Annotated in this window: 43 protein-coding genes and 1 pseudogene (1 of these 44 cut by a window edge); 21 read left to right on the forward strand and 23 right to left on the reverse strand. The window is 60.8% G+C overall.

The window, feature by feature from the left end:
• From KGA83_RS13760 to KGA83_RS13785, 6 genes are all read left to right on the forward strand, one after another.
• On the forward strand, nt 1–582 hold the 3' portion of the coding sequence (locus tag KGA83_RS13760) for a precorrin-8X methylmutase (protein ID WP_108218487.1). It extends 45 nt beyond the left edge of the window; 582 of the gene's 627 nt are visible here — the last part of the coding sequence; its start codon lies off the left edge, out of view; its stop codon occupies nt 580–582.
• Nucleotides 582–1,313, forward strand: a complete 732-nt coding sequence (locus KGA83_RS13765; protein ID WP_108218505.1) for a precorrin-2 C(20)-methyltransferase — start codon at nt 582–584, stop codon at nt 1,311–1,313. Before KGA83_RS13760 ends, KGA83_RS13765 begins: the two co-directional genes overlap by 1 nt.
• Entirely contained in the window at nt 1,313–3,016 is a 1,704-nt protein-coding gene (gene cobJ / locus KGA83_RS13770; protein ID WP_223529906.1) for a precorrin-3B C(17)-methyltransferase, read from the forward strand. Before KGA83_RS13765 ends, cobJ begins: the two co-directional genes overlap by 1 nt.
• Before the next feature lie 237 nt (nt 3,017–3,253).
• A complete protein-coding gene (locus KGA83_RS13775; RefSeq protein ID WP_115947742.1) occupies nt 3,254–4,021 on the forward strand; it encodes a hypothetical protein in 768 nt (255 codons plus the stop codon).
• Between the two features lie 152 nt (nt 4,022–4,173).
• Nucleotides 4,174–4,983, forward strand: a complete 810-nt coding sequence (locus tag KGA83_RS13780) for a hypothetical protein (RefSeq protein WP_115947743.1) — start codon at nt 4,174–4,176, stop codon at nt 4,981–4,983.
• Nucleotides 4,984–5,034: 51 nt separating this feature from the next.
• On the forward strand, nt 5,035–5,718 hold the full coding sequence (locus tag KGA83_RS13785; protein ID WP_146176402.1) for a hypothetical protein: 684 nt from the start codon (nt 5,035–5,037) through the stop codon (nt 5,716–5,718).
• 18 nt (nt 5,719–5,736) lie between these two features.
• On the opposite strand, the gene KGA83_RS13790 is transcribed toward KGA83_RS13785, so the two are convergent.
• The 14 genes from KGA83_RS13790 to gcbA form a co-directional block, all read right to left on the reverse strand.
• The gene (locus tag KGA83_RS13790; RefSeq protein ID WP_111284385.1) at nt 5,737–6,333 is read right to left on the reverse strand and encodes a MarC family protein; all 597 of its coding nucleotides are present in this window, start codon (nt 6,331–6,333) and stop codon (nt 5,737–5,739) included.
• Between the two features lie 65 nt (nt 6,334–6,398).
• The gene (locus KGA83_RS13795) at nt 6,399–9,176 is read right to left on the reverse strand and encodes a hybrid sensor histidine kinase/response regulator (protein ID WP_223529907.1); all 2,778 of its coding nucleotides are present in this window, start codon (nt 9,174–9,176) and stop codon (nt 6,399–6,401) included.
• 100 nt (nt 9,177–9,276) lie between these two features.
• Nucleotides 9,277–10,572: a phosphoribosylamine--glycine ligase gene (purD, locus tag KGA83_RS13800; protein WP_108218494.1), complete on the reverse strand. Its 1,296-nt coding sequence runs from the start codon at nt 10,570–10,572 to the stop codon at nt 9,277–9,279.
• Nucleotides 10,573–10,727: 155 nt separating this feature from the next.
• On the reverse strand, nt 10,728–12,335 hold the full coding sequence (purH, locus tag KGA83_RS13805) for a bifunctional phosphoribosylaminoimidazolecarboxamide formyltransferase/IMP cyclohydrolase (protein WP_115947746.1): 1,608 nt from the start codon (nt 12,333–12,335) through the stop codon (nt 10,728–10,730).
• Between the two features lie 81 nt (nt 12,336–12,416).
• Nucleotides 12,417–12,737, reverse strand: a complete 321-nt coding sequence (gene fis / locus KGA83_RS13810; protein WP_015093301.1) for a DNA-binding transcriptional regulator Fis — start codon at nt 12,735–12,737, stop codon at nt 12,417–12,419.
• Nucleotides 12,734–13,744: a tRNA dihydrouridine synthase DusB gene (dusB, locus tag KGA83_RS13815; protein ID WP_108218496.1), complete on the reverse strand. Its 1,011-nt coding sequence runs from the start codon at nt 13,742–13,744 to the stop codon at nt 12,734–12,736. The genes fis and dusB overlap by 4 nt, the downstream gene beginning before the upstream one ends.
• Before the next feature lie 184 nt (nt 13,745–13,928).
• Complete coding sequence (locus KGA83_RS13820) at nt 13,929–15,173, reverse strand: DUF3426 domain-containing protein (protein WP_108218497.1); 1,245 nt, start codon at nt 15,171–15,173, stop codon at nt 13,929–13,931.
• Between the two features lie 30 nt (nt 15,174–15,203).
• Nucleotides 15,204–16,082 (reverse strand): 50S ribosomal protein L11 methyltransferase, encoded by an 879-nt coding sequence (gene prmA, locus KGA83_RS13825; RefSeq protein ID WP_108218498.1) that lies wholly within the window; start codon nt 16,080–16,082, stop codon nt 15,204–15,206.
• A 250-nt stretch (nt 16,083–16,332) separates the two neighbouring features.
• Nucleotides 16,333–17,691 (reverse strand): acetyl-CoA carboxylase biotin carboxylase subunit, encoded by a 1,359-nt coding sequence (gene accC, locus KGA83_RS13830; protein WP_108219835.1) that lies wholly within the window; start codon nt 17,689–17,691, stop codon nt 16,333–16,335.
• Between the two features lie 17 nt (nt 17,692–17,708).
• Nucleotides 17,709–18,170, reverse strand: a complete 462-nt coding sequence (gene accB / locus KGA83_RS13835) for an acetyl-CoA carboxylase biotin carboxyl carrier protein (protein ID WP_108219836.1) — start codon at nt 18,168–18,170, stop codon at nt 17,709–17,711.
• Between the two features lie 24 nt (nt 18,171–18,194).
• Nucleotides 18,195–18,650 (reverse strand): type II 3-dehydroquinate dehydratase, encoded by a 456-nt coding sequence (gene aroQ, locus KGA83_RS13840; RefSeq protein WP_007971361.1) that lies wholly within the window; start codon nt 18,648–18,650, stop codon nt 18,195–18,197.
• 132 nt (nt 18,651–18,782) lie between these two features.
• Nucleotides 18,783–20,528 (reverse strand): protein-disulfide reductase DsbD, encoded by a 1,746-nt coding sequence (locus KGA83_RS13845; protein WP_223529908.1) that lies wholly within the window; start codon nt 20,526–20,528, stop codon nt 18,783–18,785.
• Between the two features lie 163 nt (nt 20,529–20,691).
• On the reverse strand, nt 20,692–22,638 hold the full coding sequence (locus KGA83_RS13850; RefSeq protein WP_223529909.1) for a methyl-accepting chemotaxis protein: 1,947 nt from the start codon (nt 22,636–22,638) through the stop codon (nt 20,692–20,694).
• A 52-nt stretch (nt 22,639–22,690) separates the two neighbouring features.
• The gene (gene gcbA, locus KGA83_RS13855) at nt 22,691–24,361 is read right to left on the reverse strand and encodes a diguanylate cyclase GcbA (RefSeq protein ID WP_108219839.1); all 1,671 of its coding nucleotides are present in this window, start codon (nt 24,359–24,361) and stop codon (nt 22,691–22,693) included.
• Between the two features lie 487 nt (nt 24,362–24,848).
• Here gcbA and KGA83_RS13860 point away from each other — a divergent pair, with 487 nt between their 5' ends.
• The 6 genes from KGA83_RS13860 (at nt 24,849) to KGA83_RS13885 (ending at nt 31,630) form a co-directional block, all read left to right on the forward strand.
• Nucleotides 24,849–25,916: a DUF2333 family protein gene (locus KGA83_RS13860; RefSeq protein ID WP_108219840.1), complete on the forward strand. Its 1,068-nt coding sequence runs from the start codon at nt 24,849–24,851 to the stop codon at nt 25,914–25,916.
• 3 nt (nt 25,917–25,919) lie between these two features.
• Nucleotides 25,920–26,477 carry an NUDIX hydrolase gene (locus KGA83_RS13865; protein ID WP_108219841.1) on the forward strand — a complete coding sequence of 186 codons (558 nt, stop codon included), beginning with the start codon at nt 25,920–25,922 and terminating at the stop codon, nt 26,475–26,477.
• Between the two features lie 300 nt (nt 26,478–26,777).
• Entirely contained in the window at nt 26,778–27,149 is a 372-nt protein-coding gene (locus tag KGA83_RS13870; RefSeq protein ID WP_008053936.1) for a translation initiation factor Sui1, read from the forward strand.
• 218 nt (nt 27,150–27,367) lie between these two features.
• On the forward strand, nt 27,368–29,281 hold the full coding sequence (gene speA, locus KGA83_RS13875; protein ID WP_115947750.1) for an arginine decarboxylase: 1,914 nt from the start codon (nt 27,368–27,370) through the stop codon (nt 29,279–29,281).
• A gap of 232 nt (nt 29,282–29,513) precedes the next feature.
• Nucleotides 29,514–30,833 carry a type VI secretion system Vgr family protein gene (locus KGA83_RS13880; RefSeq protein WP_108219843.1) on the forward strand — a complete coding sequence of 440 codons (1,320 nt, stop codon included), beginning with the start codon at nt 29,514–29,516 and terminating at the stop codon, nt 30,831–30,833.
• Nucleotides 30,830–31,630: a DUF4123 domain-containing protein gene (locus KGA83_RS13885; protein WP_223529910.1), complete on the forward strand. Its 801-nt coding sequence runs from the start codon at nt 30,830–30,832 to the stop codon at nt 31,628–31,630. Before KGA83_RS13880 ends, KGA83_RS13885 begins: the two co-directional genes overlap by 4 nt.
• An 11-nt stretch (nt 31,631–31,641) precedes the next feature.
• Here the strand turns inward: KGA83_RS13885 and KGA83_RS13890 are convergent, their stop codons facing one another.
• Together KGA83_RS13890 and KGA83_RS13895 are read right to left on the reverse strand one after the other, a co-directional pair.
• Nucleotides 31,642–32,991 (reverse strand): MATE family efflux transporter, encoded by a 1,350-nt coding sequence (locus KGA83_RS13890; RefSeq protein WP_108219845.1) that lies wholly within the window; start codon nt 32,989–32,991, stop codon nt 31,642–31,644.
• Nucleotides 32,992–33,145: 154 nt separating this feature from the next.
• Nucleotides 33,146–33,439 carry a hypothetical protein gene (locus KGA83_RS13895; protein WP_108219846.1) on the reverse strand — a complete coding sequence of 98 codons (294 nt, stop codon included), beginning with the start codon at nt 33,437–33,439 and terminating at the stop codon, nt 33,146–33,148.
• Between the two features lie 157 nt (nt 33,440–33,596).
• Between KGA83_RS13895 and KGA83_RS13900 the strand changes: the two genes are divergently transcribed.
• From KGA83_RS13900 to KGA83_RS13920, 5 genes are all read left to right on the forward strand, one after another.
• Nucleotides 33,597–33,899, forward strand: a complete 303-nt coding sequence (locus tag KGA83_RS13900) for a MazG-like family protein (protein WP_085727452.1) — start codon at nt 33,597–33,599, stop codon at nt 33,897–33,899.
• Nucleotides 33,899–34,648: a methyltransferase domain-containing protein gene (locus KGA83_RS13905; RefSeq protein WP_108219847.1), complete on the forward strand. Its 750-nt coding sequence runs from the start codon at nt 33,899–33,901 to the stop codon at nt 34,646–34,648. The genes KGA83_RS13900 and KGA83_RS13905 overlap by 1 nt, the downstream gene beginning before the upstream one ends.
• 12 nt (nt 34,649–34,660) lie before the next feature.
• On the forward strand, nt 34,661–35,269 hold the full coding sequence (locus tag KGA83_RS13910) for a DUF4136 domain-containing protein (RefSeq protein ID WP_108219848.1): 609 nt from the start codon (nt 34,661–34,663) through the stop codon (nt 35,267–35,269).
• Nucleotides 35,270–35,324: 55 nt separating this feature from the next.
• Nucleotides 35,325–35,888: a DUF4136 domain-containing protein gene (locus tag KGA83_RS13915; protein ID WP_223529911.1), complete on the forward strand. Its 564-nt coding sequence runs from the start codon at nt 35,325–35,327 to the stop codon at nt 35,886–35,888.
• 436 nt (nt 35,889–36,324) lie between these two features.
• Nucleotides 36,325–36,675, forward strand: a complete 351-nt coding sequence (locus KGA83_RS13920) for a DUF6124 family protein (RefSeq protein ID WP_108219850.1) — start codon at nt 36,325–36,327, stop codon at nt 36,673–36,675.
• Nucleotides 36,676–36,742: 67 nt separating this feature from the next.
• Here the strand turns inward: KGA83_RS13920 and KGA83_RS13925 are convergent, their stop codons facing one another.
• Both KGA83_RS13925 and KGA83_RS13930 read right to left on the reverse strand, forming a co-directional pair.
• Complete coding sequence (locus tag KGA83_RS13925) at nt 36,743–37,597, reverse strand: MaoC family dehydratase (protein ID WP_223529912.1); 855 nt, start codon at nt 37,595–37,597, stop codon at nt 36,743–36,745.
• A gap of 2 nt (nt 37,598–37,599) precedes the next feature.
• Nucleotides 37,600–38,952 (reverse strand): 3-oxoacyl-ACP reductase, encoded by a 1,353-nt coding sequence (locus tag KGA83_RS13930; protein ID WP_223529913.1) that lies wholly within the window; start codon nt 38,950–38,952, stop codon nt 37,600–37,602.
• 216 nt (nt 38,953–39,168) lie between these two features.
• On the opposite strand from KGA83_RS13930, the gene KGA83_RS13935 reads away from it, so the two are divergent.
• Nucleotides 39,169–40,446: an acetyl-CoA C-acetyltransferase gene (locus KGA83_RS13935; RefSeq protein WP_108219853.1), complete on the forward strand. Its 1,278-nt coding sequence runs from the start codon at nt 39,169–39,171 to the stop codon at nt 40,444–40,446.
• A 138-nt stretch (nt 40,447–40,584) separates the two neighbouring features.
• Here the strand turns inward: KGA83_RS13935 and KGA83_RS30050 are convergent, their stop codons facing one another.
• Nucleotides 40,585–41,352, reverse strand: coding sequence for a methyl-accepting chemotaxis protein (locus KGA83_RS30050; RefSeq protein ID WP_371920820.1), 768 nt, complete (start codon nt 41,350–41,352; stop codon nt 40,585–40,587).
• A 90-nt stretch (nt 41,353–41,442) separates the two neighbouring features.
• Nucleotides 41,443–42,633 (reverse strand): annotated as a pseudogene (locus KGA83_RS30055) (cache domain-containing protein); the annotation flags it as partial.
• Between the two features lie 344 nt (nt 42,634–42,977).
• Here KGA83_RS30055 and KGA83_RS13945 point away from each other — a divergent pair.
• A complete protein-coding gene (locus tag KGA83_RS13945) occupies nt 42,978–43,871 on the forward strand; it encodes a PA4780 family RIO1-like protein kinase (protein WP_108219855.1) in 894 nt (297 codons plus the stop codon).
• Between the two features lie 145 nt (nt 43,872–44,016).
• Here KGA83_RS13945 and cueR read toward each other — a convergent pair whose 3' ends face one another.
• The 3 genes from cueR to KGA83_RS13960 form a co-directional block, all read right to left on the reverse strand.
• Nucleotides 44,017–44,430 (reverse strand): Cu(I)-responsive transcriptional regulator, encoded by a 414-nt coding sequence (gene cueR / locus KGA83_RS13950; protein ID WP_108219856.1) that lies wholly within the window; start codon nt 44,428–44,430, stop codon nt 44,017–44,019.
• Nucleotides 44,427–46,820 (reverse strand): heavy metal translocating P-type ATPase, encoded by a 2,394-nt coding sequence (locus KGA83_RS13955; protein WP_108219857.1) that lies wholly within the window; start codon nt 46,818–46,820, stop codon nt 44,427–44,429. Before KGA83_RS13955 ends, cueR begins: the two co-directional genes overlap by 4 nt.
• 87 nt (nt 46,821–46,907) lie before the next feature.
• Nucleotides 46,908–47,291, reverse strand: coding sequence for a hypothetical protein (locus KGA83_RS13960; RefSeq protein WP_223529917.1), 384 nt, complete (start codon nt 47,289–47,291; stop codon nt 46,908–46,910).
• A 148-nt stretch (nt 47,292–47,439) separates the two neighbouring features.
• Here KGA83_RS13960 and KGA83_RS13965 point away from each other — a divergent pair, with 148 nt between their 5' ends.
• Together KGA83_RS13965 and KGA83_RS13970 are read left to right on the forward strand one after the other, a co-directional pair.
• A complete protein-coding gene (locus KGA83_RS13965; protein WP_108219859.1) occupies nt 47,440–47,637 on the forward strand; it encodes a heavy-metal-associated domain-containing protein in 198 nt (65 codons plus the stop codon).
• Between the two features lie 90 nt (nt 47,638–47,727).
• Nucleotides 47,728–48,722: multidrug effflux MFS transporter (locus KGA83_RS13970; RefSeq protein ID WP_223529919.1), on the forward strand; the 995-nt coding region annotated here is incomplete at its 3' end.

The following is a 48,722-nucleotide window of genomic DNA, read 5'->3' on the forward strand; positions in this document are numbered from 1 at the left end:
TTCGCGATCATTCGCGCCGAGGCCAACCTCGACCGCATCCCGGCCGATCTGGAGAAACTCGCGGTGCGTGTGATCCACGCCTGCGGCATGGTCGAGGCCATCGACGGTTTGCAGTTTTCCGAAGGCGCGGGCAAGGCGGGGCGCGATGCGCTGGCAGCCGGTGCGCCGATCCTGTGCGATGCGCGGATGGTCTCCGAAGGCGTGACCCGCGCACGCTTGCCGGCGAACAACCAGGTGATTTGCACCCTGCGCGATGACAGTGTTCCAGCACTGGCTCGCGAGCTGGGCAACACCCGCTCCGCCGCCGCGCTGGAACTGTGGCGCCCGCACCTGGAAGGCAGCGTGGTGGTCATCGGCAACGCCCCGACGGCGCTGTTTTATTTGCTGGAGATGCTCGACGCCGGTGCGCCGAAACCGGCGCTGATCCTCGGTTTTCCAGTGGGCTTCGTCGGCGCAGCCGAATCCAAGGCAGCGCTGGCGGCTGACAGCCGTGGAGTGCCTTTTGTCATCATGCAGGGTCGCCTGGGCGGTAGCGCCATGGCCGCCGCCGCCGTCAATGCCCTCGCCACGGAGATCGAATGATGCAGCAACCTGGACGTTTGATCGGCCTTGGCGTCGGCCCCGGTGATCCGGAACTGATTACCGTCAAGGCCCTGCGGTTGCTGCGCGAGTCGCCGGTGGTGGCGTACTTCGTCGCCAAGGGCAAGAAGGGCAACGCCTTCGGCATCATCGAAACGCATCTGCAAGAAGCGCAGAATCTGTTGCCGCTGGTGTACCCGGTGACCACCGAAGCCTTGCCGGCACCGTTGTCCTATGAGCAAGTGATCAGCGACTTCTACGATGACGCTGCGCAAGAGCTGGCCACGCATCTCGACGCGGGCCGTGATGTGGCGGTGATCTGCGAGGGTGATCCGTTCTTCTACGGCTCCTACATGTACCTGCACGACCGGCTCGCCGAGCGCTATCAGGCTGAAGTCGTGCCCGGTGTGTGTTCGATGCTGGGTGGCGCCTCGGTGCTCGGTGCACCGCTGGTGTATCGCAATCAGAGTCTGTCGGTGCTGTCCGGCGTACTGCCGCACGACGAACTCAAGCGTCGCCTGGCCGATGCCGATGCGGCGGTGATCATGAAACTGGGGCGCAACTTTCCCAAGGTCCGCCAGGTGCTGGAAGAACTCGGCCTGGCCGAGCGTGCGCTGTACGTCGAACGCGCGACCATGGCCAATCAGAAAATTGTGCCGCTGGATCAGGTTGAGCCGATGTCCTCGCCGTATTTCTCGTTGATCATCGTTCCCGGCGAAAGGTGGCAAGGCTGATGACCCGTCCAGTTCCGGCGATTGTCATTCTCGGCAATGGCAGCCTCGCTACCGCACGCAGCATTCAGCAGGTGTACCCCGAAGCCCTGATCCATGGCCTGGCCGAACGGGTCGAAGGCGCGGATCGGGTCTATCACGAATTCGGTGCAACCCTGCGCGAACTCTATCAACAGGGCACGCCGATCATTGCCCTGTGCGCGGCCGGGATCGTGATCCGCACGCTGGCGCCCTTGTTGCTGGAAAAGGGCGCCGAGCCACCGGTATTGGCGGTGGCTGAAGACGGTAGCGCCGTGGTTCCACTGCTGGGTGGTCTCGGTGGGGTGAATGTGATGGCGCGGGAGATTGCCGCGGCACTGGAAGTTTCTGCGGCGATCACCACCAGCGGCGAGTTGCGTTTCGGCACGTGCCTGCTCAATCCGCCCAGCGGCTATGCCCTGGGCGATCTGGAACTGGGCAAGCGTTTCGTTTCCGATTTGCTGGCCGGTGAAACGGTGCGCATCGAAGGTGCGGCTCCGTGGCTGGCGCAGGCGCAATTGCCCGAAGACGCACAGGCCCGATTGGCGGTGCATGTCAGTCATGCCGAGCGGACTCCTGCAGCCAATGAATTGTTGATCTACCCACGCAATGTGGTGGTCGCTGTGGATGCTGGCCTGGTGAACGTCGCGGCGGCGGTGCGCGAGGCGTTGCATCAGGCAACAATCGCCGTGCAGTCGCTGGCTTGCCTGCTGGCCGCCGACACCGAAATGGCCAGTTCGGGGTTGCGCGAGGCGGCGCTTGAATTGGGCGTGGCGTTGCGTTTTGCCGGCGCTGAGAAGGCGCTTGGCGAACGTCTGCGTACTGCCATAGGCCAGCCCGTTTCCCTGCTGGGTAGCGACACCGTTGCCATTGCGGTGGCAGAGCAGCCGCTGGACCCATTGCAGATCGGCCGCCCGCGTGGACGGCTGGCGGTGATCGGCCTCGGGCCGGGCGCTGCTGAACTGATGGTGCCGGCAGTAAAGGCTGAACTGGCTCGCGCAACCGACGTGCTGGGCTACGAAACCTATGTGCGCATGGCCGGGCCGTTTCGCGCCGATCAAGTACTGCATTGCACCGACAACCGCGAAGAGATGCAACGCGCCCGCCACGCCTTCGAACTGGCGGCTCAGGGGCGCTCGGTGGTGGTGGTTTCCTCGGGGGATCCGGGGGTTTTCGCCATGGCCGCGGCGGTGCTGGAGGCGCTGCACGAGTCCATCGACGTCCATTGGCACAACGTTGATCTCGAGATCCTGCCGGGCGTCTCTGCTTCGCTGGCGACTGCCGCCCAGGCCGGCGCGCCGCTGGGACATGACTTCTGTGTGCTGTCGCTGTCGGATAACCTCAAGCCCTGGGCAATCATCGAGAAACGCCTGGACCTGGCCGCTCAAGCCGATCTGGCGCTGGCCTTCTACAACCCGATCTCGCGTTCTCGTCCGTGGCAATTGGGCCAGGCACTGGACATTGTCGCCCGACACCGCGTACCCGAGACGCCTGTGGTGTTAGGCCGGGACATCGGGCGTCCGGGGCAGACGCTGCGGGTTACCACCCTTGGCCAGTTGACCCCGGATCAGGTCGACATGCGCACCATGGTATTGATCGGCTCATCCACCACCTGCTCTTTCCCTCGTCCTGAGGGGGGCGAATGGGTCTACACGCCGCGTTGGTATGGCGAAAAACCCGCTTCCTGAATCAAGACGCCTCTTTGGAGGCGTTTTTTTTTCGAAGTATTCTGCATGAGCAAGTTTCTGGGTTGTGGGTTTTTTGCTGAAAATATAAGTTTAAAAATTGAAAGTATCCATGATTGGCTTTTTTGATATTGTGTGATGTGCCTGTTGATAACAGTTTCTTGGCGTGTGTTTCTTGTGTGTCGGGAATTTCTTTGTTTCGATAGGGTGTGCAATGTGTGTTAATGGAGAGTATTAAAAATGGACTTTGATTTTGCTCTTGTCCCTAGTCTTGGACAGCGCCTTGAGTTTATTCGGAATATGGGTTTTCTTCGTGTCCAGCGTTCAGGCAGGGTCAGGAGGTTTGCCGTTGGCGATGACGTCGGGGCATATGATGATCGTGCGCAAAGTGCGATGCTGATTGGCAGAACGCTGCTGGGCTGTATGGCAGGCTTGAGCAGGGAAGAAAAGAAAGAAATCAAGAACAGCATCAAGATTGCCAGCTTGGTGTGTGATACATACGAAAATGAGGCGCTTGGTCTTGGCGATTGGCTGAATCGCTACGCGAGAATGCTTAATCATTTTGGATGGTATTCGGATCGACATCCGGGCGAAAAGGTTTATAGGGATCTGTCCAGTACGGTTTCCGGGAAAATGATTGAAACGGTTCGGCAACTGGGTAACGAACCTATGCTGACCAACAGTATAGCGGCTTTCAAGGCGCTGGAATCTGACTCCCGTGGGCTGGCGGCTTATGCCGGAGCGACGCTGTACGGCAAATCCTTTCAAGTTGCACCGGCAGGGCGTGACAGCAAGGGAATGCTGACGATGGAACTTAATCACGCGCGGTTGATCGTCAAACGAAAAACCAAGAGTTTCCTGTTTGTCAGTTGGCAGAAGGGTGAGGCCGAGTTGCAGCATAATTACCGAAGCTTTTATCTCGACAGAAACGCTTACGCGGAAACGAAACAGAAGTTGGAAGATATCCTCGAGGAAAGCGATATGGCCGAAATCGAGTTAAGGCTTTGAAAGTGTGTTGTCGCTATTTTGTAAGTAATGGTTTTGGCGATTTGTTGCGTATTATTTTGAAGAATGGTCAGTATTGACACTCAATTGTGAATTGATTAACTTTGGTTTCGGGCTGGGATTGGCCCTTATAATATATTATATGGATATTCGAAATGACTGATATTACTGCGGTAGAAATGAGCGAGGCGCAATGCCTGGAATTTATCGAGGAAAGCCTGAAAGAAACTTTGCCTGTCATTCAGCAGCAACAAGCCGGTAGACGTGTTCGCCGTGCCGTCGACGGGGTTATTGATACCGATAAGTTGAATGCAGCGATTCTCAACTCCACGATGATTTCCTTTCCCGAGGGCGTGAGCCGCCGCAACAAAACAATTATAAAGCGAACCTTTTTGTTCGCCGACCTGTCTGCGCAGATCAAGTTTCCCAACGAGCAAGATCAGGTTCAACGCTGGGAACATATGCTTAAAGGGATGAAAGCCATGGGCTGGACCATGTTCGGCAACCCGACGATCAATTATCAGGAGTCGGCGAGCGGCCTGCTAATGTCCAATCTGGTGCTGGACATTGCCAAATCAATGATAGGCGGTCTTGGCGGCGGCCTCGGACCTATCCTGAAGCTGGGGGCAGAAAAGGCAATCGAAGGTCTGCAGGCCAATAAGGAAGCATTGAAGCTCTATGAAAATAACGGCAAGAAAGGCGATGGTGCAAACTTCGGTCTCGCAAGCTGTGCACAGGATAGCGATGGTGAAGTAAGCCTGGTGATGAGCGCTATCAGTTATTACACCACATCCGGAAATACCAAGATCGCTTTCTTTGACAAGACCTCCTCGTCTGGCAGGTTGTTTCAATCCAAAGGTGTTTTCAGCATCCATGCCGATGACTATGTCAAGAGGAAGGAGGATGCAGCCAACAAGTTCTATGAGGCTGTCGATAAGCGCCTGGAAATGGAGTTTGGTATCTGATTTCCAGTCTGGTCAGGTGCGATGCATCTGACCTTTTGCGGGGTGTGCAGTATGAGTAGTACTGGCTATGTAAATGCGGGAAGCTTATTGATCATTTCGTCGTCGCTGCCGATGCCGGTGCGCGAAGACATCCTTTCTTCACTTCTTTATGCACAGTTGACTTCAAGCAAGAGTTACCCGGAGCTCAAGGATTTCAAGGCTTGGAACAGCAGGTATGCCGAGGCATTGAAGTTTCTTCTCTATGAAGTACCGGGCCGGGTCGGGGACGGGTTCTTTTCGTCCTCTGTGGATGAATGCGTAACGTTCGAGAGCCTTGTCAGGCAACGGCTGACGTCTTTGTTGGCGCCTGATGAATGCAGCTCGTTGGATCTTTTGCTGCAACACACTGTGAGTCTTGAGTTGCTGAACCCAGCTCACGATTTGTTGACGCGATACGCTGTAGAAGCGGGAAGGGCGCAGAGCGGTAGTGCCCCGGTTGTCAACCGTATCAGGATCCATGCCGGCGTGGTGGATGAGTCTGCAACCCTGAGAATGCTGACTATCAACCTTGCTACCCGTACACCCATTGAACCGGTTTTTCTCAACCAAAGCTTCATGTTGAGCGAGATTGTCGGAGATGTTGAAACGAAATGCTTTGTCGCCCAACTGGACGAAGACTATGCAGAGTACAAAAGGAAGTGGGTGCTCGACGCTCTCGGTGGACGGCGTGAAAAGGGGATCGAAAGACTTTATTGATGTGTTCTTGCTGGCTCATCACGGCACCAGATAGCCTTTGACCCCGGTAAAAATAATCTGTGCCGCCAGTGCACACACGAACAACCCCATCAAGCGGCTGACAATCTGCAAGCCCTGATCGCCGAGTATGCGTTCGATGCGGCTGGACAGATAAAGCACCACCCCCACGGTGAAACTGGCCAGGGCAATGCTGACAATGGCGGTGAGCTTGTCGTCCCAATGCGGCTGGCTCACGCCCATCACCAGCAAGGCACCGATGGTGCCGGGGCCGACTGTCAGCGGAATGGTCAGCGGGACGATGGTCACATCCTGTTGCACGTTGTCGGTCTGTACCGCCGATTTGCCTTGTGCCATTCCTAGTGCCGAGATGAACAGTACGCTGCCTGCACCGATGCGGAATGCATCCACGGTGATGCCGAAAACACTGAAAATCACTCGGCCGAACAAGTACAACAGCACACTGGAGACCAGGGTGGCGACCGCTACTTTCCAGGCCAGCCGACGCTGTTCCTTGCGCGAATAACCACGGGTCAGGCTGATGAAGCAGGACAACACGAAGAATGGGCTGTAGAGCACCAGCATCTTCAGGTAAACGCTGAACAACACATGGAGCATGGTGCCGGGCTCACTGGCGAGGGAAGTCGAGGGGGAGTCTATCAGGGGTTGCGCCGTCTGTCGGCTCAGGATGGTTGGGTCGTTGCGCGATTGTGCTGGTCACGCTGGGCGACCCAATGCTCAATCAGTTCGCGCAGCTGCGACAGTTCCACCGGTTTGGCCATGTGCCCGTCCATACCGGCCTGCCGCGCACGTTCTTTGTGTTCGGCCAGGATATGGGCGGTCAATGCCACCACGGGGGTTCGGACCCGCTGGTTGCTGACTTCCCAGGCACGCAATTGCTGGGTGGCCGAGAAGCCGTCGAGGATCGGCATTTCGCAGTCCATCAGCACCAGGTCGTAACGCTGGGCTTTCATCGCTTGCAAGGCTTCTTCGCCGTTGCAGGCAGTATCCGGTTGCAGGTTGAGCTTGCTCAGCATGCCGCGGATCACCTTGGTGGAGATGCTGTTGTCTTCGGCCACCAGGATGCGGAAGTCGCAGGGGACCTTGACCGGCAGGACCTGGCCGCTTGGCACGGGCTGGGTAGCGGCGAGACCTTTGTTGCGTTGGGTCAGTTCGTCGGCCAGGGTGGTCTTGAGGGTGTAGCCGGCTACCGGTTTGGCGAGGATGCGCTTGATCCCGGAGTTGCGCGCGATGATCTTGCTCGGTGCGTTGCTGATGCCGGTGAGCATGATCAGCAGGATGTCATGGTTCAGGCTCGGGTCTTCCTTGATCTTGGCCGCCAGTTGCATGCCAGTCATGCCGGGCATGTTCTGGTCCAGCAGGACCACATCGAAGTAATCACGCAAATGAGCCTTGGTGCGTAGCAGTGCAAGCGCTTCCTTGCCGGAAGGCGCGGCGCTGACGTTCAGGCCCCAGGCGCTGCATTGCTGCACCAGCACCTTGCGACAGGTGTCATTGTCGTCCACCACCAATACCCGCGCACCTTGCAGTGGGCCGTCGAGGTCCGAGGTCGGGTGTTCGAGGCGATCCGGGTCCAGCGGCAGGGTCAGCCACAGGGTGCTGCCCTGGTTGCTGCCACTCTTGATCCCGAAGTCCCCTTGCATCAAGCGGATCAGATGGCGGGCAATCACCAGCCCCAGGTTGCCGCCCGGGTGGGTGGCCGAAAGGAAATGCCGGCTGTGCAGTTCGGCGTGCATCAGGGCGTCGCGTTCTTCGGCGTCCATGGGCTCGCCGCTATCCTGCACGGCAATACGCAGGCGTGGTTTGTTGTTGCGCTCGTCGAGCGCCACGACGATCAGGATTTCGCCTTCATCGGTTTTTTTCAGGGCATTTTCCAGAAGGCTCAACAGGGTCTGGCGCAAGCGTGTCGGGTCACCGCTGATCACCCGCGGCACTTGCGGCTGGATGAAGCTGATCAACTCGACGTTTTGCTGCTCGGCCTTGGCGCGGAAGATGCTCAGGCAGTCTTCGATCAGCGCGTTGAGGTCGAACTGCACATCGTCCAGCTCGATCTGCCCGGACTCGAGTTTTGAGATGTCGAGAATTTCGTTGATCAGTGTCAGCAGCTCGTTGCCGGCGCTGTGGATCGTCTGCACATAGTCGCGTTGCTTGACCGAAAGCGGCGTGCCCAGCAGCAGCTCGGTCATGCCGAGGACGCCGTTCATCGGGGTGCGGATCTCATGGCTGATCTTCGCCAGGAACTCGGCCTTGGCGTTGATCTCGGCGTTGCTGGCCGCCAGGTCGCGGCTGATGCTGAAACGGTCTTCGGTGATGCGGCGCTGGCGCTCGCTCAATGCAATGCTCATCAGCAGGCCGCTGATGCAGATGAACACCAGCAAGATGGTGAGCAGGCCATGGGGTTCGATCAGGGTCAGCCCCAACAGGGCGGGCAGGATGATCAGTGTCCCGAGGTTGAACACCACCATGGCCGCCACGAAGAGGCGAGCCGGGCGATAACCTTTTTGCCAGTGATGGGCGCTGATGAACAGCATGCTCAGGCCTGCCAAGGCTACCAGGCCGTAGGTAATGAAGTTCAACGGCAAGGTATTGACGAACAGCAGCATCAGGCCGCAGGCGGTGATGAGCAGGATCTCGCCGAGCAGCAAGCGGTTCAGCGGGTGCGGCCCGAGTGGGGAGAAGAAGCGATAGGTAAGCATCAGGCCGCAGGGCGCAGTCATTAACAATGCCAGGTAAGCCCCCGGCGTTTGCAGTGCATGCCAGTCCGGCAGCCAGGGACCGGCGAGGTTCAGCAACAGCAGCAGGCTGAGCATCAACAACCCTTCGCACGTCGCCAACCAGAGGGCGCTGTGTGAGCGGGTGTAGGTGTAGCGGATGAGATTGTGCAGGATCAACATGGCGATGCAACCGAACAGCAGGCCATAGATCAGCGTCTGGTTCTGGTTGGCAGCCGCGAGGATCGCCGATTGCAGGGTGATATAGGGGCGTAACTGGTGATCGGAGGCCAGTCGCAGGTAAACGTCGAGGGGGGTGTCGTTTTGCGGCAGGGCCAGCATGAAGTCGCTGCTGGGCAATGGTCGCTCGGATTGCGGCTGTCCGTTGCCCGTGCTGGATTGATCGATCAGCTTGTCGCCGTCCAGCACGTACATGTTGAACTGGCGCAGGTCAGGCGCGAACACTCGCAGCAACTGTTCGTGGCTACCCGGCGCAAGCCTGAATCGCAACCATAACGCGCCATCGGGCTCGGCCGCGGTAATGCGGTCGAGTTCGATAGGGCTGAATTGGTTGGTATAGCGTGCGGAACGGATGTCGCTCAGTTGCAGGTCGCCCTGTTCGTCGAGCAATACCGCCCAGCCACTGCCTTGCGCGGCCTGGGCCGGTAGCATGCAGAGCAAGGTCAGCAAAGTGACGGTCAAGCTTATGGCAATCCTGAGCCAGCGCACGGCGAAATCCCTTCGTTAGGTTGATGCCAGAATATAACGATGCGCGGTGCTGGAATAGCCAGGCAATGAACCGTGTTCATTGCCTGGCGCGGTGTTTACCTTATTCCTGATTCTCGCCGCGCTCGCGGGCAATGGCGCGGTAGCCAATGTCCTTGCGATAGAAACAGCCTTCCCAGTCAATCGTAGCCGCCAACCTGTAGGCCTGCTGCTGCGCAGCATCGACGCTGGCACCCATGGCTGTGGCGCACAACACACGACCACCGGCCGTCACCACCTGACTATCCTTGAGTGCAGTGCCGGCGTGGAAAATCTTGCCTTCCAGTGCGGCGGCTGTATCCAGCCCCTTGATGGCAGCGCCTTTGGCGTAATCACCAGGATAGCCGCCAGCGGCCAGGACGATGCCGACGCTCGGACGTGGATCCCATTGCGCTTCTACCTTATCCAGCGCTTGCGCCAGGGCGGCTTCGACCAGCAACACCAGGCTCGACTGCAGGCGCAACATCACCGGTTGGGTCTCAGGGTCGCCGAAACGGCAGTTGAATTCGATGACTTTTGGGTTACCAGCCTTGTCGATCATCAGGCCGGCGTACAGGAAGCCCGTGTAGACATTGCCTTCCTCGGCCATGCCGCGCACGGTCGGCCAGATCACCAGGTCCATGACGCGCTTGTGCACGTCGGCGGTGACCACGGGTGCCGGGGAGTAAGCACCCATGCCGCCGGTGTTTGGACCGGTGTCGCCGTCACCGACGCGTTTGTGGTCCTGGCTGGTGGCCATCGGCAGCACGTTCTTGCCGTCGACCATGACGATGAAGCTGGCTTCTTCGCCGTCCAGGAACTCTTCGATGACCACGCGCGAACCCGCATCGCCAAAGGCATTGCCCGCCAGCATGTCGCGCACGGCGTCTTCGGCTTCAGCCAGGGTCATGGCGACGATCACGCCTTTGCCGGCGGCCAGGCCGTCGGCCTTGATCACGATCGGAGCGCCTTTTTCACGCAGGTAGGCCAGGGCTGGCTCGATTTCGGTGAAGTTCTGGTAGTCGGCAGTCGGGATCTTGTGGCGAGCCAGGAAGTCCTTGGTGAAGGCTTTAGAACCTTCCAGCTGCGCAGCGCCGGCGGTCGGACCGAAGCAATCGAGGCCGCGGCTGCGGAACAGATCCACAACACCGGCAACCAGCGGCACTTCAGGGCCAACGATGGTCAGGGAAACGTTTTTCTCGGCAAAGTCTGCCAGTTGCTCAAGCGCCAGTACGTCAATGGCGACGTTCTCGCACTTGGCTTCGATGGCGGTACCGGCGTTGCCCGGAGCCACGAACACCTTCTGCACGCGCGGATCCTGAGCCACTTTCCAGGCCAGGGCGTGTTCACGGCCACCGCTGCCAATGATCAAAACATTCATTTCAAAAACCTCGGATGACGCTAATTCTGTTGAACACCGCAGGGGTGCTTTTCTGTAGGAGTGAGCCTGCTCGCGATGATGGCGTTACAGTCAGATTCAATGTGTCTGAAAGGACGCTATCGCGAGCAGGCTCACTCCGACAGTTGATCGTGTACTTAGTGACGGAAGTGGCGCATGCCGGTGAACACCATCGCGATGCCGGCTTCGTCGGCAGCAGCAATCACTTCGTTGTCACGCATCGAACCGCCCGGCTGGATCACTGCGGTGATACCGGCCTTGGCCGCGTTGTCGATGCCGTCGCGGAACGGGAAGAATGCGTCGGATGCCATGACCGCACCTTGAACCTGCAAGCCAGCATGTTCGGCCTTGATCGCGGCGATACGCGCGGAGTTCACGCGGCTCATCTGGCCGGCGCCGACACCGATGGTCTGGCGGTTCTTGGCGTAGACGATGGCGTTGGACTTCACGTACTTGGCGACTTTCCAGGCGAAGATCAGGTCGTGGATTTCCTGTTCGGTCGGAGCGCGCTTGGTCACCACTTTCAGGTCATCGGCGCCGATCATTCCGATGTCGCGGCTCTGTACCAGCAGGCCACCGTTGACGCGCTTGTAGTCCCAGGCCGCCGCGCGGTCAGCCGACCACTCGCCGCAGGCCAGCAGGCGTACGTTGGCTTTGGCGGCGACGATGGCGCGGGCTTCTTCGCTGACCGATGGCGCGATGATCACTTCGACGAACTGACGTTCGACGATGGCCTTGGCAGTCTCGGCGTCCAGTTCGCGGTTGAAGGCGATGATGCCGCCGAACGCGGATTCGGTGTCTGTGGCGTAGGCCAGGTCGTAGGCCTTGCGGATGCCGCCTTCGGCATCAGGGCTGACAGCCACGCCGCACGGGTTGGCGTGCTTGACGATCACGCAGGCCGGCTTGACGAAGCTCTTCACGCATTCCAGCGCGGCGTCGGTGTCGGCCACGTTGTTGTACGACAGTTCCTTGCCTTGCAGTTGGGTCGCGGTGGCGATACCGACTTCGGCAGGCTTGGCCTCCACGTAGAACGCCGCGCTCTGGTGCGGGTTCTCGCCGTAGCGCATTTCCTGGGCCTTGATGAACTGGCTGTTGAAGGTGCGCGGGAACTCGCTGCGACCTTCTGTGCTGAGGGTGTCGGCAGCCTGGTTCACGGTGCCCATGTAGTTGGCGATCATGCCGTCATAGGCGGCGGTGTGTTCGAAGGCCTTGAGCATCAGGTCGAAACGCTGAGCGTAGGTCAGGCCACCGGCCTTGAGGTTTTCCAGGACGCGGGCGTAATCGCTGGCGTTGACCACGATGGCCACGTCTTTGTGGTTCTTGGCTGCAGAACGAACCATGGTCGGGCCGCCGATGTCGATGTTTTCGATGGCGGTCGGCAGGTCGCAGCCTGGCTTGTTGATGGTGGCTTCGAACGGATACAGGTTGACCGCAACCAGATCGATCGGCTTGATGCCGTGCTCGTTCATGATGGCGTCGTCGATACCGCGACGACCGAGGATCCCGCCGTGGATTTTCGGGTGCAGGGTCTTGACCCGACCGTCCATCATTTCGGCAAAGCCGGTGTAATCAGCGACTTCCACTGCGGCAACGCCGTTGTCCTGCAGCAGCTTGAACGTCCCGCCGGTGGAGAGGATCTCGACGCCCAGGGCTTCAAGCTCCTTGGCGAATTCGAGGATCCCGGTCTTGTCGGATACGCTGATCAAGGCGCGGCGGATCGGCAGGCGGGTAGTCTGGTCGGTCATCTCAATTTCCATCAAAAGCAAAGGAAGTCAGCAAAAAAGGCGACCGGTTTACGCGGGCGCCTTTCTGGTTTGATTGAATGCTTACAGCAAATCGTACTGCTTGAGTTTCTTGCGCAGCGTGCCCCGGTTCAGTCCGAGCATCTCGCTGGCCTTGGTCTGGTTGCCCTTGACGTAATTCATCACGCACTCGAGCAGGGGAGCCTCGACTTCGGAGAGCACCAGGTTGTACACATCCGTGACGGCAGCGCCCTCAAGGTGGGCGAAATAATTGTGCAGCGCCTTCTCGACACTCCCGCGAAGGGTCTGGCCTTCTTCGCTCGGCGTATTGAGGTGCTGTTTCAAATTTACGTTGTCGCTCACGGGTGTTGTTCCACTCACTAAAGTCTCGGTCATCATCGTCATGCGGCCACCCACTCTCCGTCCCCTGTCAGGCTCTTGTAACGCTCGGCGAAAAACGCCCGAACGTTGGCGCATTGTGTATCCGTACCATCCAAACGATTGAAGTGGGCGCGAAACTCCCTGGCGCCCGGCAGGGTTGCGAGATACCAGCCCACATGCTTTCGAGCAATGCGCACACCCATGACATCGCCATAGAAGGCGTGCAGGGCGGCCAGATGCTCTAGCAGAATGCGTTCCACCTCGATCAGTTCCAGCGCCGGGAGCTTCTCGCCGGTACGCAGGAAATGGTCGATCTCGCGAAAAATCCATGGCCGCCCCTGGGCAGCCCGGCCAATCAACAAACCATCGGCACCGGTCGCGTCGAGCACGTACCGGGCTTTTTCCGGCGAATCGATATCGCCGTTGGCGAAGACCGGAATCGACACCGCCTGCTTGATCGCGGCAATGGTGTCGTACTCGGCAACACCTGTGTACAGGTCGGCACGGGTGCGGCCATGCACCGCCAGCGCCGTAATGCCTGCCTGCTCGGCGATCTTCGCCACCGTCAGGCCATTCTTGTTGTCCCGGTCCCAACCGGTCCGGATCTTCAGGGTAACCGGCACATTGACCGCAGCCACGACGGCCTGCAGGATCTCGGTTACCAGGGCTTCATCCTTCAACAGTGCGGAGCCGGCAGCCTTGTTGCAGACTTTTTTTGCCGGACAGCCCATGTTGATATCAATAATCTGCGCGCCCATTTCAACGTTGGCACGTGCGGCGTCCGCCAGCATTTGCGCGTCCCCACCGGCGATCTGTACCGAGCGTGGCTCGGGATCACCTTGGTGGATCATGCGCATGCGCGACTTGCGGGTGTTCCACAAGCTCATGTCGCTGGTGACCATTTCCGAGACGACCAGTCCCGCGCCCAAGCGCTTGCACAGCTGACGAAAGGGCTGGTCGGTGACGCCCGCCATGGGGGCGAGAATCAAGCTGTTGTGTAATGTGTATGGGCCGATGCGTACCGCCGACATAGGACTTCCCTGTTGTGGGGCCGGATCATGGGAGTTCGAAAAAGGGTTGGCATGATACCCGCTCTCGATGACTGGATAAAGGCTGAATTGAACAAATTCTGAACAGTTATTCTGTTATTACCCGTGGTTTGGTTTGCCAGGGGCAGTCAGAAAGCCGACGTTAATCCGGGAGCAATGAAGCGTTTCACTCCGGAGAGTGAAAGCTCAGACTGTAGTTCACGGCCTTGGCGCCGGGGTCGAGAATGTCCAGGGCGATGTGGATCGGCGTTTGCGGAGGCATTTCCGCCATGCCTTCGAGATCGCCATTGAGGTACTCGCCGGGTTTGAAGCGGCGACTGGCGATCAGGTGGCCATTGAGGTCGGCGAAGCGCAGTTCCAGCAGTGGGAAGGGCTGGGAGAAGGGCGCGCGGTTATAGATGATCGCATCGACCACCAGGGCGCCATTGAACTCGGGATGGCTGCGCACCACCAGGTTGCTGCTCTTGATTTTCGCGATGTCGACCTTGGATGGCACGGTGCAGCCGATTTGCGGGCACAGTTGCTGGAACCACGGGCGATACTGATCCTGTCGCGCCAGTTCGTCGAAATGATAGGCGATGTACTGGCCGGCGAGGGCGCCAGCAGCAATCAGCACCAGCAGCAACCACAACAGCCGTCGTCCCCAGGGCGAGCGGCGTTTTTGCCAGTCCAGTTGCAGTGGGTCGTCGGTCAGGTCTTGCAGCACTTCGGCGCGCACGCCCGGCTCGCTACGTTCGCGTCGCTTGCGCAGCGGTTCGATCGAGGGCAGGTTGTCGTCGGTTTCGTTCTCGTCGGCGGCTGACAGGCGTTCGTGATTCAGCGGCGCATCGAGAGGGTCGTGCAGTCGCAAATGGGGTGGATGTGGTTCGTCGTCGAGATCAACCGGTTCCAGAGACAGCGAAGGTTCGGTGCGCGAGGCTTTGCCCGGTTCGACTGTCGGCTCTGGCGTTTCAAGGCTGTCGAGCGGTTCGTCGAGTTGCGCACGATCCGCCGCCGACTCACTGAACAGGCTGTCGGACCACGGCTCCTCGTCATCCTGCCCGGCGCTGTCGCGACGGGCGCTCAGCGAGTCGTCGCGATGGCGGCCGAGCTCGGTGGTCGGCTGGATTTCCCGCTGTTCGAGCCGGGCGAGTTCTTCGTCGAGGTCAAGACTGTCCAGATCCAGCTCGGTGGCGCTCCATTGCTTTTGGCTGATGGCGCGCGGCGGCGATGCTTCGAGGGGCTGCTCAGGCGGGAGCGGCTTCGCTGCCGGTGGTTCCTTGCCGGACTGCTCAAGCAGCTGCCTGGCGGCATTGAACACCTGCAGGCAGGAGCCGCAGCGAACCACGCCACGCGCCACGCTCAACTGGGCATGGCTGACGCGGAAGCTGGTTTGGCAATGCGGGCACTGAGTGACGAAGCTATCGGTCATGCGGCGTTCCGGATTATGCAGACGGCCATTCTAGCGCCGACGGCCAGTGATGCGCACCCAGCCATCGCGATTGGCGATCGGGTCCAGATCGAAGTCCTTGGCGTAGGCGGCAGCGACTTCGTCGCCCTGTTCGGCGAGGATGCCCGACAGCGCCAGGCGACCGCCGGTTTTGACCAGGCCGGACAACTGCGGCGCCAGGGAGACTAGTGGGCCGGCGAGAATGTTGGCCACCAGCACGTCAGCCTGAACCTGTGGCAAGTCTTGCGGCAGGTACAGCGGGAAGAGCTCATCGGCAATATTGTTGCGTCCGGCATTGTCGCGGGAGGCTTCCAGCGCTTGCACGTCGATATCGGTGCCCACGGCCTCCCTGGCGCCGAGCAGCAGCGCGGCAATCGCCAGAATCCCCGAACCGCAACCGAAGTCCAGGACGTTGCAGTCCTTCAGGTCCTGACCGTCGAGCCATTCCAGGCACAGTGCGGTGGTCGGGTGGGTGCCGGTGCCGAATGCCAGGCCCGGGTCCAGCAGCAGATTCACTGCGTCAGGCTCTGGCGCGGCGTGCCAGCTCGGCACGATCCACAGGCGCTGGCCGAACCGCATTGGCTGGAAGCCGTCCATCCAGCTGCGTTCCCAGTCCTGGTCTTCGATCACTTCGCTGTGGTGTTCAGGTAGCGGGCTGCCGGTCAGCAACTCCAGATGGGCCAGTACCGGGCCGGGCTCGGTACCACCTTCGAACAAGGCCAACAGGTGCGTGTGCGACCACAGCGGCGTGGTGTTGAGTTCCGGCTCGAAGATCGGCTGATCTTCGGCGTCCATGAAGGTCACCGACACGGCGCCCACTTCAAGGAAAGCGTCTTCATAGGTTTCGGCTTGTTCTGGGCTGATGGCGAGACGTACTTGCAGCCAAGGCATGGCGGGCACCTTTGAAAAATATTGATTGCAGCCTAGCGGGCTGCGAGAAGCGCGCAAGTTTACGCGAGAGAGTGGGTTTTGTGGGAGTAGCATGGCATGACGACTGTAGGAGCGAGCTTGCTCGCGAAAATCGACAGGTCGCCGCGGTGATTCAGGCACCGCTCATTATCGTTGGCCACCTTCGCTGGCAAGCCAGCTCCTACAAAACAACAAAGCCGCCCGAAGGCGGCTTTGTTGATCGGGTCGAAGCTTAGTGCTTCTCGCCAGCCAGCTTGTGCTCGAGGTAGTGAATGTTCACGCCCCCTTTGCAGAAGCCTTCATCGCGGGTCAGGTCGCGGTGCAGCGGGATGTTGGTCTTGATCCCGTCGACCACGATTTCGTCCAGCGCATTGCGCATGCGTGCCATGGCTTCATCACGGGTTGCGCCGTAGGTGATCAGCTTGCCGATCAACGAGTCGTAGTTCGGCGGAACGGCATAGCCACTGTACAGGTGCGAGTCGACACGAACGCCGTTGCCGCCTGGAGCGTGGAAATGCTTGACCGTGCCCGGGCTCGGCATGAAGGTTTTCGGGTCTTCGGCGTTGATCCGGCATTCCAGTGCGTGACCGCGGATGACCACGTCATTCTGGGTGAACGACAGCTTGTTGCCGGCGGCGATGCTGAGCATCTCCTTGACGATGTCGATGCCGGTGACCATTTCCGAAACCGGGTGCTCTACCTGGACACGAGTGTTCATCTCGATGAAGTAGAAGTGGCCGTTTTCGTACAGGAACTCGAAAGTGCCTGCGCCACGGTAGCCGATATCGATGCACGCCCTGACGCAGCGTGCGAGTACTTCCTCGCGTGCGTTCTCGTCGATGCCCGGTGCCGGTGCTTCTTCGAGAACCTTCTGGTGACGACGTTGCAGCGAGCAGTCGCGGTCGCCCAGATGGATAGCGTGGCCCTGGCCATCGGAAAGTACCTGGACTTCCACGTGACGTGGGTTGGTCAGGAATTTTTCCAGATAGACCATCGGGTTGCCGAACGCCGCGCCTGCTTCGGAGCGGGTCAGTTTCGCCGAGGCAATCAGGTCTTCTTCTTTGTGCACAACGCGCATGCCGCGACCACCGCCGCCGCCAGCGGCCTTGATGATCACCGGGTAACCGACTTCGCGACCGATGCGCAGAGCGGTTTCTTCGTCTTCCGGCAGCGGGCCGTCAGAACCTGGAACAGTCGGTACGCCGGCAGCGATCATGGCGTGCTTGGCCGATACCTTGTCGCCCATCAGGCGAATGGTTTCGGCTTTCGGGCCAATGAACGCGAAGCCGGATTTCTCGACCTGTTCGGCGAAGTCGGCGTTTTCCGCAAGGAAGCCGTAGCCCGGGTGAATGGCGGTGGCACCAGTCACTTCGGCCGCGGCGATGATTGCCGGAATGTGCAGGTAGGAGTGGGCGGCCGATGCCGGACCGATGCAGACGGATTCGTCTGCCAGGCCCAGGTGCATCAGTTCCTTGTCAGCCTTGGAGTAAACGGCGACGGTCTTGATGCCCATTTCTTTGCAGGCGCGCAGGATCCGCAGGGCGATCTCACCGCGGTTGGCGATCAGAACTTTTTCCAACTTCGCAGTCATCAAAGGCTCTCCGCGGTTCAAACGATGGTGAACAGCGGTTGGTCGTACTCAACCGGCTGGCCGTCTTCGACGAGGATGGATTCGATCACACCGCTGGTTTCAGCTTCGATGTGGTTCATCATCTTCATGGCTTCAACGATGCACAGGGTGTCACCTTTCTTCACGGTCTGGCCGACTTCCACGAAGGACGGCGAGCTTGGCGAAGACTTGCGATAGAAAGTACCGACCATCGGCGAACGGGCAACGGTGCCGTTCAGTGCGGGCGCGGCGGCAGCAACCGGTGCGGCAGCGGCAGCCGGAGCAGCGGCGACAGGCGCGGCAGCCGGAGCATGCATTGGAGCCGGCGCATAGTACTGCTGAGCCGGGGTCTTGCTATGACGGCTGATGCGTACGGACTCTTCGCCTTCCTTGATCTCGAGCTCGTCGATGCCGGACTCTTCCAGCAATTCGATCAGTTTCTTAACTTTACGGATATCCATGAATCATCAACTCCCAAGGGTCGGTCAGGGGCGGTTAACTTGTTGTTCAAGCTGTTCCAGGGCGGCCTCCAGGGCCAGTCGATAACCGCTGGCGCCAAGGCCGCAGATCACTCCCACCGCTACATCGGAGAAGTAAGAGTGATGGCGGAAAGGTTCGCGTTTGTGCACGTTAGACAAATGCACTTCGATGAATGGGATGCTCACCGCCAGCAGCGCGTCACGTAATGCGACACTTGTATGTGTAAAAGCTGCTGGGTTGATCAGAATGAAGTCCACGCCTTCGCTGCGGGCAGCGTGAATGCGGTCGATCAATTCGTACTCGGCATTGCTTTGCAGGTGCAGCAAATGGTGACCGGCTTCGCGGGCACGGCGTTCCAGGTCCTGGTTGATCTGCGCCAGCGTCGTGGCGCCGTAGGTGCCCGGTTCGCGGGTGCCGAGCAAGTTCAGGTTGGGTCCGTGCAGAACGAGTAACGTCGCCATCGGCGGTTCCTATGTTATCTGTGAGCAATGGTCAGAACCCGGCGACTATGCCGCAAAGCCTTTGTGACTGTCCAGTTCTCTGCAATAGCCAGCACAATGACCGATGTTTGCGCGAAATATATGACTGCTCGATTAAATTGGGTCATTCGCCCGGGTAACGCGCTCGGCGAAGTCTTTGGCGTTGATCTCGCCGATCACCCGCACATCGGCACGTTCGACGCCATCCTTGCCGAAAAACATCAGGGCCGGTGGGCCGAACAATTGATAACGGTCGAGCAGGGTGCGCTGTTCGGCGTTGCTGGCGGTGATATCGAAGCGGATCAGCCGGTAACCCTTGAGGCGTTCGACGACGACTGGGTCGACCAGCACCTCATGTTCGATGACTTTGCAGCTGATGCACCAGTCGGCATACCAGTCGAGCAGCAGCGGTGTACCGGACGACCGGGCCTCGGCGAGCGTGCGGTCCAGATCGGCGGAAGTGCTGACGGTTTGCCAGGCGCTGGTGCCTTGCACAGGCTGGTTGCTCTCGACGACGCGCGGCTGGCCAATCGGGTTGAACGGGTCGGTCTGGCCGCTGAGCGCGCCGTACCAGCAGGCCAGGGCGTAAAACACCAGGAACATTGCGAGCAACTGTACGAGGCGCTCGCGCGGCGGTTTGTAGACGAATTCCAGCGCGCCCATGAACAGCCCGACGCCACCGGCCAGCAGACCGATCAACAGCAAGGTGACCTGGCCGGGCAAGACGCGGCTGAGCAGGCCGATCGCCAGTCCCAGCAATAACACACCGATCGCGTTTTTCACGTAGACCAGCCACGGCCCGCTTTTCGGCAGCCAGGCTGCGCCACCGGTGGCCACCAGCAACAGTGGTGCGCCCATGCCGAGACCGAGCATGAACAGTTTCAAGCCGCCGCCCAGCGCATCGCCACTGGCGCTGATGTACAGCAGTGCGCCGGCCAAGGGCGCCGAAACACAGGGTGAAACCAGCAAGCTGGAGACCACGCCCAACACCGCAGCCCCCCACAGTGAACCGCCTTTGGTGCGACCGGCGATGCGGTCCAGGCGACTGCTGATGGCGTGCGGCAATTTGAGTTCGAAGACGCCGAACATCGCCAGTGCGAACAGCGCAAAAAACATCGCGAAGGGTACCAGCACCCAGGCCGATTGCAGCCGCGCCTGCAGATTGAGCTGGGCACCGAACAGCCCCATCAGCGCACCGAGCAGGGCAAAGCAGGCGGCCATCGGCAGCACATAGGCCAGTGACAGATTGAAACCGCGCCAGCCGCCGACCTGACCGCGCAGCACCACACCGGACAGGATCGGCAGCATGGGCAGCACGCATGGCGTGAAAGTCAGGCCCAGACCCGCGAGGAAAAACAATGCCAGTTCGCGCCAGCTCCATGGATAAACCGTCGCTGGAGCGCCGCTGCCGTCGATGCTCAGTCGCTCGGTTTCCGGCGGATAGCACAGGCCTTTGTCGGCGCAACCCTGATAGGTCACGGCCAGAGTGAAGGCACGTTGGTCGGTGCGCGGCAACTCGACGTCGAGAATGCCGTGGTAGACCTCGACATCGCCGAAGTATTCATCGTGTTTTTTCTGGCCGTCGGGCAGTTTCGCCGCGCCGAGGACAACATCGGCGGGATCGGCGCGAAACTGAAAACGGTGCCGGTAGAGGTAATAACCTTCGGTGGCGACGAAGCGCAGTTTGATCGATTGCGGCGTGCTTTCTACCAGACTCAGTTGAAAGGCTTCGCGCACCGGCAGGAAGTCGGCGCTGTTGTTGATCGAGCCCAGGCTTGAGCTGGGCCGGTTCTCCAGCAGACCAGTGGCGCTGGCCGGCAGGGCGAACACTAATAACAGCAGGCAAAGCAAACGGCGCATGACAATCTCGCGTATCGGAATTGGGGGGATGATAGCGGACGGCGGCGGGGCGTGCAGAGCGACAGTTTTGTGGTGGATTGCCTGACGCTATCGCGAGCAGGCTCGCTCCTACAGGGGAATGCATTTCAAGTGTAGGAGCGAGCCTGCTCGCGATGGCTATCTGTCAGACGCGGAAGGCCTGAACGGCTGTATGCAGTCGACCTCCCAGCACCAGAAGATTTTCTCCCTGCTCACGCCCTTCGCCGATACGCAACAAGTTATCCCCACCCAGCTGGTGAATCCGCTCGCTGTGGTCACGGATCTCACTGACAGCACCGCTCTGCTGGGCAGTGACATCAGCAATTCGTATCGCCGTGTCGGAAATGGTCTGGATCGCCCCGACGATTTTATCCAGCGCGCCGTCAGCGGCCTGGGCCTGGCTGGCCGTGGCTTCGGCATGTTCGACCTGGGCGCGCATGCCTTCCACCGATTGCCGTGCGGCGGTTTGCAGCCCTGCGATCAGCGTCTGGATTTGCGCCGTGGCCCCGGCGGTACGTTGCGCCAGTGAGCGCACCTCTTCGGCCACCACGGCAAAGCCTCGGCCCATTTCCCCGGCCCGGGCCGCCTCGATGGCGGCGTTCAAGGCCAGCAGGTTGGTCTGGTCGGCAATCGAGCGAATCACCGTCAACACGCCGCCGATGGTGGCCGACTCTTCGGCCAGGTGTTCAATCATTTGTGCATTGCCTTGCACTTCATCCACCAGCGCATGCAGGCCGGTGAGGCTCAGGCCGATGACTTTCTGTCCATGCTCCACGGCGAGGCCAGCGTGGCGGCTGGCGTCGGCGGCCTGGCTGGCATCGCCGGCGACTTGTTGGATGGTCGCTTCCAGCTCACTGAGGGAATCGCGGATCAGCGCCGTGTCGCCGGCCTGATGCTCGGCGCCGCTGTGCAGGTCGTTGCTCAGGTCAGCCAGGGTGCGGCTGCTGCCGGCCACCTGTTCGGCGTTGCGGCGAATGGTCCCCACCAGGTCCACCAGATAGGCGCGCAAGCGGTTGAGCGACGCTTCAATGTCATGCAGTTCGCGGTTGGTGTTGCCCAGTTGAATGTCGCGGCTGAAGTCGCCTTCGGCCCAGGTCGACAGGGCCGGGGCGAGGTTGGTCAGGGTCCGGGCCAGTTTGCGCTGCAGGGTGTCTATCAGCAGTGCGATCAGCAGAATCAAGCCGATCATCACGCCTTGCATCAGCCGCACTTCACCCTGGATCTGCCCGTGCTGGGCGCGCACCACCGGTTCCAGCCTGGCAATGGCCTGTTGCACGTCGGCGATTTTCACGTGAGTCGCAGCGCTGAGGTCGGCGCGTCTCTGGATTTGATCGCGAGTGCGTCTGAGCTCGGCCGGATAGCGGGTGAGCAGGCTGTTGAGTTCGCGCTTGATGCCAACGCCAGCATCTTCGGCGACGGTTTTTTCCTTGTTCTCAAGGCCCATCATCGAGGCGAAATCATCGGTGTTCGACTCGCTGCTGGTGGTCACGCCCAGCAAGGGCAAGGCGTCCAGTTTTTCGGCCTGGGTGCGGATGTTGGCCACTTCACGTTCGACGTCGGCAGCCAGTTCGCTGCGGCCGCTGCTGACCAGTTTGTCCCGCGCGAGGGACAACTTACCCAGGTGCTGCGATGCGCTGAGCAGTGGCGTCAGGTAGGCCGTATTGCCACTGGCGTACTGGCTGAGCTGATCGAGACTGGCACCCAGTTCACGCTCGGCTTGCAGCAGCAAGGCCTGCGGATCGCCGGCCAGTTTGCCGGCGGCCAGCAGGTCGGTTTTGCTGAACGCTTCAAGGGTCGACAGGCTGGGGCGCAATGTCTCGGCCAAGGCCGGTGGCAATTCGCCGAGTTCTTTTTGCAGGTTGTCGATGCCTTGGGCGGCACTGCTCAGGCGCAATGCATCGCCGCTGGCGAGGTAATCCTCGACACTGCGGGCGACTTCATTCTGAAATTGCTGCGACAGGCCCAGGTAGCGCTCCATTAATAGATACGGACGCTCAAGGGCTTTCTGCGACCACCACAGCGTAGCGCCGAGGGCCATGCACACGGCCACCAGAAGGAGGGTATTGAGATTGGTCAGCAGCTTCAGGCGCATTACGGACTACCAACGGCAGAAATGGTAAGTGCCTGAAGTTATTGCGTTTCTGTTACAGGGTTATGACTGTATCGGTCGATTCCGATAAAAAAGTGGCACTTTGCTTTGATGTGCGAGCGGCCTGTATTCGATTGCGTCCGCCATGTTTGGCGCGATACAGCGCATCATCTGCCTGACTGGCCATCATCAGGCTGTCGGAGTTTTCGCATAACTCCACCAACCCGGCGCTGAAGGTGCACCACAGATCCTGAGGTTGTGCGGGGTAGTGAATCTCGGCAAAGCGCTGTCGGATTTCATCGAGCACGTTGTAGGCCGCTTCGATATCGGTGTCCGGCATGACAATGGCGAACTCTTCACCACCGTAGCGGCCAATGAAGTCGGTTTTGCGCAGGCGTTGCTTGAGAAACAGCGCCAGGCTCTTGATCACCCGGTCGCCCATGGGGTGGCCGTGGCTGTCATTGACCCGTTTGAAATGGTCGATGTCGAGCATGGCAAAGCTCAGCGGCTTGCTTTCGCGGCGGGCGCGGAACGAGCAGTCTTCGAGCAATTGCAGGATATGCGTGTGGTTGTACAGACCGGTGAGACTGTCGCGGACCATTCGTGCCTTGAGGTTGCGTGCCCGTGCCGCGCGGTTACGCACGGTAGTGATCAGGTGCCGGGGCTTGATCGGTTTGGTCAGGAAGTCATCGCCGCCTTCGCTCATGGCGTCGAGCTGTTTGTCCAGGTCGTCTTCGGCCGACAGGTAAATGATCGGCACGCTGACGTAACGGTCGTTATGGCGGATCACCTTGGCCAGTTCCGTGCCGGTGCAGGCCGGCATGTACATGTCGAGGATGATCAGGTCCGGCTGGAAATCCGCCAGTTCGGCCATGGCCTGGATCGGCTCGATCAACGTCCGGGTGACGATCCCTGCACTGTTGAGCAGGCGCTCGGTGTGCAGGGCCTGGGCGCGGGAGTCGTCGATGATCAGCACTTTATAAGGCTCGTATTGGGCAACGCAGGTCAGGACTTCGATTTTCTCCAGCAGGCTCGACGCTTCGAGGGTGCCGGTAAGGAACTCCTGACCACCGGCACGCACGGCGGCGAGGCGGGTCGGGGTGTCGGTTTCGTGCAGGCTGAAAAACAGCAGCGGCAAGCGATGGTCCAGGCCTTCCTGGGCTTCGGCGGCCAGTTTCAGACCGACACCGGCGCCACTGAAATCCACGTCCATGACAATCGCCGCTGGCAAGCGCTCGACCATCGATGAGCGAAACGCATCTACGCTGTCCAGGGACTGGGCACTGAGCCCGAAGAATTCCAGTTGTTTGGCCAGGCGCTCGGCGCGGCCGTGATCCTGCAGCATCACATAGACGGGCTTGCGCAGCGGTGGCAGGAAGGTCTGATCGAGTTGGTCGCCATGGCGCAGGCCGGTACGCGACAGGCGCTGCATCAAGCGATTGAGGTCGGTGATCAGGCCGCTGCTCAGGCGTCCGCGATTAGCGTCGACCGCCTCCAGGGACTGACCGATGTGGCGTGCCAATTGCGTGTGTTCCGGTTGTTCGAAGCGCTCGGCGAAACGCAACAGGCGCAGATTGGCCTCGCTCAATTGCGAAAGGTCGGCGGTGGACCACTCACTGCGTTGCAGGCGCTGCCATATCTCAAGAATCTGACGAGCCTGATGAATTACCCGCTGGGCAAAGTGGTGCTTGAGGCGCTCGCGGCTGGGGTCTTCTGGCTCGGTCATATCCTGACTACTAGTTAGGGTGCACACTGAGGTCGACTGGTGGCTCTATGCTAGCACCACTTTTCCATTACATGAGTGCTGTACGTCAATAATCTGCAATGTGGCTTCATTCAGTTTGTGACCGATCGGTCTGATGTCGGGCTGTCTAGTCGCCGTGTGCGGAGGTGAAGTGCCGTGAATCAGGGCACTTGACGGGCGCAGGGCGGCAATTGGCGGGTGACAGGCCATTGGCCATTTACGGCTGTCTGAGCAGTGCGGACCGGTCCGTTTTTATTGGCTTCAGGGAGTCAGGGATTCCCTTGGGACGTGTCATCCAAACCATTAGGAGGATTTCGACGGCAACACCTTCATCGGGTGGGCAGGAACTCTTTTCATCCGCAAGACCGGTAATTTTCCGCATCGGTGCGATGGCGGGTGCCGGGCCAAGGCACGTTGTTGTATGGTTGTGGTCGAACCGTTGACCTCAAGAGCTTGAAAGGAAATCGCCATGCTGGACTGGAAGAACCGCACAGGCAGTGCGCCTGAACGTGCCGCTGAACCGAAGTCGGAGACCCGCAGTTATCTGGGCGGTCTGTTGTTCAGCCGGGCGCTGGCCACTTTGCTGGGCATCTACCTGTTGGTGGCGAGTGTCCTGGGCTGGTACTGGAGCCAGGAGCCGGCGCTGTTCCCGGTCCAGCAGACCGCTCAACTGGCGGCCGAGAAAGAAGGCAAGCAGATGGTCGTCGGCTACACCACGGTGGAAACCCTGAAGACCGTCGCCGGCACCTTGCTGACCAAACCGGGTGGCTATATTTCCAACGACCGATTCCCGCCAGGCCTGTGGATGGACAACATGCCGAGCTGGGAATACGGCGTGCTGGTGCAGGTCCGCGACCTGAGCCGGGCAATGCGTAAAGACTTCGCCCGTTCGCAGTCGCAGTCCGCCGAAGACGCCGACCTGGCCAAGGCCGAGCCGCGTTTCAACTTCGACAACAAGAGCTGGGTGCTGCCGTCCAGCGAGTCCGAATATCAGGAAGGCATCAACTCCCTGAGCCGCTATCAAGCGCGCCTGTCCGATCCGAACCAGAAGAGCGCGCTGTTCTATGCCCGCGCCGATAACCTGAACAACTGGCTGGGTGATGTCGGCACCCGTCTGGGTTCGCTGTCGCAACGACTGTCGGCCAGTGTGGGCCGGGTCAAGCTCAACACCGCGTTGAAAACCGAGGTGGTAGCACCGGGTGTGGCGCCGCAGGTCGATGAAGAAATCGTTGAAACCCCATGGTTGCAAATCGACAACGTGTTCTACGAAGCCCGTGGCCAGGCCTGGGCGTTGTCGCATTTGCTGCGCGCCATCGAAGTCGACTTCGCCGACGTACTGGCAAAGAAGAACGCCACGGTCAGCGTGCGCCAGATCATTCGTGAACTGGAGGCGTCGCAGGAGCCGGTGTGGAGCCCGATGATCCTCAACGGCAGTGGCTTCGGCGTACTGGCCAACCACTCGCTGGTCATGGCCAACTACATTTCCCGGGCCAACGCCGCGGTGATCGATTTGCGTCAATTGCTCAATCAGGGCTGAGTCATGGTCGATAACGCCAGAGAAGCCGCGCACCGCGCGGCGTCCGATGCTGAACAGATCGCCTGGGTCGACGAGCAGGACAACCTGCTCGGCGCCCTGGTCCGTTCCGACTTGCGCGAACGTGGGCTGATCGGGCGTGGCACCTACATCATGTTGTTCAATTCCGCTGGCGAGTTGTGCGTGCATCGCCGCACGCTGAGCAAGGCGATCTATCCCGGTTACTGGGACGTTGCGGCAGGCGGCATGGTGCTCGCCAGTGAAACCTACGCCGAGTCGGCGGCCCGGGAGCTGGAGGAAGAACTGGGAGTGAGTGGCGTGGAACTTACCGCTCATGACCACTTTTTCTTCGAGGACACCGGCAATCGCCTGTGGTGTTCGGCGTTCTCGGCGGTGTGGGACGGCCCGTTGATCCTGCAACCGGAAGAGGTGCTGGAAGCGCGCTTTATTCCCATTGATCAGGTCATGCTGGAAATCGGGCAAAAGCCTTATTGCCCGGACTCTCTGGCCGCGTTGAAGCGCTATTTGCGCTCACGCCGGATCAACGTCGCAAAACAGCTATAAATTGGCGCCGATTGGCTCTTAGCAATCGGCGTTTTTGCCGTTACACTGCGCGACTTTTCAAACTGAACCGGTATTGCTGGTTATTGCTGTAGGAGCGAGCTTGCTCGCGATGAACTCAAAGACGATGCGTTCATTCTGGATGCCCGCGTTATCGTTGACGTCCATCGCGAGCAAGCTCGCTCCTACAGTGAAGTGAATGTTGTACCGTTTCAGTAGCGCTGCCCCTGCCTGAGTGGGGCTTCGCGGTCGATAGCCTTCCCAAGTGCTGCGACCAGTCTTTGTCCTCGAAGAGGATTGCCGGTGGCCAAAAAAGCCGCATCCTTCGCCGCCCTGGGCGGCCTGGTATTTTCCACCGACGCAGGTCGTCATTGCCCGGAATGCAGTAAACCGGTGGACGCCTGCATCTGCAAACAGACCGTTATCCCTGCCGGCGACGGCATCGCACGCGTGCGTCGCGAAAGCAAGGGCCGTGGCGGCAAGACGGTGACCACCATCACCGGCGTGCCGTTAGCTGAAGACGCGCTCAAGGACCTCGCCACGACGTTGAAGAAACGTTGCGGTACCGGTGGGGCGCTGAAAGACGGTGTCATCGAAATCCAGGGCGATCATGTCGAGCTACTCTTGGCAGAACTGATCAAGCTCGGTTTCAAAGCGAAGAAGTCCGGCGGCTAGCAGCCTCTGTGAAAACCACCCACGGCTTGATCCAGTCCCGATTCATTCTGGTCTGGCGTCGTCTCCATGGTTTTCACAGAGCCTGTTCATGACCGGTTTCTAAACTCACTGCGGTCAGCGAGGTCTACCCCCTCGTTGACGAACCGTCATTTTCATACTTTAGACTGCGCCGGCCTGAACCCAGGCGACGCTCTATGACTTCTTTATAGGGGACTTCGATGTCCGTACGACGCACACGCAAAGACGATGGCAGCCAATGGACAGTTGCGGACAGCCGCAGTGTTTACGGGATTCGCCATTGGGGGGCCGGGTATTTCGCGATCAATGACGCCGGTCGCGTCGAAGTTCGTCCGAACGGCCCGACCAGTTCGCCTATCGACCTGTTCGAGCAAGTCGACCAACTGCGCAAAAGCGGTTTGTCCTTGCCATTGCTGGTGCGTTTCCCCGACATCCTGCAAGACCGCGTGCGTCAGCTGACCGGTGCGTTCGACGCCAACATCGAGCGCCTGGAATATCAGAGCAAGTACACCGCGCTGTACCCGATCAAGGTTAACCAGCAGGAAGCGGTGATCGAAAACATCATTGCTACCCAGAACGTTTCCATCGGTCTGGAAGCCGGTTCCAAGCCGGAACTGCTGGCGGTACTGGCATTGGCGCCGAAGGGCGGCACCATCGTCTGCAATGGTTACAAGGACCGCGAGTTCATCCGTCTGGCGCTGATGGGCCAGAAGCTCGGCCACAACGTGTTCATCGTGATCGAGAAAGAATCCGAAGTCGGTCTGGTGATCGAAGAAGCGGCGGCGCTCAAGGTCAAGCCGCAGGTCGGCTTGCGCGTGCGTCTGTCGTCCCTGGCGTCGAGCAAGTGGGCAGACACCGGCGGCGAAAAATCCAAGTTCGGCCTGTCGGCCGCGCAGCTGCTGTCGGTGGTCGAGCGTTTCCGCGCTGCCGGTCTGGATCAGGGCATTCGCCTGCTGCACTTTCACATGGGCTCGCAGATCGCCAACCTCGCGGACTACCAGCACGGCTTCAAGGAAGCGATCCGTTATTACGGCGAGTTGCGCAACCTGGGCCTGCCGGTGGATCACATCGACGTCGGCGGCGGTCTGGGCGTGGACTACGACGGCACGCACTCGCGTAACGCCAGTTCGATCAACTACGACATGGACGATTACGCCGGCGTCGTGGTCGGGATGCTCAAGGAATTCTGCGACGCGCAGAGCCTGCCGCACCCGAACATCTTCTCCGAAAGCGGCCGCTCCCTGACCGCCCACCACGCCATGCTGGTGGTGCAGGTGACCGACGTCGAGAAACACAACGACGATGTGCCGAAGATCGATAACAAGGAAGAGCTGCCGGAAACCGTTCAGTGGCTGGTTGACCTGCTAGGCCCGACCGACATCGAAATGGTCACCGAGACCTACTGGCGCGCCACGCACTACATGAGCGACGTGGCCACTCAATACGCCGATGGCAAGCTGACCCTGGCGCAAAAAGCCCTGGCCGAGCAATGCTACTTCGCCGTTTGCCGCCGCCTGCACAACTCGTTGAAGGCTCGTCAGCGTTCCCACCGTCAGGTGCTCGACGAACTCAACGACAAGCTGGCTGACAAGTACATCTGCAACTTCTCGGTATTCCAGAGCCTGCCGGATACCTGGGCCATCGGCCAGGTCCTGCCGATCCTGCCGCTGCACCGTCTCGACGAAGAGCCGCTGCGCCGTGCCGTGCTGCAAGACCTGACCTGCGACTCCGACGGCAAGATCAAGCAGTACGTCGACGAGCAGAGCATCGAGACCAGCTTGCCGGTGCACGGTCTGAATGAAGGTGAAGACTATCTGCTGGGGATCTTCCTGGTGGGCGCCTACCAGGAAATTCTTGGCGACATGCACAACCTGTTCGGTGACACCGATTCGGTGAACATCTACCAGAACGCCGACGGTAGCGTGTACCACGCCGGTATCGAAACCCACGACACCATCGAAGACATGCTGCGTTACGTGCACTTGTCGCCGGAGGAACTGATGACTCACTACCGCGACAAGTGTGCCAGTGCCCGCATCAGCGCCACCGAGCGCACGCAGTTCCTCGATGCCTTGCGTCTGGGGCTGACCCGTTCGTCTTACCTGTCTTCCTGAGGTAAGCGCCACGCTCATCAGGTTGTCTGAAAATTTTCCGTTTGCCGCGGAAATTTCAGATGACCTGGTGCGGCAATTCTCCTATTCCAGGCGAAATTTCCCGCGTCCTCGGCCACCCAAAGCATTTGGTCTCCTTTTCGCGTAGGTTATTTCCTAATTTGTATTTCGGCACTCTACTCGGCCATGTCTCTCAGCGAGAATCCCCGGCCGCCCCTCCTGTAGAGAAACGCCGATGTTCAATCCAGTCAGCGAACCGTCATTTCGTCTGGATGTAGCAGGTCTGCCCGACTCCTTTGAGGTCCTGGCCTTTACCGGTAAAGAGGCCATCAGCGAGCCGTTCGTGTTCGACCTGGAACTGCTGATCGATGACCCGGTACTTGACCTTGCCAGTTTGCTGTACCGCCCGGCCTCGTTGCATTTCGGACCAGCTGGAAACTGCGTGCATGGACAATTGCATGAACTCGTCCAGCGTGATCATGCCTCGGGACCCCGGCTCTGCCAGGTGCGTCTGGGGCCAAAACTGGCTTGTCTGGCCCAGCGCTTCAGCCAACGAATTTTCAGCGCCCTTTCAGTGCCGCAAATCCTCGACCGGGTGCTCAAGGAACACGGCATTACCGGCAAGGATCGACGTCTGGCGCTGAGCGGCGAATACCCGCCCCGGGATTTCTGCACGCAATATCGAGAGTCGGATCTGCAGTTTCTCCAGCGACTGTGCGCCCAGGAACGGCTGCACTACCACTTCGAACACCGGGCCCGCGGGCACTGTGTGGTGTTTGGGGATGATCATCAGCATTTTCCAACCGGCGAACCTGCGGTATTGCGCAGCGAGGGCGATTGGCCGGCGGTGCGGCAGTTCGAACGTCAGCACTGCGGTGGGACCGCGGCGCAGAGTGCCGAATGCCGGACAGACCTGATGACCTTGCGCAGCGGTTGGCTGATGCCGCTGTCCGGTCATCCGGTTGCCGAATGCAATCGCCTCTGGTTGCTGACCCACATTGAGCATTGGGGCGGTCAGGATACGGCGACGCCTTACCACAATCAGGCCCGTGCCCTGCAGTGGCCGACACCCTTCGCGCCGCCCTGTGTGACGGTCAAACCACAAATGCATAGCCTGCAACGGGCGTGGGTCGTCGAGGTCGACGAACCAGGCCCAGACCCGGCAAGGCCGGTACCGGTGCAGTTCGACTGGCTTTATCAGGGCGAAGGGGCTGCGCCCAGCCATTGCTGGTTACCCCTGTCCAGGCAACTGCAGGCATCGACGTTCTTGCCATTGCGGGAAGGGACTGAGCTGGTCGTGGGATTTGTCGAGGGCGATCCCGATCAACCGCAGATAATCGGGCTGCTGCATGCGCCGGCAACGGTCGAAGTGACGGCCCCTGATACCCCCCAGCCTGGCTGCGCCCCTGATGAGGGCCTGGAGCAATGGTTGCGGTCGGGAGAGCCATTGCTGGTGTTGTGCCTGCTGCCCGGCGGTGGCAGTTTCAACCATTGCGCACAGGCGTTGTGCACCTGTCGTCTGGCGACGCAGCTTGGCCAGAGCTCTGGAGCATGATCGCCACACGCACGCCGGAGGCACCCCCGCAGTGGCTGTTGCTGGATGTGCCGGGCACGCCGCAGGCGGGTGTCACACTTCGGCAGATGTTTGCACAAGCCCGGTGCTTCGGGTTGTTCGAGGGTACGGAGTGGCATGCGCTGCATGAGCAGGGACCGGTCCTGGTCGATCTGCGCACCTGCCCGGCACTGGCCGATTTATGCATAGTCGACGGACAACGCTGGCCCGGATTGCTGATGGTCAGCGAGGCCAGCGCTGCGTCGTTGCTGGCGCATTTGCGGCGCATGCTCACGGTCACGCTTGGCCTGCACCGGGCCCTTTTGAGCTACTACAACCCGATCACGGCGAGCTATTTCTTCGATGCCTGCGATGCCGTTGAACTGAGTCGCTGGCTCGGGCCCATCAACCAGTTGCGCTGGTTCGGTGGCAGCTGGGCCGACCGCGCGATGGGCTGTGAGGGCTGGCAGCGCTTGTCCAACCCGGGGCTGGCGGTCAGCCCGTTGGCAGTTGAGGAGAGCCTCAGCGCCGGGCAACAGGAAAAGCTGCAAACCTGCCTGCTCGAGCAGCAGGCCTGGCGGTGGAGCCAATCCACCGGTGCCGATTTCTCCCGCCTGTGGGCCCATGTGCAAGAAGGGGTGGCGTTGGGTTTCAGTGAGCGCCCGGTGCTTGATGGCTGGATATGGCTGCGCTTGCAGTATCCCGACGCCGTGCCCGTGCAGCCGTTGCCGGGGCGGACTCAACAGGAACGCCTCGATAGCCTGCGTCACTTGTGGCAGGACGATCCACCCTGGTCATGAGGTCGCCCCGTTCAGTGTGTGCTGCCGGCGAACCAGCCATCGTGACGGCGCAGGCGCCAGGCGATTGCGCCAAGGGTCAGACTGCGCAGCAGCATGAACACCAGAAAGGTTATCCACAGGCCATGGTTGCCCCCGCCTTGCAGCGCCCAGCCGAAAGGCAGCACCAGCGCCACGGTCAGCAGCATGCCGTTGCGCATTTCCCGGGCGCGGGTGGCGCCGATGAACAGGCCGTCGAGCAGGTAACTCCAGACGGCAATCAGCGGCAGTACGGCGAGATAGGGCAGGTAGATGAACGCGGTGTCGCGCACACTTTGAATGTCGGTCTGCATCTCGATGAACAGATGCCCGGCGAACAGAAACAGCGCGGCAAAGCCCAGGCTCGCCAGCAACGACCAGCCGCCGGCCACCACCAATGAACGGCGCAGGGCATCGCGATTGCGGGCGCCAAGCGCATGTCCGCACAGGGCTTCGACGGCGTGGGCCAGGCCATCGAGGGCATGGGCGGTCAGCAGCAAGCCATTGAGCAGCAGGGCATTGGCAGCGACCGTGGCATCGCCCAGCCGCGCGCCTTGCACCGTGATCAGGAAAAACACCGATTGCAGCGCCAGGCTGCGGATGAAGATGTCGCGGTTGACCGCCAGCAATGGCCGCCAACTCTGCCACAGTGCCAATGCCGCCCAGACGATATGCCCGGGGTAGGCGCGCAGGGCTTTGCGGGTCATCAGCAAACCGATCAGTGCCCCCGTCCATTCGGCAATTACCGAAGCCCGGGCCGCACCAACCACGCCCCATTCCAGGCCGAGGACGAACCACAGGTTCAGGGCAATGTTGACCAGGTTGGTGCTCAGCAAAATCGCCAGCGGCGCCCGGGCATTCTGGGTGCCGAGAAACCAGCCGACCAGTGCATAGCTGGCGAGCGCCGCCGGCAGGCCAAACAGGCGGGTGTGGAAGAACTCTCGGGTCAGTTGATCGAGCTCAGCCGACGGTTGCATGAAGTGCAACGCGATCCCGCTCAATGGCACGCCCACCGCACCCAACACCACGGCCAGGCCGATGGCGAGCAGCAGGCCTTGTAATAGAATCTGCCGCAAAGCCGCACCATCCCCGCGTCCGGCCGCCTGGGCGGCGAACCCGGTGGAGCCCATGCGCAGAAAACCCATGGCCCAGGCAAGGAAGGTGTACAGGCTGGCCCCGACCGCGACGGCGCCAAGTTGATGGGCATGGGGCAGGTGACCGATGACGGTGCTGTCGACCAGGGCCACCAGCGGGACGGAAATGTTCGAAAGAATCATTGGTGCGGCGAGTGCCCAGACCCGGCGATGGGTAGGGCGGTCGCGCCAGTCGGCGGTCAGGTTGGACATGCAGGCTCCTTGGGAGCAGGCATTGTAGCGGCACATTCCAGATATGCCGCGCTCCAATGTAAGAGCTGGCTTGCCAGCGAAGGCGTCCGCAAGTGCGATGCAATATTGGAGGACGCCTTCGCCGCCAAGCCGGCTCCTACAGGAATTGATGGTGTCAGTGGATGATCCAGCTGAGCAACCAAAGCCCCAGCACCAGCCAGATGATCCCCATGATGAACGACGCATTGAGAAAAGCGCGGATCGCCGACCACAGCAGTATCAGACCGAGGATCAAGGTCACGATGCTGATGACCGAGGTATCCATGCCCAGTGCCTGGGACAGGCCTTCGACAAAATTGCTGCTGGCGTTGCCCAAGAGATTGAACAGCCCGCTGAGGGCATCAACGATGAAGCGGATGATCGAGCCGAGTACCTGGCCGAGCCATTCGGAAAAACCTTCTACCTGCATGGAGTGAACGTCCTGATTAAAGAGAATTGAGTCTTGGGCTGTCGATCATGCTGCCGAGTCCCCACAAGCATAGAGGGTTGCACAGGTGAGCATGCAACTTCTGCCCCTTGCCTTCACCTGTGATCCCCCCGAAGCTATACGCCTTCAGGAGAGCCCGATGAACCTTGTTGAACTGACCGAACGCCTGCACGCCATCCGTGACCGCAATGACTGGCGGCAATTTCACAGCCCGAAAAACCTGGCCATGGCCGCGAGCGTGGAAATGTCCGAGCTGGTGGAGATTTTCCAGTGGCTGACCGAAGACCAGTCACGCCAGTTGCCGGCGGACAAACTTGCCCACGCCGGGCAGGAAGTCGGTGACATTGTGCTTTATCTGTTGCTGTTGTGCAGTGAGCTGGGCCTGGACATGGATGCCGTGGTGCGCAGCAAACTGGCGGACAGCGAACGGAGGTTCAGCTGATGAGCGACCGTCATTTCGATCAACTGGCGACCCGTTTCGCCGAAAAAATCTACGGCGGTGCCAAAGGTGCGATCCGTCTGGCGGTGTTGCAGGCCGATCTGGCCGAAACCTTGCCCGACCGGCCGTTGCGCGTTCTGGACATCGGCGCCGGCCTTGGCCATATGTCGTTGTGGCTGGCCCAGCGCGGCCATCAGGTGACCCTCGCCGAGCCGGCCGAACCGATGCTCGAAGGCGCCCGCCAGCGTTTTGCCGAAGCCGGGCAGAGCGCCACGTTCATTCAGGCACCCTGGCAGGAACTGCTCGGGCAGCTCACCGAGCCCTACGACCTGGTGCTATGCCACGCCGTACTGGAATGGCTGGCCGAACCCCACGCCATCCTGCCGGTGCTGCATCAGCTGACCAAGGCGGACGGCTGGCTGTCCCTGGCGTTCTACAACCGCGACGCGCTGATTTATCGCAACTTGCTCAAGGGCCATTTCCGCAAGATGCGCAAGAACGACATGGCCGGCGAAAAGCAGAGCCTGACCCCGCAGCAGCCCCTTGATCCGCGCGAGCTGGCGACGCAACTTGAAGGCTTGTGGAAGGTCGAAATACAGAGTGGCGTGCGAGTTTTTCACGATTACATGCCGGTGGAATTCCAGGCCCGCGCCGAGCTCGTGGACCTGTTGGAAATGGAGCTGGCCCACCGCCGTCATCCAAGCTTTGCCGGGCTTGGGCGTTACTTGCACTGGATCTGTCGGCCTGTCTGATCGGAGCACGAAATGAAAAATCATTCAGGTGTACTGGTGCTCTGCCTGGGGCTGGCGGCCTGTCAGGGCAGCAACCCCTATGTAGCCACCTCAACCCCTTTGCCACCGGCACCGCCCCAGGCTGCCAATACGTTCGATCGCAGCGCCTACCCGGCGCCGTCCCGTGACTATGGCAAGTACCGCAGTTGGGCCTGGCTCAACGGCCATCTGCCACCGGGCACCGCGTGGGCGGACTCGGCGCAGGTTGCCGAAGCGGTCAGCAATGCGCTGGATCAGCGGGGGTTGCGCCCGTTGCATGACAATCGTCCGGCGGACCTGTTTGTCAGCGCCGACCTTCGCCTGGAAACCCGCTTGCGTCAGGTTCAGGACGACTATTACGGCGGCGGTTATGGCGGCTACAACGGCTACCGCCCTGGATATGGCGGATACGCTACCGTGCCGATCATCCGTACCTATCGGGAACAGGTCGTGGTCGTGCAGGTGGACATGTTTGACGCCAAAAGCGGTCAACCGATATGGAGTTCCAGCGCTGAAACCGGCAACCGGGGCAGCGAAAGCGAGCGCGCCGATGCGATACGGGAGGCTGTGGAAAAGGCTATGTCGGCGTATCCTCCTAGTTAGCTTCTTGTAGATAAGAAGCATTCCACAGGATCATGTCTTCTACCGGAGAATCATCATGTTCCGCCGTTTTGTTTTACTGGCAGTGGCCGCACTGCTCAGTGCCTGCGCCGCCAACCAGGTCAATCATGACTTCGACGCCAGCCGCGACTTTGCTGCCTATCGCAGCTGGACCTGGAAAGAACCCGCCCTGCAATACCGTCCCGATGATCCGCGGATCAAGAGCGACCTGACCGAACAGCGCATCCGTCAGGCGGTTGCCGATCAACTGGATCAGCGCGGTCTGCGTCCGGCCGCTGCAGGCGCCAAGGGCGATTTGAATGTGCAGGCCTACCTGATTGTCGAAGAACGGCTGCAACAGGTGACCACCAATTACGGCGGCGGCTGGGGTTACCCATGGCATGGCTACTACGGCGCACCGATGTACAACGAAACCCGCAATGTCAGCTACAAAGTGGCGACCATCCAGATCGATCTGCTCGATGGCAAGGACGGCAAACTGGTGTGGCGTGGCAGTGACGAACAGATACTCAGCCGCACGCCGAACCCGACGGATCGTCGCGATGCCATCTGGCAAACGGTCACGCGGATATTGGCCAACTATCCACCGCACGCGTCCTAGAATCAGCCGGCCTCTCAACCCCTGTGCTCCCCGCAGGGTTTTTTTATGCTCGACTCTGGCGAGTTGTATCCCCCGACCCAACTGTGGGAGCGAGCTTGCTCGCGATGGCGGCCTGTCAGCCGACCAATCCTGTGTAGTTTTCCTCAAGTCCCGAGGAAACCTCCGACACGTTTTTCAGGTTGCCCGTCGGAAGCACGATCTCTAGCCTTTGTCTGTCGCTGCAAAATCAGTGATCGGGTTTGGTCGCCCGGGTTTAGAATGGCGCACAGTGCCGCGCGAGCGGCATTTTTTTGCTTGCTTAATGGCGAGCTGTGCGTGGGAGGGCCTAGGCCCTGCCGGGTTTCCATTCCCTGGTCGACCAACCTGCGTACGGTTCGCCACCCTTCTGCTTGGTCGCAGTGATGGCGAACTCCAAATTCAAGAATGGAGTTTCACCATGATCAAACCCACCCCAAATCCCCCCGAAACCGACGACGTTTCCCCATACCATTCCCCCCACTCAAACAAACTCCACGAAGCCGCCGACCGCGCCCTCGATCACTACCTCAATCCACCTAAGCAACCTGCCATTCACAAACCCAGCACGATGTTCGTCATTGCCCCGGATATCGATACCGAAACCCTGCTGGCCCACGCCTGTGAATCACTGGCGTCGGCGAGTGTGATGGCGAGTGATTTTGCGGGGTTTCTGGAGGGCTCGCAGCGCAACACTCTGCTGGGGATTGCGCAGGTGATCATGCTGGGTGAACTGGCTGTAAATAGGGCCTTGGATAATCTCGATCCGTAAGACTGACCACGGAGCTTCTGTGGCGAGGGAGCAAGCTCCCGAGCCACAGACATCGGCTATATCAGGATCAGGCAACCGGCCGCCAGTGCCCGACCATATGCTCCAGATCCCCGGCACCCACCAATTGCAGATCCCCGCTCGGTCCCGGCGCGCTGGCCAGCAACGTCACCTCACCGGGCAACCGTACCGGCTTCTTGAACTGCACCGCGATCTCGACATTCGCCGCTGGCAGATGCCCGGCCAGCGCAGCCAGCGTGCGCGCCTTGTTCCACAGACCATGGGCGATGGCGGTCGGGAAACCGAAGAGTCGGGCGCTGGCCGCGCTCAGGTGGATCGGGTTGTAGTCGCCGGACACCTTGGCGTATTGCCGGCCGATGTCCGAGGGCGCTTTCCAGTGCTCGATTTCGCTCAAGTCCTGGCTGGTTGTCAGAGGTTCTTCGAGCGGTTCACCCTCGAGTTTGACGCCGCGACAGAGCATCCGGCTTTGCGCTTCCCACAACGGCCCCAACTGATCGTCGAGGGTGGTGAGCAAATCGAACGTCGCGCCTTTGGCGTGGGGTTGCAGGTTCTGTACTTGTACGCTGACGCGCACCCGATTCACCCCGCCCATGGGGCGCAGCACACGAATGCGATTGCTCAGGTGTATCAGGCCCAGCAGCGGGAACGGGAAGTCCCTGGTCGTGAGCAATTGCATCTGCAAGGCAAACCCGAGGATGTGCGGGTAGGTCGGTGGCAGCAGGCCGTTGTCGGCGAAACCACAGACCGTGCGATAAGCCGCCAGGCGCTTGGGATCGACTTCGACCCAGCAATGCAAACCCGAATCGGGCAGGCGGCTGCCCGTGATTTTGCGCCGTGTCGCCGCTCGTGCGTACAACCCCGGCAGGCTCGGTTCGCGATTGAGTGTGTGCCAGTCGGTGATCATCCTTAAGCCCCCAGAGCGCTTTGACCACACACGCGCAACGCTTGCCCGGTGAACGCGCCGGTGCCCGGTTGCGCGAGCCAGGCCACGGCTTCGGCGACGTCTTGTGGCAAGCCGCCCTGGCCAAGCGAACTCATGCGCCGTCCGGCTTCGCGCAGGCTGAAGGGAATGTGCGCGGTCATTTGCGTTTCGATGAAGCCCGGCGCCACGGCGTTGATGCTGATACCGCGCTCGGTGAGCAGTGGCGCCCACGCTTGCGCCAGGCCAATGAGCCCGGCCTTGCTCGCCGCGTAATTGGTTTGCCCGCGATTGCCGGCGATGCCGCTGATGGACGCCAACAGGATCACCCGGCCGTTGTCGTGCAGGGTGCCGCTGTCGAGCAGGGCTTTGGTCAGCACTTGCGGCGCATTGAGGTTGACTGCCAGCACGGCGTCCCAGTATTCGGGGGTCATGTTGGCCAGGGTTTTGTCACGGGTGATGCCGGCGTTGTGCACCACGATGTCAAGGCCATCGGGCAAGTGTTCGATCAACTGCGCGGCGGCGTCTTCGGCGCAGATGTCGAGGGTGATGCTGCGCCCACCGAGGCGCGCGGCGAGGGCATCGAGATCGGTTTTGGCCGGGGGCACGTCGAGCAGGATGACGTCGGCACCATCACGGGCCAGGGTTTCCGCGATGGCGGCACCAATGCCCCGCGCCGCGCCGGTGACCAGTGCCTTGCACCCGGCGAGCGGGCGTGTCCAGTCGGTGACTGGCGTCGAGCACGAATTCAAGCGAATGACCTGCCCGGACACGAACGCGCTTTTGGGTGAGAGGAAAAACCGCAGCGGGCCTTCCAGTTGCGCCTCGGCCCCTTCGCCGACGTAGATCAATTGCAGGGTGCCACCGCTGCGTAATTCCTTGGCCAGGGAACGGCTGAAACCCTCCAGAGCACGCTGCGCACTGGCGGCGAACGGGGCGCGCAAGGTTTGCGGATCGCGCCCGAGAATCACCAGGTGGGCACAGTGTTCGAGGTTCTTCATCAGCGGCTGGAAAAACTCGCGCAGTTGCTTGAGTTGATCGGTGTGCAGCAGGTCACTGGCATCGAACACCACAGCCTTGAGTCTCGGTCCATGGCCGGGAATCCAGGCCGTGGCCATCGAAGGCTCGGTGCCGTAGCTGTAGATCGCGTCGGTCAGGCGGTTGGCAAAGGCGCTGACGTGTTCGGCCAATGGCCCGCCGCCGATCAACAACGCACCTTCCACGGGCCGCAGTCGGCCTGCTTGCCAGCGCTCCAGCCTGGTCGGCACCGGCAACCCCAGGGCGCCGACCAGACGATGGCCGATGGATGAGTTGGCAAAGTCGATATAGCGGTCAGACATGGAACGCGCTCCGAAAGCTGGGGATCAAAGTGTGGACCACGAGCGGCGATCAGTCGTTCGATCCACGAGATAAGGCCTACGCTTGGTCATTGTAGGAGCTGCCGAAGGCTGCGATCTTTTGATCTTGATTCCAAAAAGCCAAGTCAACAGATCGCAGCCTTCGGCAGCTCCTACAGGGGGGAGTTTCAAATTTGGCAATTTCATCAGGAGTTTTTCATGACCCAACTGCGCCGCGTCGCGATCATCGGCGGTAACCGGATTCCCTTCGCCCGCTCCAATGGCCCCTACGCCACGGCCAGTAACCAGGTGATGCTCACCGCCGCCCTCGAAGGCCTGATCGAACGTTACAACCTGCATGGCCTGCGCATCGGCGAAGTGGTCGCCGGGGCCGTGCTCAAGTTGTCGCGGGACATGAACCTTGCACGCGAGTGCGTACTGGGTTCGCGACTGTCGCCCGCCACCCCGGCCTATGACATCCAGCAGGCTTGCGGCACCGGGCTGGAAGCGGCGTTGCTGGTGGCGAACAAGATTGCCCTGGGCCAGATCGACTGCGGCATTGCCGGTGGTGTGGACACCACCTCGGATGCGCCGATCAGCGTCAGCGAAGGGCTGCGCAAAATCCTCCTGCAAGCCAATCGCGCGAAAACCACCGGCGACAAACTGAAAACCTTCCTGCAATTGCGACCCAAACATCTGATCCCCGAGTTCCCGCGCAACGGCGAGCCGCGCACCGGGTTGTCCATGGGGCAGCATTGCGAGTTGATGGCCCAGACCTGGAACATCCCTCGCGAAGCCCAGGATCAATTGGCGCTTGAGAGCCATCAGAAGCTGGCCGCGTCCTACGCCGAAGGCTGGCACAACGACCTGATGACACCGTTCCTGGGCCTGACCCGCGACAACAATCTGCGCCCGGACTCCACGCTGGAAAAGCTCGTCGCGCTCAAGCCAGCCTATGAGAAAAGTGCCAGGGGCACCCTGACCGCGGGCAACTCCACGCCGCTGACTGATGGCGCGTCACTGGTGCTGCTGGGCAGCGAAGAATGGGCCAAGGCACGCGGGTTACCGATTCTTGCCTACTGGCGCGACGGCGAGGCGGCTGCAGTGGATTTCGTCAACGGTGCCGAAGGGTTGTTGATGGCGCCGGTCTACGCCGTGCCACGTTTGCTGGCGCGCAATGGCCTGAGCTTGCAGGATTTCGACTACTACGAAATCCACGAAGCCTTCGCAGCGCAAGTGCTGTGCACGTTGAAGGCCTGGGAAGATCCGCAATATTGCAAAACCCGTCTCGGCCTCGATGCGCCGTTGGGCTCGATTGACCGCCGCCGACTCAACGTCAAGGGCAGTTCACTGGCGGCGGGGCACCCGTTTGCCGCCACCGGCGGGCGCATCGTCGCCAACCTGGCGAAGTTGCTGGATGCGGCGGGCAAGGGGCGGGGATTGATTTCGATTTGTGCGGCGGGCGGGCAGGGCGTGACCGCAATCATCGAACGCTAGGCAAAAACAACTGTAGGAGCGAGCCTGCTCCGGGCGGCGTTCCGACGATGGCGGCATATCAGTCAACATGGATGTTGAAGCTGATGGCCTCATCGCGAGCAGGCTCGCTCCTACAGGGTTTAGTGGTGATTTTGCGAATCAGGTACGGAACCTGCGCACCAACCCGTCCAGCTCATTGGACAACCCGGCCAGGCTCTGGGAATCCAGGCGCGCCGAGTTGGCCAGTTCCGCCACCAACTGCGCATCGCCGTGGATCTGGCTGATGTGCCGGTTGATGTCTTCGGCCACCTGATGCTGTTGTTCCGCCGCCGTGGCGATCTGGGTGTTCATGTCGCGGATCACGTCCACCGACTCGCGGATCTGCCCGAAGCTGCTGCGCGCCTCACCGATGCGCGTCACCGATTGCTGGGACACTTCCAGGCTGGCGTGCATCTGCTGGGTCACCTGGCTGGTGCGTTTGGCCAGGTTGCCCAGCAGGCCGTCGATTTCCGCCGTGGAGTCGGCCGTGCGCTTGGCCAGGGCTCGCACTTCGTCAGCCACCACGGCAAAACCGCGACCTTGCTCACCGGCCCGGGCCGCTTCGATCGCGGCGTTCAGCGCCAGCAGGTTGGTCTGTTCAGCGATCGAGCGGATGGTCCCCAGGATCGACTGAATGTCGTTGCTGTCGCGTTCGAGCTGTTGCATCGACTGGGCCGACTGTTCGATTTCCTGGCTCAGGCGATCAACGCTGTTCACCGCCGCATCGATCTGCTGCTGACCTTCGCGCGCCTGGCGCTGGCCACTGTCGGCAGACTCCGCCGCCTGGCTGCAAGAGCGCGCGACTTCGTTGGCGGTGGCGACCATTTCGTGGAACGCCGTGGAGACCATGTCCACCGCTTCACGCTGGCGTCCGGCGGCTTCGGCCATGTCGCTGGAGACCTGGGTCGAGCTCTTCGATGTGTCGAGGATCTTGCCCGCTGCACCGCCGATGTTCTGGATCAGGTTGCGAATCGCGGTCAGGAACTGGTTGAACCAGTTGGCCAGTTGCGCGGTTTCATCGTTGCCACGGATTTGCAGGTTCTGGGTCAGGTCGCCTTCGCCCTGGGCGATGCCTTCAAGGCCACTGGCCACGCTGCGGATCGGGCGCACGATGAGGCTGGCAAAACTGGCGCCGACGATGGCGAAGATGACGGCCAGGACGGCGGCGATGATGGCGATCAACCAGGTCAACTGGGTCGCGGAACTCATCACATCGTCCTGTTTGATCAGGCCGATGAAGGTCCAGCCCAGTTGCTCCGATGGCCAGACGTTGGCCATGTAGTGCTCACCGTTGAGCTCCACTTCCACCAGGCCCTTGCCGGCCTTGGCCAGTTGCGCGTAGCCGTCGCCAAGGCTGTTCAGGGGTTTGAAGTTGTGTTCCGGTTGTTTCGGATCCACCAGGACCATGCCGGTGTTTTCCAGCAGCATCAGGTAGCCGGTTTCACCGAGCTTGATCTGCTTGACGATTTCGGTGAGCTGCTTGAGCGTCACGTCGATGCTGACCACACCGCCGTTGGTGCCCAATTTGTTGTCGATGGTGCGCACGGTGCTGACGTAGGTCGCGTCGTCCTGGGCCCAGTAATAGGCCTCGGTGCGCAACGGTTTGCCCGGTTTGGCCTGGGCCGCCTTGTACCAGGGGCGCTGTCGCGGATCGTAATTGTTCAACTTCGGATCATCCGGCCACGACACGTAGCCGCCCGCCGCCGTGCCGAGGATGGCATAGGCGTAGGCCGGGTGGCTGTTGCCCAGGTCCTGAAGCAGGGCGAAGACTTTCTTGTCCGCCTCGCCCTGAGGGGCGCTCTCGGCGTTGGCAGCCATGTAAGTCTTGAGGCTGTCGTCGGAGTTTCGGATCAGCGGCTGCTTGGCCAGGTAATCGACGTTTTGGCTGATGCCGTCAAAGAACAATTGCATGGCGTTGCTGACCTGACGAATCTCGCGGGCACTGCCGTCGACGAATTCGTCCCTGGCATCACTGCGCAGGTTCAGCACAACGAGGGTGGCGACCAGCACCACGGGCAGGCAGGCGATGATTGCAAACGCCCAGGTCAACTTCTGTTTGATGTTCATCCGCGCTCCAGATTTTCTTGTAGGCCCACGCAGTGCAGATGACTCGCGGTTTATTGGCAGGCGTAAACGTTCTTGGTCAACCCGGGTCCTTGAGTGCGGCATCGCTATTATTGGGGGAGCGATTGTCGGACAAATCACTTTGTCACTAAGGACTTCGGCTGTTGTCGGAGGAAATTGAGGCTCGATGGGAAAAATCCTACGGAAGGTATGAACTGTGGTGTCAGTTTCTGTCGCAATTGCCCTCAATACCCTTGCACAACAAGTGACGCAGGCTCGGCTATGATCTGGAGCGACCCGTGGCGGTCGTCGGTTTTTCCTGATGAAATCGGCACATTGTGTGCTTCTGCAATGCTCATAAGTCGGCAACCCCTCCCCCCCGTGAGTGGATTGCCGTATAACGAATGACTTTCGCGTGTTTGGTAATAAAGGACCCACAATAAAAGCTGATGAAGACTCCAAAACGCATTGAACCCCTGATCGAGGACGGTCTGGTCGACGAGGTGCTGCGCCCACTCATGAGTGGTAAAGAAGCAGCTGTTTATGTGGTGCGCTGCGGCAACGAGTTGCGTTGCGCGAAGGTTTACAAGGAGGCGAATAAACGCAGTTTCCGTCAGGCGGCCGAGTATCAGGAAGGCCGCAAGGTGCGCAACAGCCGTCAAGCCCGGGCGATGGCCAAAGGCTCGAAGTTTGGCCGCAAAGAAACCGAAGACGCTTGGCAGAACGCCGAAGTGGCGGCGCTGTTCCGCCTGGCCAATGCCGGTGTGCGGGTGCCCAAGCCGTACGACTTCCTCGAAGGCGTGCTGCTGATGGAGTTGGTGGCCGACGAGTATGGTGATGCCGCGCCGCGTCTGAACGATGTGGTGCTGGAGCCGGACCAGGCCCGCGAGTATCACGCGTATCTGATTTCCCAGATCGTGCTGATGCTGTGTACCGGTCTGGTGCACGGCGACCTGTCCGAGTTCAACGTGTTGCTGACGCCTACCGGTCCGGTGATCATCGATCTGCCGCAAGCGGTGGATGCGGCGGGCAACAACCACGCGTTCAGCATGCTGGAGCGCGACGTGGGCAACATGGCGTCCTATTTCGGGCGGTTTGCTCCGGAGTTGAAGAAAACCAAGTACGCCAAGGAAATGTGGGCCTTGTACGAGGCCGGCACCTTGCACCCGGCCAGTGTCCTGACCGGCGAGTTCGCCGACACGGAAGAGCTGGCCGACGTGGGCGGAATCATGCGCGAGATCGAGGCCGCGCGCCTGGATGAAGAGCGCAAGCAAGCCGTACGCGCGGCGGACGATGCTCCGCCGGGCAAGACCGAAGAACCGCCTCCACCCTGGATGCAGTGATCGGATAAAAAACCGGCTTCGGCCGGTTTTTTTGTGCACAACACAAATCCAATGTGGGAGCGAGCCTGCTCGCGAAGACGTCGGTACATCCGACATCAAGGTGACAGATACACCGCTTTCGCGAGCAGGCTCGCTCCCACAGTGATCAGGCTTGAGTCGGGGTGACACAACACCCCGACTCCAGATTCTTCAGAATCGGGCAATCCGGCCGATGATCGCCCTGACAGTGCTCAACCAGGTCCTGCAAGGTGTCGCGCAACTGGCCGAGTTCACGGATCTTCTGGTTCAACTCATCGATGTGCTGGCGGGCCAACGCTTTCACATCGGCGCTGGCGCGCTGGCGGTCTTGCCAGAGGGTCAGCAACTTGCCGACTTCTTCCAGGGAAAACCCCAGGTCCCGCGAGCGCTTGATGAACGCCAACGTGTGCAGGTCGTCATCGCCGTATACCCGGTAGCCGCTGTCGGTGCGATGGGCTGCCTTGAGCAGGCCGATGGATTCGTAATAACGGATCATCTTTGCGCTCAGGCCGCTATGGCGGGCCGCTTGGCCGATGTTCATCGGTTGTCCTCCAGGTCCTTGGGTTTCCAGGTTTTCAACAGTAGCGCATTGCTCACCACGCTGACGCTCGACAATGCCATGGCCGCACCGGCCAGCACCGGGTTGAGGAGGCCGAATGCCGCCAATGGAATGCCGATCAGGTTATAGACGAACGCCCAGAACAGGTTCTGGCGAATCTTGGCGTAGGTCTTGCGGCTGATCTCCAATGCGGCCGGCACCATTCGCGGATCGCCGCGCATCAGGGTGATGCCGGCCGCGTGCATGGCGACGTCGGTGCCGCCCCCCATGGCGATGCCGATGTCGGCGGCGGCCAGTGCCGGGGCGTCGTTGATGCCGTCGCCGACCATCGCCACCACGCGGGTTTGTTTCAGTGCGGCGACCGTGGCGGCTTTGTCTGCCGGCAGCACTTCGGCATGCACATCGTGGATGCCCAGGGCCTCGGCCACTACGTTGGCGCTGCCGCGATTGTCGCCGGTCAGCAGGTGGCTGCTGATGTTTCGTGCGCTCAGTTGTTGCACTGCTTGCAGTGCGCCGGGCTTGAGAGTGTCACCGAAGGCGAACAGGCCCAGCACCTGTGATTCGGGGGATTGTTCGATCAGCCAGGACAAGGTCCGGCCTTCTTTTTCCCACGCGATCGCCGAGTCGGCCAATGGCCCGGCATTCAAGCCGCTGTCCTCCAGCAGGCGCCGATTGCCCAGCGCCAGGCGACGCCCTTCGAAGCTGCCGGCGATGCCACGGCCGGTCAGGGACCGGCTGTCGCTGACATCGGCCACTTTCAAGTGGCGTTCGGCACAGGCATCCAGAACAGCCTTGGCCAGCGGATGCTCACTGCCGCGTTGCAGGGCGCCGGCCAGTTGCAGCAGGCTCGCCTCATTCCCGTCGACGGCACTCAGATGAGCAATGCGCGGTGCGCCGGAGGTCAGGGTGCCGGTCTTGTCGAATACCACCGCGCTGACTTCATGGGCTCGCTCCAGTGCTTCGGCGTCCTTGATCAGAATCCCGTAGCGCGCCGCCACGCCGGTGCCGGCCATGATCGCCGTTGGCGTGGCCAGGCCCAGGGCGCACGGGCAGGCGATCACCAGCACCGCCACGGCATTGATCAGCGCGGTTTCCATTGGCGCGCCGTACAGCCACCAGCCGATCAGGGTCGCCAGGGCAATCAGCAGCACAGTGGGCACGAACACCTGGCTGACTTTATCCACGAGTTTCTGGATCGGCGCTTTTGCGGCCTGGGCGTCTTCCACCAGACGGATGATCCGCGCCAGCACGGTTTCCGCACCGAGGGCCTGGGTACGCACCAGCAACCGGCCTTCGCCATTGATCGCGCCACCGGTGACTTTGTCGCCGGGCTGCTTGGGCACCGGCAGGCTCTCGCCGCTGATCAGCGCTTCGTCGGCATGGCTCTGGCCTTCAACCACTACGCCGTCCACCGGGAAACGTTCGCCGGGTTTGACCATCACCAAGTCATCGAGGCGCAGGGCGCTGATGGCGACGTCTTGCTCGTGGCCATCGATCACCCGAATCGCCCGTTCCGGGCGCAAGGCTTCGAGGGCACGGATGGCGCTGGCGGTCTGGCGCTTGGCGCGGCTTTCCAGGTACTTGCCCAGCAGCACCAGGGCGATCACCACCGCCGAGGCTTCGAAATACAGGTGCGGCATGCGCCCGGCGGCGGTGGCCCATTCGTACAGGCTCAAGCCATACCCGGCGCTGGTGCCCAGGGCCACCAGCAGGTCCATGTTGCCGGCCCCGGCGCGCACGGCTTTCCACGCGGCGACGTAAAATCGTGCACCGAAGATGAATTGCACCGGCGTGGCCAAGGCGAACTGCGCCCAGGCCGGGAGCATCCAGTGCACGCCGAAGGGCTGTAGCAGCATTGGCAATACCAGCGGCAAGGCGAGGGCGATGGCGATGATCAAGGCCAGGCGTTCGCGATGCAGGCGTTGTTGCTGATTGTCGGTTGGCGGGTGTTCGGCTTCCCAGACGCTGGCGCTGTAGCCAGCCTTGGTCACTGCGGCGATCAAGGATTGCGGATCGATCTGGCCGAGCAGTTCAAGGTGGGCGCGTTCGTTGGCCAGGTTGACGCTGACGCTTTTCACTCCGGCAACCTTGCCCAGCGCACGCTCGACCCGACCGACGCAGGACGCACAGGTCATACCGTCGATGCTCAGTTCCAGGCTGTGCTGCGGCACGCTGTAGCCGGCCTTGACCACGGCATCCATCAAGGCCGGCAAGCTGTCGCTGGGTGCCTGCACCCGCGCCTGTTCAGTGGCAAGGTTGACGCTGACGGCACTGGCGCCAATGACTTTGCTCAAGGCGCGCTCGACACGCCCGGCGCAACTGGCGCAGGTCATGCCGGCAATCGGCAGGTCGAACGTGGTGGATTCGGACATCGGTCGCACTCCCTGTAGTAGATGACCACAGGATCAACCTTGCCATGCTGGCAAGGTCAAGTGCCATGTTTCAGATCAAGTCGCCGATCAATAACCGAGACCGGCCCGTTTCAGGTACATCCCTTCCTGCGTCATCGCGATCCGGTACTTGAGCACATCCCCGGCCTTGAGCTGGATGTCCTGCGACCCCGGCGCGAGCATGCCCGGATTGCAACCCGGGACCTGGCCCGGCAGCAGTTTGAGGCGCAGTGAGACGATGCCCGGCGGCAGGTTGAACGAGGTGCTCTGCTCCTGAAACAGCCGCGCCGCCAATTGATCCTGGATGTACACACCGATTTCGCAACTGGTCGCGACTTCCAGGCGCTCGCGGGAAATGATCAGCACGCCATAATCCTGACCGGCAGCGTTGACCGGGGGGACGGTGGCGAAAAGGCTGAGAAAGCCAAACAGGCTGAAAGCTGACCAGCGCATGGCTGAATCTCCTGAGTTCGAGTCATTGATGGACGCAGCTTGGCCGAGCGCTGCGCCGATTGCCAGCCCGGCAGCCAGCTTCAGAACTTGACCTTGCCACGGTGGCAAGCTCGAAACTCGGTTCAAACCTCGGAAAAGGAGTCATCCCATGCAAGTGTTCAACGTTGAAGGCATGTCTTGTGGTCACTGCGTCAAGGCCATCACGCAGGCGGTCCAGGCCAAAGACCCGGCGGCCAGTGTGCGGGTCGATCTGGCGGCCAGGGAAGTCGGAGTCGAAAGTGCGCTGACCGCCGAGCAAGTGATCGCGGCGATCAGCGAAGAGGGTTACGGCGTCAAACTGGCCTGAATTTGATAGTTAGCGAGCTACTGGAATGTTCAAGGCGTCCATGCACGGCTAGACTGTCGGGCTGCCGACTTCTGCCCCACTGGATGCCTGATGAACTTGCGTACCATTCTGATTCTCGGCGCCTTGAGCGCTTTCGGTCCGCTGGCGATCGACTTCTATCTGCCAGCCTTCCCGGCCATGGCTCTGGCTTTCGGGACGGACGAAAATCACGTTCAGATGACGTTGGCGGCGTACTTCCTCGGCTTGTCCATCGGTCAGTTGGCCTATGGTCCGGTGGCGGATCGTTTCGGGCGACGCATTCCGTTGCTCACCGGTGTCGGCCTGTTCACCGTTGCCTCCGTGGCGTGCGCCTATGCGCCGAATCTGGAATGGCTGATCGGCGCGCGTTTCGTCCAGGCGTTGGGCGGCTGCGCGGGGATGGTGATTTCCCGGGCGGTGGTCAGCGACAAGTGTGATGCGGTGGGTTCGGCGAAAGTCTTTTCGCAGTTGATGCTGGTGATGGGGCTTGCTCCCATCCTCGCGCCATTGCTGGGTGGGTTGTTGGTCAACACCACAGGGTGGCAGTCGATCTTCCTGGCCTTGACCGGTTTCAGTGCGCTGGCGGGGCTGGCGGTTGCGACGGGATTGCCGGAAAGCTTGCCGGCCCACATACCGCGTCAACCGCTGTCGGGTGCGCTGCGTCAGTACGGGCGGTTGCTGGCCGACCCGGTGTTCCTCGGCCATGCCTTGACCGGCGGTATCGCCATCGCCGGGATGTTTGCCTACATCGCCGGTTCACCCTTCATCATCATCAAGCTCTACGGCGTTCCGGCCGAGCATTTTGGCTGGCTGTTCGGCACCAATGCGGCGGGCTTCATTCTGGTGGCACAGGTTAATGCGCGGTTGCTGGCCAAGCGTGGTCCGGCCTTCTTGCTGGTGCGTGCGGTGTGGGTATATCTGGCGGCCGGTTTGACCCTGCTCGCTGTCAGCTCTCTGCACCCGGCACACCTGTGGCCGCTGCTGATTCCATTGTTCATCTGTATCGCCAGCCTCGGTTGCATCAGTCCCAACGCCGCGGCCTGTGCGATGAGCGGGCAGGGTGGGCG

It is taken from the genome of Pseudomonas sp. GL-R-19 (assembly GCF_019956375.1).
In the GTDB taxonomy this organism is placed as follows: domain Bacteria; phylum Pseudomonadota; class Gammaproteobacteria; order Pseudomonadales; family Pseudomonadaceae; genus Aquipseudomonas.

Excerpts from the sequence above, each read along its gene's own strand:
- KGA83_RS13765 (WP_108218505.1), top strand. The coding sequence starts at position 582 with ATGCAGCAACCTGGACGTTTGATCGGCCTTGGCGTCGGCCCCGGTGAT.
- cobJ (WP_223529906.1), top strand. The coding sequence starts at position 1,313 with ATGACCCGTCCAGTTCCGGCGATTGTCATTCTCGGCAATGGCAGCCTC.
- KGA83_RS13775 (WP_115947742.1), top strand. The coding sequence starts at position 3,254 with ATGGACTTTGATTTTGCTCTTGTCCCTAGTCTTGGACAGCGCCTTGAG.
- KGA83_RS13780 (WP_115947743.1), top strand. The coding sequence starts at position 4,174 with ATGACTGATATTACTGCGGTAGAAATGAGCGAGGCGCAATGCCTGGAA.
- KGA83_RS13785 (WP_146176402.1), top strand. The coding sequence starts at position 5,035 with ATGAGTAGTACTGGCTATGTAAATGCGGGAAGCTTATTGATCATTTCG.
- KGA83_RS13790 (WP_111284385.1), bottom strand. The coding sequence starts at position 6,333 with ATGCTCCATGTGTTGTTCAGCGTTTACCTGAAGATGCTGGTGCTCTAC.
- purD (WP_108218494.1), bottom strand. The coding sequence starts at position 10,572 with ATGAATGTTTTGATCATTGGCAGCGGTGGCCGTGAACACGCCCTGGCC.
- purH (WP_115947746.1), bottom strand. The coding sequence starts at position 12,335 with ATGACCGACCAGACTACCCGCCTGCCGATCCGCCGCGCCTTGATCAGC.
- fis (WP_015093301.1), bottom strand. The coding sequence starts at position 12,737 with ATGACGATGATGACCGAGACTTTAGTGAGTGGAACAACACCCGTGAGC.
- dusB (WP_108218496.1), bottom strand. The coding sequence starts at position 13,744 with ATGTCGGCGGTACGCATCGGCCCATACACATTACACAACAGCTTGATT.
- KGA83_RS13820 (WP_108218497.1), bottom strand. The coding sequence starts at position 15,173 with ATGACCGATAGCTTCGTCACTCAGTGCCCGCATTGCCAAACCAGCTTC.
- prmA (WP_108218498.1), bottom strand. The coding sequence starts at position 16,082 with ATGCCTTGGCTGCAAGTACGTCTCGCCATCAGCCCAGAACAAGCCGAA.
- accC (WP_108219835.1), bottom strand. The coding sequence starts at position 17,691 with ATGACTGCGAAGTTGGAAAAAGTTCTGATCGCCAACCGCGGTGAGATC.
- accB (WP_108219836.1), bottom strand. The coding sequence starts at position 18,170 with ATGGATATCCGTAAAGTTAAGAAACTGATCGAATTGCTGGAAGAGTCC.
- aroQ (WP_007971361.1), bottom strand. The coding sequence starts at position 18,650 with ATGGCGACGTTACTCGTTCTGCACGGACCCAACCTGAACTTGCTCGGC.
- KGA83_RS13845 (WP_223529908.1), bottom strand. The coding sequence starts at position 20,528 with ATGCGCCGTTTGCTTTGCCTGCTGTTATTAGTGTTCGCCCTGCCGGCC.
- KGA83_RS13850 (WP_223529909.1), bottom strand. The coding sequence starts at position 22,638 with ATGCGCCTGAAGCTGCTGACCAATCTCAATACCCTCCTTCTGGTGGCC.
- gcbA (WP_108219839.1), bottom strand. The coding sequence starts at position 24,361 with ATGACCGAGCCAGAAGACCCCAGCCGCGAGCGCCTCAAGCACCACTTT.
- KGA83_RS13860 (WP_108219840.1), top strand. The coding sequence starts at position 24,849 with ATGCTGGACTGGAAGAACCGCACAGGCAGTGCGCCTGAACGTGCCGCT.
- KGA83_RS13865 (WP_108219841.1), top strand. The coding sequence starts at position 25,920 with ATGGTCGATAACGCCAGAGAAGCCGCGCACCGCGCGGCGTCCGATGCT.
- speA (WP_115947750.1), top strand. The coding sequence starts at position 27,368 with ATGTCCGTACGACGCACACGCAAAGACGATGGCAGCCAATGGACAGTT.
- KGA83_RS13880 (WP_108219843.1), top strand. The coding sequence starts at position 29,514 with ATGTTCAATCCAGTCAGCGAACCGTCATTTCGTCTGGATGTAGCAGGT.
- KGA83_RS13885 (WP_223529910.1), top strand. The coding sequence starts at position 30,830 with ATGATCGCCACACGCACGCCGGAGGCACCCCCGCAGTGGCTGTTGCTG.
- KGA83_RS13890 (WP_108219845.1), bottom strand. The coding sequence starts at position 32,991 with ATGTCCAACCTGACCGCCGACTGGCGCGACCGCCCTACCCATCGCCGG.
- KGA83_RS13895 (WP_108219846.1), bottom strand. The coding sequence starts at position 33,439 with ATGCAGGTAGAAGGTTTTTCCGAATGGCTCGGCCAGGTACTCGGCTCG.
- KGA83_RS13900 (WP_085727452.1), top strand. The coding sequence starts at position 33,597 with ATGAACCTTGTTGAACTGACCGAACGCCTGCACGCCATCCGTGACCGC.
- KGA83_RS13905 (WP_108219847.1), top strand. The coding sequence starts at position 33,899 with ATGAGCGACCGTCATTTCGATCAACTGGCGACCCGTTTCGCCGAAAAA.
- KGA83_RS13910 (WP_108219848.1), top strand. The coding sequence starts at position 34,661 with ATGAAAAATCATTCAGGTGTACTGGTGCTCTGCCTGGGGCTGGCGGCC.
- KGA83_RS13915 (WP_223529911.1), top strand. The coding sequence starts at position 35,325 with ATGTTCCGCCGTTTTGTTTTACTGGCAGTGGCCGCACTGCTCAGTGCC.
- KGA83_RS13920 (WP_108219850.1), top strand. The coding sequence starts at position 36,325 with ATGATCAAACCCACCCCAAATCCCCCCGAAACCGACGACGTTTCCCCA.
- KGA83_RS13925 (WP_223529912.1), bottom strand. The coding sequence starts at position 37,597 with ATGATCACCGACTGGCACACACTCAATCGCGAACCGAGCCTGCCGGGG.
- KGA83_RS13930 (WP_223529913.1), bottom strand. The coding sequence starts at position 38,952 with ATGTCTGACCGCTATATCGACTTTGCCAACTCATCCATCGGCCATCGT.
- KGA83_RS13935 (WP_108219853.1), top strand. The coding sequence starts at position 39,169 with ATGACCCAACTGCGCCGCGTCGCGATCATCGGCGGTAACCGGATTCCC.
- KGA83_RS30050 (WP_371920820.1), bottom strand. The coding sequence starts at position 41,352 with ATGGCCGAAGCCGCCGGACGCCAGCGTGAAGCGGTGGACATGGTCTCC.
- KGA83_RS13945 (WP_108219855.1), top strand. The coding sequence starts at position 42,978 with ATGAAGACTCCAAAACGCATTGAACCCCTGATCGAGGACGGTCTGGTC.
- cueR (WP_108219856.1), bottom strand. The coding sequence starts at position 44,430 with ATGAACATCGGCCAAGCGGCCCGCCATAGCGGCCTGAGCGCAAAGATG.
- KGA83_RS13955 (WP_108219857.1), bottom strand. The coding sequence starts at position 46,820 with ATGTCCGAATCCACCACGTTCGACCTGCCGATTGCCGGCATGACCTGC.
- KGA83_RS13960 (WP_223529917.1), bottom strand. The coding sequence starts at position 47,291 with ATGCGCTGGTCAGCTTTCAGCCTGTTTGGCTTTCTCAGCCTTTTCGCC.
- KGA83_RS13965 (WP_108219859.1), top strand. The coding sequence starts at position 47,440 with ATGCAAGTGTTCAACGTTGAAGGCATGTCTTGTGGTCACTGCGTCAAG.